The sequence below is a fragment of the Streptomyces sp. Root431 genome (assembly GCF_001426585.1).
GTDB lineage: Bacteria > Actinomycetota > Actinomycetes > Streptomycetales > Streptomycetaceae > Streptomyces > Streptomyces stackebrandtii.
This window is the reverse complement of sequence record NZ_LMEI01000008.1, coordinates 344768-401381: the sequence shown is the minus strand read 5'-3', so window position 1 is coordinate 401381 and position 56614 is coordinate 344768. Positions and strand designations below refer to the sequence as shown.

At 71.1% G+C, this 56614-nt stretch carries 52 protein-coding genes and 1 pseudogene (2 of these 53 cut by a window edge); 17 read left to right on the top strand and 36 right to left on the bottom strand.

The genetic code is table 11. The features are described from left to right. Positions 1-265, top strand: the 3' end of a protein-coding gene (locus ASC82_RS12900; RefSeq protein ID WP_056646035.1) for an alpha/beta fold hydrolase. It extends 1415 nt beyond the left edge of the window; only the last 265 of its 1680 coding nucleotides appear in the window; its start codon lies off the left edge, out of view; the stop codon is at positions 263-265. A gap of 13 nt (positions 266-278) precedes the next feature. On the opposite strand, the gene ASC82_RS12895 is transcribed toward ASC82_RS12900, so the two are convergent. Continuing rightward, positions 279-836 carry a TetR family transcriptional regulator gene (locus ASC82_RS12895; RefSeq protein ID WP_056646033.1) on the bottom strand — a complete coding sequence of 186 codons (558 nt, stop codon included), beginning with the start codon at positions 834-836 and terminating at the stop codon, positions 279-281. Beyond that, on the bottom strand, positions 836-1156 hold the full coding sequence (locus ASC82_RS12890) for a multidrug efflux SMR transporter (protein ID WP_024757179.1): 321 nt from the start codon (positions 1154-1156) through the stop codon (positions 836-838). The genes ASC82_RS12895 and ASC82_RS12890 overlap by 1 nt, the downstream gene beginning before the upstream one ends. An 84-nt stretch (positions 1157-1240) precedes the next feature. Between ASC82_RS12890 and ASC82_RS12885 the strand changes: the two genes are divergently transcribed. After that, positions 1241-2338 carry an oxidoreductase gene (locus tag ASC82_RS12885; protein WP_079039224.1) on the top strand — a complete coding sequence of 366 codons (1098 nt, stop codon included), beginning with the start codon at positions 1241-1243 and terminating at the stop codon, positions 2336-2338. Between the two features lie 66 nt (positions 2339-2404). On the opposite strand, the gene ASC82_RS12880 is transcribed toward ASC82_RS12885, so the two are convergent. The 9 genes from ASC82_RS12880 to ASC82_RS12840 all read right to left on the bottom strand — a co-directional run bounded on the left by ASC82_RS12880 (position 2405) and on the right by ASC82_RS12840 (position 9427). Then, positions 2405-2743, bottom strand: a complete 339-nt coding sequence (locus tag ASC82_RS12880; RefSeq protein ID WP_055644196.1) for a metal-sulfur cluster assembly factor — start codon at positions 2741-2743, stop codon at positions 2405-2407. Then, positions 2740-3201 (bottom strand): Fe-S cluster assembly sulfur transfer protein SufU, encoded by a 462-nt coding sequence (gene sufU, locus ASC82_RS12875; RefSeq protein ID WP_024757176.1) that lies wholly within the window; start codon positions 3199-3201, stop codon positions 2740-2742. The genes ASC82_RS12880 and sufU overlap by 4 nt, the downstream gene beginning before the upstream one ends. Before the next feature lie 10 nt (positions 3202-3211). Further along, positions 3212-4480 (bottom strand): cysteine desulfurase, encoded by a 1269-nt coding sequence (locus ASC82_RS12870; RefSeq protein WP_056646030.1) that lies wholly within the window; start codon positions 4478-4480, stop codon positions 3212-3214. Beyond that, on the bottom strand, positions 4477-5244 hold the full coding sequence (sufC, locus tag ASC82_RS12865) for a Fe-S cluster assembly ATPase SufC (RefSeq protein WP_024757174.1): 768 nt from the start codon (positions 5242-5244) through the stop codon (positions 4477-4479). Before sufC ends, ASC82_RS12870 begins: the two co-directional genes overlap by 4 nt. A gap of 7 nt (positions 5245-5251) precedes the next feature. After that, the gene (locus ASC82_RS12860; RefSeq protein ID WP_024757173.1) at positions 5252-5569 is read right to left on the bottom strand and encodes a bifunctional 3-phenylpropionate/cinnamic acid dioxygenase ferredoxin subunit; all 318 of its coding nucleotides are present in this window, start codon (positions 5567-5569) and stop codon (positions 5252-5254) included. Next, positions 5569-6750 (bottom strand): Fe-S cluster assembly protein SufD, encoded by a 1182-nt coding sequence (gene sufD / locus ASC82_RS12855; protein ID WP_056646027.1) that lies wholly within the window; start codon positions 6748-6750, stop codon positions 5569-5571. Before sufD ends, ASC82_RS12860 begins: the two co-directional genes overlap by 1 nt. Positions 6751-6820: 70 nt before the next feature. After that, the gene (gene sufB / locus ASC82_RS12850) at positions 6821-8236 is read right to left on the bottom strand and encodes a Fe-S cluster assembly protein SufB (protein WP_056646024.1); all 1416 of its coding nucleotides are present in this window, start codon (positions 8234-8236) and stop codon (positions 6821-6823) included. Further along, complete coding sequence (locus tag ASC82_RS12845; protein WP_056646021.1) at positions 8233-8958, bottom strand: metalloregulator ArsR/SmtB family transcription factor; 726 nt, start codon at positions 8956-8958, stop codon at positions 8233-8235. Before ASC82_RS12845 ends, sufB begins: the two co-directional genes overlap by 4 nt. A 103-nt stretch (positions 8959-9061) precedes the next feature. Beyond that, on the bottom strand, positions 9062-9427 hold the full coding sequence (locus ASC82_RS12840; RefSeq protein ID WP_157863463.1) for a hypothetical protein: 366 nt from the start codon (positions 9425-9427) through the stop codon (positions 9062-9064). Positions 9428-9499: 72 nt separating this feature from the next. On the opposite strand from ASC82_RS12840, the gene ASC82_RS12835 reads away from it, so the two are divergent. From ASC82_RS12835 to ASC82_RS12825, 3 genes are all read left to right on the top strand, one after another. Next, positions 9500-10435: an ABC transporter ATP-binding protein gene (locus ASC82_RS12835; RefSeq protein ID WP_056646015.1), complete on the top strand. Its 936-nt coding sequence runs from the start codon at positions 9500-9502 to the stop codon at positions 10433-10435. After that, complete coding sequence (locus tag ASC82_RS12830) at positions 10432-11199, top strand: ABC transporter permease (RefSeq protein ID WP_056646012.1); 768 nt, start codon at positions 10432-10434, stop codon at positions 11197-11199. Before ASC82_RS12835 ends, ASC82_RS12830 begins: the two co-directional genes overlap by 4 nt. A 75-nt stretch (positions 11200-11274) precedes the next feature. Next, positions 11275-12243, top strand: a complete 969-nt coding sequence (locus ASC82_RS12825; protein ID WP_056646009.1) for a COX15/CtaA family protein — start codon at positions 11275-11277, stop codon at positions 12241-12243. Between the two features lie 213 nt (positions 12244-12456). Here ASC82_RS12825 and ASC82_RS12820 read toward each other — a convergent pair whose 3' ends face one another. The 3 genes from ASC82_RS12820 to ASC82_RS12810 all read right to left on the bottom strand — a co-directional run bounded on the left by ASC82_RS12820 (position 12457) and on the right by ASC82_RS12810 (position 15033). Further along, positions 12457-13578, bottom strand: a complete 1122-nt coding sequence (locus tag ASC82_RS12820) for an amidohydrolase family protein (RefSeq protein ID WP_056646006.1) — start codon at positions 13576-13578, stop codon at positions 12457-12459. A gap of 70 nt (positions 13579-13648) precedes the next feature. Further along, positions 13649-13969 carry a hypothetical protein gene (locus tag ASC82_RS12815; RefSeq protein WP_024757164.1) on the bottom strand — a complete coding sequence of 107 codons (321 nt, stop codon included), beginning with the start codon at positions 13967-13969 and terminating at the stop codon, positions 13649-13651. 116 nt (positions 13970-14085) lie between these two features. Next, complete coding sequence (locus ASC82_RS12810) at positions 14086-15033, bottom strand: heme o synthase (RefSeq protein ID WP_024757163.1); 948 nt, start codon at positions 15031-15033, stop codon at positions 14086-14088. 314 nt (positions 15034-15347) lie between these two features. Between ASC82_RS12810 and tkt the strand changes: the two genes are divergently transcribed. The 5 genes from tkt to pgl are packed head-to-tail and all read left to right on the top strand — an operon-like array spanning position 15348 to position 21968. Next, positions 15348-17435: a transketolase gene (tkt, locus tag ASC82_RS12805; RefSeq protein ID WP_056646002.1), complete on the top strand. Its 2088-nt coding sequence runs from the start codon at positions 15348-15350 to the stop codon at positions 17433-17435. A 36-nt stretch (positions 17436-17471) separates the two neighbouring features. Continuing rightward, on the top strand, positions 17472-18590 hold the full coding sequence (tal, locus tag ASC82_RS12800) for a transaldolase (RefSeq protein WP_056645999.1): 1119 nt from the start codon (positions 17472-17474) through the stop codon (positions 18588-18590). A gap of 5 nt (positions 18591-18595) precedes the next feature. Then, positions 18596-20128 (top strand): glucose-6-phosphate dehydrogenase, encoded by a 1533-nt coding sequence (gene zwf / locus ASC82_RS12795; protein ID WP_056645996.1) that lies wholly within the window; start codon positions 18596-18598, stop codon positions 20126-20128. Further along, positions 20125-21168: a glucose-6-phosphate dehydrogenase assembly protein OpcA gene (opcA, locus tag ASC82_RS12790; RefSeq protein WP_056645992.1), complete on the top strand. Its 1044-nt coding sequence runs from the start codon at positions 20125-20127 to the stop codon at positions 21166-21168. The genes zwf and opcA overlap by 4 nt, the downstream gene beginning before the upstream one ends. Then, entirely contained in the window at positions 21165-21968 is an 804-nt protein-coding gene (gene pgl / locus ASC82_RS12785) for a 6-phosphogluconolactonase (RefSeq protein WP_056645987.1), read from the top strand. Before opcA ends, pgl begins: the two co-directional genes overlap by 4 nt. Positions 21969-21999: 31 nt before the next feature. Here the strand turns inward: pgl and ASC82_RS12780 are convergent, their stop codons facing one another. From ASC82_RS12780 to ASC82_RS12765, 4 genes are all read right to left on the bottom strand, one after another. Continuing rightward, on the bottom strand, positions 22000-23490 hold the full coding sequence (locus ASC82_RS12780) for a PH domain-containing protein (protein WP_056646399.1): 1491 nt from the start codon (positions 23488-23490) through the stop codon (positions 22000-22002). Positions 23491-23594: 104 nt separating this feature from the next. Next, a complete protein-coding gene (locus ASC82_RS12775; protein ID WP_056645983.1) occupies positions 23595-24095 on the bottom strand; it encodes a PH domain-containing protein in 501 nt (166 codons plus the stop codon). Between the two features lie 4 nt (positions 24096-24099). After that, positions 24100-25755, bottom strand: coding sequence for a glucose-6-phosphate isomerase (gene pgi / locus ASC82_RS12770; RefSeq protein WP_056646396.1), 1656 nt, complete (start codon positions 25753-25755; stop codon positions 24100-24102). A 51-nt stretch (positions 25756-25806) separates the two neighbouring features. Continuing rightward, positions 25807-27030: an MFS transporter gene (locus tag ASC82_RS12765; protein ID WP_056645980.1), complete on the bottom strand. Its 1224-nt coding sequence runs from the start codon at positions 27028-27030 to the stop codon at positions 25807-25809. Positions 27031-27128: 98 nt separating this feature from the next. Between ASC82_RS12765 and ASC82_RS31045 the strand changes: the two are divergent. Beyond that, positions 27129-27251 (top strand): annotated as a pseudogene (locus ASC82_RS31045) (MurR/RpiR family transcriptional regulator); the annotation flags it as partial. A gap of 160 nt (positions 27252-27411) precedes the next feature. Here the strand turns inward: ASC82_RS31045 and ASC82_RS12760 are convergent. From ASC82_RS12760 to uvrC, 10 genes are all read right to left on the bottom strand, one after another. Beyond that, positions 27412-27747: an RNA polymerase-binding protein RbpA gene (locus ASC82_RS12760; RefSeq protein ID WP_071891222.1), complete on the bottom strand. Its 336-nt coding sequence runs from the start codon at positions 27745-27747 to the stop codon at positions 27412-27414. 77 nt (positions 27748-27824) lie between these two features. Further along, positions 27825-28055 carry a preprotein translocase subunit SecG gene (gene secG / locus ASC82_RS12755; RefSeq protein WP_024758014.1) on the bottom strand — a complete coding sequence of 77 codons (231 nt, stop codon included), beginning with the start codon at positions 28053-28055 and terminating at the stop codon, positions 27825-27827. 97 nt (positions 28056-28152) lie between these two features. Next, positions 28153-28929, bottom strand: coding sequence for a triose-phosphate isomerase (tpiA, locus tag ASC82_RS12750; RefSeq protein ID WP_056645979.1), 777 nt, complete (start codon positions 28927-28929; stop codon positions 28153-28155). A gap of 7 nt (positions 28930-28936) precedes the next feature. Continuing rightward, positions 28937-30148: a phosphoglycerate kinase gene (locus tag ASC82_RS12745; protein WP_056645976.1), complete on the bottom strand. Its 1212-nt coding sequence runs from the start codon at positions 30146-30148 to the stop codon at positions 28937-28939. Positions 30149-30253: 105 nt separating this feature from the next. Then, on the bottom strand, positions 30254-31264 hold the full coding sequence (gene gap / locus ASC82_RS12740) for a type I glyceraldehyde-3-phosphate dehydrogenase (protein ID WP_056645973.1): 1011 nt from the start codon (positions 31262-31264) through the stop codon (positions 30254-30256). A 218-nt stretch (positions 31265-31482) separates the two neighbouring features. Then, a complete protein-coding gene (locus tag ASC82_RS12735; RefSeq protein WP_056645971.1) occupies positions 31483-34434 on the bottom strand; it encodes a M14 family metallopeptidase in 2952 nt (983 codons plus the stop codon). 163 nt (positions 34435-34597) lie between these two features. Further along, the gene (gene whiA, locus ASC82_RS12730) at positions 34598-35587 is read right to left on the bottom strand and encodes a DNA-binding protein WhiA (RefSeq protein ID WP_017238652.1); all 990 of its coding nucleotides are present in this window, start codon (positions 35585-35587) and stop codon (positions 34598-34600) included. After that, the gene (gene yvcK, locus ASC82_RS12725) at positions 35578-36603 is read right to left on the bottom strand and encodes a uridine diphosphate-N-acetylglucosamine-binding protein YvcK (RefSeq protein ID WP_056645968.1); all 1026 of its coding nucleotides are present in this window, start codon (positions 36601-36603) and stop codon (positions 35578-35580) included. Before yvcK ends, whiA begins: the two co-directional genes overlap by 10 nt. Beyond that, positions 36600-37562, bottom strand: coding sequence for an RNase adapter RapZ (gene rapZ / locus ASC82_RS12720; protein ID WP_024758021.1), 963 nt, complete (start codon positions 37560-37562; stop codon positions 36600-36602). The genes yvcK and rapZ overlap by 4 nt, the downstream gene beginning before the upstream one ends. Continuing rightward, entirely contained in the window at positions 37559-39556 is a 1998-nt protein-coding gene (gene uvrC, locus ASC82_RS12715; protein WP_056645967.1) for an excinuclease ABC subunit UvrC, read from the bottom strand. The genes rapZ and uvrC overlap by 4 nt, the downstream gene beginning before the upstream one ends. A 58-nt stretch (positions 39557-39614) precedes the next feature. Here uvrC and ASC82_RS12710 point away from each other — a divergent pair, with 58 nt between their 5' ends. After that, entirely contained in the window at positions 39615-40379 is a 765-nt protein-coding gene (locus ASC82_RS12710) for an SDR family NAD(P)-dependent oxidoreductase (protein WP_056645964.1), read from the top strand. A gap of 81 nt (positions 40380-40460) precedes the next feature. Further along, complete coding sequence (locus ASC82_RS12705; RefSeq protein WP_199862520.1) at positions 40461-41459, top strand: hypothetical protein; 999 nt, start codon at positions 40461-40463, stop codon at positions 41457-41459. Between the two features lie 99 nt (positions 41460-41558). On the opposite strand, the gene ASC82_RS12700 is transcribed toward ASC82_RS12705, so the two are convergent. After that, on the bottom strand, positions 41559-42335 hold the full coding sequence (locus ASC82_RS12700; RefSeq protein ID WP_056646390.1) for a hypothetical protein: 777 nt from the start codon (positions 42333-42335) through the stop codon (positions 41559-41561). 5 nt (positions 42336-42340) lie between these two features. Then, positions 42341-42928, bottom strand: a complete 588-nt coding sequence (locus tag ASC82_RS12695) for a papain-like cysteine protease family protein (RefSeq protein WP_056646387.1) — start codon at positions 42926-42928, stop codon at positions 42341-42343. Positions 42929-43163: 235 nt separating this feature from the next. Here ASC82_RS12695 and ASC82_RS12690 point away from each other — a divergent pair, with 235 nt between their 5' ends. Then, positions 43164-44093: a hypothetical protein gene (locus tag ASC82_RS12690; protein WP_056645962.1), complete on the top strand. Its 930-nt coding sequence runs from the start codon at positions 43164-43166 to the stop codon at positions 44091-44093. A 123-nt stretch (positions 44094-44216) separates the two neighbouring features. Here ASC82_RS12690 and ASC82_RS12685 read toward each other — a convergent pair whose 3' ends face one another. Then, the gene (locus ASC82_RS12685) at positions 44217-44642 is read right to left on the bottom strand and encodes a Rieske (2Fe-2S) protein (RefSeq protein WP_056645959.1); all 426 of its coding nucleotides are present in this window, start codon (positions 44640-44642) and stop codon (positions 44217-44219) included. 147 nt (positions 44643-44789) lie between these two features. Then, positions 44790-47834 carry an excinuclease ABC subunit UvrA gene (gene uvrA, locus ASC82_RS12680; protein WP_056645956.1) on the bottom strand — a complete coding sequence of 1015 codons (3045 nt, stop codon included), beginning with the start codon at positions 47832-47834 and terminating at the stop codon, positions 44790-44792. Between the two features lie 156 nt (positions 47835-47990). Here uvrA and ASC82_RS12675 point away from each other — a divergent pair, with 156 nt between their 5' ends. The 3 genes from ASC82_RS12675 to ASC82_RS12665 all read left to right on the top strand — a co-directional run bounded on the left by ASC82_RS12675 (position 47991) and on the right by ASC82_RS12665 (position 50805). Further along, a complete protein-coding gene (locus ASC82_RS12675) occupies positions 47991-48680 on the top strand; it encodes a maleylpyruvate isomerase family mycothiol-dependent enzyme (protein ID WP_056645953.1) in 690 nt (229 codons plus the stop codon). Positions 48681-48718: 38 nt separating this feature from the next. Further along, positions 48719-49375: an MBL fold metallo-hydrolase gene (locus ASC82_RS12670; RefSeq protein ID WP_056645950.1), complete on the top strand. Its 657-nt coding sequence runs from the start codon at positions 48719-48721 to the stop codon at positions 49373-49375. 149 nt (positions 49376-49524) lie between these two features. Beyond that, a complete protein-coding gene (locus ASC82_RS12665; RefSeq protein ID WP_056645945.1) occupies positions 49525-50805 on the top strand; it encodes an MFS transporter in 1281 nt (426 codons plus the stop codon). Between the two features lie 70 nt (positions 50806-50875). Here ASC82_RS12665 and ASC82_RS12660 read toward each other — a convergent pair whose 3' ends face one another. From ASC82_RS12660 to uvrB, 4 genes are all read right to left on the bottom strand, one after another. Continuing rightward, the gene (locus tag ASC82_RS12660) at positions 50876-51889 is read right to left on the bottom strand and encodes a TerC family protein (RefSeq protein WP_242427642.1); all 1014 of its coding nucleotides are present in this window, start codon (positions 51887-51889) and stop codon (positions 50876-50878) included. 244 nt (positions 51890-52133) lie between these two features. Continuing rightward, positions 52134-54041 carry a TerD family protein gene (locus ASC82_RS12655; RefSeq protein ID WP_056645939.1) on the bottom strand — a complete coding sequence of 636 codons (1908 nt, stop codon included), beginning with the start codon at positions 54039-54041 and terminating at the stop codon, positions 52134-52136. Positions 54042-54189: 148 nt separating this feature from the next. Further along, on the bottom strand, positions 54190-54768 hold the full coding sequence (locus tag ASC82_RS12650; protein ID WP_024759482.1) for a TerD family protein: 579 nt from the start codon (positions 54766-54768) through the stop codon (positions 54190-54192). 139 nt (positions 54769-54907) lie between these two features. Next, positions 54908-56614 carry the 3' portion of an excinuclease ABC subunit UvrB gene (gene uvrB, locus ASC82_RS12645; RefSeq protein ID WP_056645936.1) on the bottom strand. The gene runs 432 nt beyond the window's last position, so 1707 of the gene's 2139 nt are visible here — the last part of the coding sequence; the start codon falls outside the window, past its right edge — the gene reads right to left on this strand; it ends in the stop codon at positions 54908-54910.

Genomic DNA, 56614 nt, shown 5'->3' with positions numbered 1-56614 from the left:
GAGCGCGGCTGCGGACCTGTGTCGTCGCGGGGTGGCGCGCAGGGTGGCCGCGGCGCTGCGCACGGACGCCGCCGAGCGCGGGCGCTCGCGGGCGCTGCTGGACCGGGTGGGCGTGCCGGTCCGGATCGTCGTGGGCGCGGAGGACCCGCTGGTCGCGGCCGTCGATCACCCGGTGTCGGAGATCGCCGGGGCCGGCCACTACCCCCAACTGACGCACCCGTACCGGCTGGCGCACCACCTGGCCTCCGCCCCGGAGGCCGGCTGAGCCGAGGGCCCGCCTACCGGGGCGCCCCCTCCCCCAGCACCCGCGCCAGCATCTCGCGCGCGTACTCCTCGTCGTACGTGCCGTCGGCGAGCAGGACCTGGAGGCAGATGCCGTCCATGAGGGCGACCAGGGCGCGCGCGGTGGCGGGATCGGTCCGGGCGGCGAGCGCGGCGACGACCTCCTCGGTCCACTCGGCGGCGACCGGGCGCAGGGCGGGGCGTCGCAGGGCGGCGAGGTAGAGCTCGTACTCCAGCTCCACGCCGGTCCGTTCGCCGCCCAGCCACTCCCCGAGGAGCCGCGCGAGCGCGGTCGCGACGGGGGTGCCGGGTCCGGCGAGGGCGGGGCTGTCGCGGAGCCGCTGCCCGAAGCCCTCGTTGGCCTTGCGGAGCGCGGCGACGAGGAGCTCGTCGAGGGAGGCGAAGTGGTACGTGGTGGAGCCGAGCGGCACGTCCGCCTCGGCGGCCACCGTGCGGTGGCTCAGCCCGGCGAGGCCGGACCGCGCGACGACCCGGAGGGCCGCTTCGACGATCCGTTCGCGCCGCTCGGGGTCGTGGCGGCGGGCCCGGGCCATCAGTGCGCGCCGCCGAGGTTGAGGACGGCGACCCCGGCGACGATGAGGACGATCCCGGCGATCTTGGCGAGGCTGAGGGTCTCGCCGAGGAAGAGGATGCCGATCGTGGCGACGGCGGCGGTGCCGACCCCGGACCAGATGGCGTACGCGGTGCCGACCTGGAGCGTCTTGAGGGCCTGCGCGAGGAGCGCGAAGGCGATCAGGTAGCCCGCGCCGGTGATCAGCGAGGGCCAGAGCTTGGAGAAGCCGTCGCTGTACTTCATCGAGGTGGTGGCGAGGATCTCCGCCACGATGGCGCCCGCCAGCAGTCCGTATCCCATGTGTACGAGCGTACACAGCACTGCGTACGCTCGTACATATCGCCAGGTGCGAGCACGCGTTCGACTACCGATACGGTGTCCGGCATGACGATTCCCCCCGGCCTGCCGCCATACGGCTACGGGTACGGCTACCCGCCGCCGCCTCCGCCCCCGAGACCCGGAGTCATACCCTTGGCACCGCTCGGCCTCGGCGCGATCCTCTCGGGCGCCTTCGCCGCCTTCGGGCGCCACTGGAAGGCGCTGGTCGGCGTCACCGCCGCCGTCTACGGCACGGCGATCCTCTTCGTGGGTGCGGCGATCGGCATCGCGTACGCGGCCGTGAGCGATCTCTTCCCCGCCGTGTTCGACCTGCCCCGCGGCCAGGAGCCGCAGTGGGACGACGTCCGGCCGCTGATCGTGGCCTTCGCCTGCGTCTGGATCGCCGGCGTGATCGCGATCCTCTGCGCCGGCGCCGTGACGGCCGCGGCCTGTCCCGCCGTGATCCAGCAGGCCGTCCTCGGCCACCCGACGACCTTCGGCGCGATCTGGCGCCGGTCCTGGGCGCGGATGCCGGCCGTCCTCGGCACGCTGATCCTGACGAGCCTGCCGATGCTGCTCGTGGTCGCGGTGTTCCTGGCGACGTCCATCGCCCTGCTGGCCAACCTCGGGGGCGGCAGCCCGGTGAGCCTGGTGATCACGGTCTTCATCGGCTCTACGTTCGCCGCTCTGCTCGTCACCCCGCTCGCGCTCTGGCTCTGGGTGAAGTTCAGCCTGGCCCCGGCGGCGGCGGTGATGGAAGGTCAGGGCGTGATCGCCTCGATGCGCCGCTCCTCGACCCTGATCCGCCGCTTCTGGTGGCGCTCCTTCGGCATCCTGCTGCTCGTCGCCCTCGCGACCGCCTTCGTCAGCTGGATCATCCAGCAGGTCCTCTCGCTGGTCGCGACGGCACCCTTGGCGGCCGTCGACTTCTCCGGCGACGACCCGACCGCGATGATCGCCGCCTTCGCGGTGGTCTTCGCGTTCCTCCTCGTCGGTCAGCTGGTCAGCCAGCTGATCGTCTCCGTCTTCCCGCCGCTGGTGACGGCCCTGCTCTACGTCGACCTGCGCATCCGCAAGGAGAATCTGGCCCCGGACCTCGCCCGGGCCGCCGGCATCACCGTCCCGGAGCCGGGCCCGCGCGGCGACTGGGGCCGGCAGCACTGACGAAGCCGCCGCGTACGCGAAACGGCCGCGCCCCGAAGGGCACGGCCGTTCTCACGCATCCGTGAATCAGACGTTGAAGCCGAGCGCGCGCAGCTGCTCGCGGCCGTCGTCCGTGATCTTGTCCGGACCCCACGGCGGCATCCAGACCCAGTTGATCTTCAGCTCGCTGACGATGCCGTCCGTCGCGGACTTCGCCTGGTCCTCGATCACATCGGTCAGCGGGCAGGCCGCCGACGTCAGGGTCATGTCCAGCGTCGCGACGTTCGAGTCGTCGATGTGGATGCCGTAGATCAGACCGAGGTTGACCACGTCGATGCCCAGCTCGGGGTCGACGACGTCGTACAGCGCCTCGCGGACTTCTTCCTCGGAGGCCGGCTTCATCGTGGCCCCAGCGTTCTCGGTCATGCCGACTTCCTCTCCGCGTCACCCAGCGCCTGGGCGGTCGCGTCCTTCCACGCCATCCAGCTGAGCAGCGCGCACTTCACACGGGCCGGGTACTTGGAGACGCCCGCGAACGCGACCGCGTCCTCCAGGATCTCCTCCATCGCGTCGTCGGGCTCCAGCTGGCCCTTCGACTGCATCAGCTCCAGGAACGTGCCCTGGATCTTCTGCGCCTCCGCCAGCTCCTTGCCGACGAGCAGCTCGTTCAGGACCGAGGCCGAAGCCTGGCTGATCGAGCAGCCCTGACCCTCGTACGAGACGTCCGCGATGCGCGAGCCCTCGTACTTCACGCGAAGCGTGATCTCGTCGCCGCACGTCGGATTGACGTGGTGCACCTCGGCATCGCCGTCCCGAAGACCGCGCCCGTGCGGGTGCTTGTAGTGGTCCAGGATGACGTCCTGGTACATCGAATCCAGCTTCACGACCCAACCCCTACCCGAAGAAGTTCCGTACGTGCTCCAGACCCGCGACCAAGGCGTCGACCTCGGCCGGGGTGGAGTACAGATAGAACGACGCCCGCGTGGTCGCAGGAATTCCGTACCGCAGGCAGACCGGCCGCGCGCAGTGGTGGCCGACCCGGACCGCGATGCCCTCCTCGTCGAGCACCTGACCCACGTCGTGCGGGTGGATGTCGCCGAGCGTGAAGGAGATCGCCGCGCCGCGGTCCTCGGCCGTGGTGGGGCCGATGATCCGCAGGTCCGGGACCTCCTGGAGGCGTCGGACGGCGTACTCGGTGATCGCGTGCTCGTGGCGCGCGATGTTCTCCATGCCGATCGCCGACAGGTAGTCCACGGCCGCGCCGAGGCCGACGGCCTGGGCGATCGGGGGCGTACCCGCCTCGAACTTGTGCGGAGCCGGGGCGTAGGTCGAGGAGTGCATCGACACGGTCTCGATCATCTCGCCGCCGCCGAGGAAGGGCGGGAGGTCCTCCAGGAGCTCCTGCCGTCCCCACAGCACGCCGATGCCGGTCGGGCCGCACATCTTGTGGCCGGTGAAGGCCACGAAGTCGGCCTGGAGCGCCTGCACGTCCAGGACCATGTGCGGGGCCGCCTGCGAGGCGTCGATGCAGACGAGCGCACCGACCTCCTGCGCGCGCCGGATGATCGTCTCCACCGGGTTGATCGTGCCCAGCAGGTTCGAGACCAGCGTGAAGGAGACGATCTTGGTCTTCTCGGTGATGACCTCTTCGATGTTCGAGAGGTCGAGACGGCCGTCGTCGGTGAGGCCGAACCACTTCAGCTTCGCGCCCGTGCGCTGCGAGAGCAGCTGCCACGGCACGATGTTGGAGTGGTGCTCCATCTCCGTGATGGCGATCTCGGTCTCGTGGTCCACGCGGTAGGGCTCGTCGGCCCAGCCCAGCATGTTGGCCACGAGGTTGAGCGACTCCGAGGCGTTCTTGGTGAAGATCACCTCGTCGCGGCTCGGCGCGTTGATGAACGCCGCGACCTTGTCGCGGGCGCCCTCGTACAGCGCCGTCGCCTCCTCGGCGACCGTGTACACACCACGGTGCACGTTGGCGTTGTGCCGCTCGTAGTACTCGTTCAGCGCGTCGAGGACCTGGCGCGGCTTCTGCGAGGTCGCCGCGGAGTCCAGGTACACGATCTTCTTGCCGTCGTGGACCACGCGATCCAGGAGCGGGAAGTCCTTGCGGATCGCCTCGGTGTCGAGGAGGCCGGAGAGCCCCTGATGGGCAGATGTCACGCGGATGCGCCACCCTTCGTGCTGTAGGCCTCGTAGCCCTCGTTCTCCAGCTTGTCGGCGAGCTCGGCGCCGCCGGACTCGACGATGCGGCCCTCGGAGAAGACGTGAACGAAGTCGGGCTTGATGTAGCGCAGGATGCGCGTGTAGTGCGTGATCAGCAGGGTGCCGACCTCACCGGTCTCGCGGACGCGGTTGACGCCCTCGGAGACCTGACGCAGCGCGTCGACGTCCAGGCCGGAGTCGGTCTCGTCGAGGATCGCGATCTTCGGCTTGAGGAGCTCCAGCTGGAGGATCTCGTGGCGCTTCTTCTCACCGCCGGAGAAGCCCTCGTTGACGTTGCGCTCGGCGAAGGCCGGGTCCATCTGGAGCTGCTCCATCGCGGACTTGACCTCCTTCACCCAGGTGCGCAGCTTGGGGGCCTCGCCGCGGATGGCGGTGGCGGAGGTGCGCAGGAAGTTGGAGACCGAGACGCCGGGGACCTCGACCGGGTACTGCATGGCCAGGAAGACGCCGGCGCGGGCGCGCTCGTCGACCGACATCTCCAGGACGTCCTCGCCGTCGAGGGTGACGGTGCCGCCGGTGACCGTGTACTTCGGGTGGCCGGCGAGCGAGTACGCCAGGGTCGACTTGCCGGAGCCGTTGGGGCCCATGACGGCGTGGGTCTCGCCCTGCTTGATGGTCAGGTCGACACCCTTGAGGATCTCGCGGGGGCCGTTCTCGGCCTCGACGGAGACGTGCAGGTTGCGGATTTCAAGCGTTGCCATGGGTGACTCAGGACTCCTGGGTGACGGAGACGAGCACATCGTCCCCTTCGATCTTTACGGGGTAAACGGGCACGGGGCGCGTCGCGGGAAGGCCGGAGGGCTTGCCCGAGCGGAGGTCGAAGCTGGAGCCGTGCAGCCAGCACTCGATGGCACAGTCCTCGACCTCGCCCTCCGAGAGGGAGACGTTCGCGTGCGAGCAGATGTCGTTGATCGCGAACACCTCGCCCTCGGTGTGCACGACCGACACCGGCGTGCCGTCGACCTCGACCCGCTTCGGGGTGTCGGCCTCCAGCTCGCTCAGCGCGCAGACTCGGACGAAGGCCATCAGACGGAGGCCTCCAGCTCGGCCTCGATCTTGGCGAGGAGGCGCTCCTGGACGTCCGGCAGACCGATCTGCTGGACCAGCTCCGCGAAGAAGCCGCGGACGACGAGGCGGCGGGCCTCGCCCTGCGGAATACCGCGGGACATCAGGTAGAAAAGCTGCTCGTCGTCGAAGCGGCCGGTGGCCGAGGCGTGACCGGCGCCGGCGATCTCGCCGGTCTCGATCTCCAGGTTCGGCACGGAGTCGACGCGGGCACCGTCCGTGAGGACCAGGTTCCGGTTGAGCTCGTACGTGTCGGTGCCCTCGGCGGCGGCCTGGATGAGCACGTCACCGATCCAGACGGCGTGCGCGTCCTGGCCCTGCAGCGCGCCCTTGTAGGCCACGTTGGACTTGCAGTGCGGGGTGTTGTGGTCGACCAGGAGGCGGTGCTCCTGGTGCTGGCCGGCGTCGGTGAAGTACAGGCCGAAGAGCTCGGCCTCGCCGCCGGGGGCCGCGTACGACACACGGGGGTGGATGCGGACGACGTCGCCGCCGAAGGTGACGATCACCGACTTGAAGGAGGCGTCGCGGCCGACCAGCGCGTTGTGCTGGGCGACGTGGACGGCCTTCTCGTCCCAGTCCTGGACGGAGACGACGGTCAGCTTGGCGCCGTCGCCGAGGACGTAGTCGACGTTGGCGGCGAGCACCGCGTCCCCGGTGTGGTCGATGACCACGACGGCCTCGGCGAAGGCGCCGAGCTCGATCACCTGGTGGCCGAAGGCGACCCCGCCCTGGCCGTGCACCGCGATGCGGATCGGCTCGGTGAGGACGGCCTCCTTGGCGACGGTGACGACCGAGGCCTTCTCGAAGGACGAGTAGGCCTGGGCGGCGACGCGGTCGACGGGCTTGCCGGCCTTGCCGAGACGCTCGTCGTCACGGCCGACGGTCTCCACGGTGACGCCCTCGGGGGCCTCGATCTCGACCTTGACGCCCTCGCCGGACGCGACGGCGGTGCCGTCGTGGAGGCCGCGCAGTCGCGCCAGCGGAGTGAAGCGCCACTCCTCCTCGCGGCCGTGCGGGACGGGGAAGTCCGCGACGTCGAAGGACGGGGGCGCGCTCATGCGCGTGGCGACGGTGGACTCTGCGGCCACCGCGATCGAGCCGGCGGTGGTGGAGCCCGCCGGGATGTTCTGAGCCTCAGCCATGGCTGTCGTGTTGCTCTCTTCCTGCGTTAAAAGAAATCAGTCGCTGCGAGGGGGTGGGGCGGGGTGGGCCTTAGCCCACCGAGCCCTCCATCTGCAGCTCGATCAGCCGGTTGAGCTCCAGGGCGTACTCCATCGGGAGCTCCTTGGCGATGGGCTCCACGAAGCCGCGGACGATCATCGCCATGGCCTCGAACTCGGTGAGGCCGCGGCTCATCAGGTAGAAGAGCTGGTCCTCGGAGACCTTGGAGACGGTGGCCTCGTGGCCCATGGAGACGTCGTCCTCGCGGACGTCCACGTAGGGGTACGTGTCCGAGCGGGAGATCGTGTCGACGAGCAGCGCGTCGCAGAGCACGTTGGACTTGGAGCCCGGGGCGCCCTCGCCGATCTCGATGAGACCGCGGTAGGAGGTGCGGCCGCCGCCTCGTGCCACCGACTTGGAGACGATGTTCGAGGAGGTGTTCGGGGCCATGTGCACCATCTTGGCGCCGGCGTCCTGGTGCTGGCCCTCGCCCGCGAAGGCGATGGACAGGGTCTCGCCCTTGGCGTGCTCGCCCATGAGGTAGACGGCCGGGTACTTCATGGTGACCTTGGAGCCGATGTTGCCGTCGACCCACTCCATGGTGGCGCCCTCGTAGGCGACGGCGCGCTTGGTCACCAGGTTGTAGACGTTGTTCGACCAGTTCTGGATGGTCGTGTAGCGGCAGCGGCCGCCCTTCTTCACGATGATCTCGACCACGGCGCTGTGCAGCGAGTCCGAGGAGTAGATCGGGGCGGTGCAGCCCTCGACGTAGTGGACGTAGGCGTCCTCGTCGACGATGATCAGCGTCCGCTCGAACTGGCCCATGTTCTCCGTGTTGATACGGAAGTAGGCCTGGAGCGGGATCTCGACCTGCACGCCCTTGGGCACGTAGATGAACGAGCCGCCGGACCACACGGCCGTGTTCAGCGAGGCGAACTTGTTGTCGCCGACGGGGATGACGGTGCCGAAGTACTCCTTGAAGAGTTCCTCGTGCTCCTTCAGCGCGGTGTCGGTGTCGACGAAGATGACGCCCTGCTCCTCCAGGTCCTCGCGGATCTGGTGGTAGACGACCTCGGACTCGTACTGGGCGGCGACACCGGCGACGAGGCGCTGCTTCTCCGCCTCCGGGATGCCGAGCTTGTCGTACGTGTTCTTGATGTCCTCCGGCAGGTCCTCCCAGGACTCGGCCTGCTTCTCGGTGGACCGCACGAAGTACTTGATGTTGTCGAAGTCGATGCCGGAGAGGTCGGAGCCCCAGGTCGGCATGGGCTTCTTGCCGAAGAGCCGCAGACCCTTGAGACGCAGCTTCAGCATCCACTCGGGCTCGTTCTTCTTCGAGGAGATGTCGCGGACGACGTCCTCGTTCAGACCGCGCTTGGCGGTGGCACCGGCCGCGTCGGAGTCGGCCCAGCCGTACTCGTACCGACCCAGGCCCTCAAGCTCGGGGTGGCTGATCTCGGTGGTCATGCGGGGTTCCTCCCGGCCGTGCTGACGGATGCTGATGAACTGGTCTGTGGGGCGCTGTGCGGGATGAACGTCGTGCAGACGCCGTCACCATGCGCGATGGTGGCCAGACGCTGGACGTGCGTTCCCAGGAGGCGGGAGAAGAACTCCGTCTCCGCCTCGCACAGCTGCGGATACTGCTCGGCGACGTGGGCGACCGGGCAGTGGTGCTGGCAGAGCTGCTCGCCGACCGGCGCGTTCCGCGCAGTGGCAGCGTACCCGTCCGCTGTCAGGGCCTTGGCAAGCGCCTCGGTCCGGCGGGCGGGGTCGGCCGTCTCGACGGCTTCCCTGTACGTGTCGCCCTGGGCCTCGATGCGGTCGCGGGCGAAGGCGGCGACGGCCGCCTCTCCTCCCGCGTTGCGCTCGATCCAGCGGAGCGCCTCGACGGCCAGGGAGTCGTACGACTGGTCGAACGCGTCCCTGCCGCAGTCGGTGAGCGCGAAGACCTTCGCGGGGCGGCCGCGGGCACGGGCGCCGTAGACGCGCTTCTCGCGGGCCTCGACGACGTTGTCCGCGACCAGCGAGTCGAGGTGGCGGCGGACTGCGGCCTGGGTGAGGCGCAGCCGCTCGGCCAGATCCGCGACGGTCGAGGGGCCGTGATCCAGGATCGACCGCGCGACCCGGTTGCGCGTGGAACGCTCACGGGTCGCGAGTTCCTCCACGGGAGCCGCGCCAACGTTTTTCACAACGCCATTGTTGCGTAATTAATCTCGGACTGACAAGCGGCGTCGGGAGTGGCGGCGGTGCCGTGCGTCACTCAGGTAAGGCTTACCTGACCTGCGGAAATGATCATTCGTAGGACGAATCCGAGGCCCGGTCCGGCCGCCCCGTGAACCAGTACGTGCAGGCCACAAGGGCTCCGCCGCCCACGATGTTGCCCGGCACGGTGAAGAGGAGACTGCGCCCCAGATCACCGAAACCGGCCGCCCCGTCGAGGATCGCCAGCGAGAAAAGAGCCATGTTCGAGACCGCCACCAGCAGCAGCACCTCGCCGATCCCGATGTACGCCCCGGCCGGCATCGCCGAGACCGCGTAGCGGCCGGGCCTGGCCAGGTCGTGCGCCTTGTGCTCGGCCTGTCCGGCCGTCTCCCGCAGGTTCTCCGCCACGCTGATCACACCGCCGACGCCATGCCCGCCCACACGGGTGAACCGCACGTAAAAGTCCCGATTCAAGGGACCCGGGCCCCGCGCCGGGAGGACCTTCGACCCCTCTCTAGACTTCCGCCCATGGGAAATGAGTCCGTCGACAGCGCGGTCCGCGTACGCGGCCTGGTCAAGCGGTACGGAAGCAAGACCGCCGTCGACGGCCTCGACCTCGACGTGCGGGCGCACACCGTCACCGCCGTCCTCGGCCCCAACGGGGCCGGCAAGACCACCACCATCGAGACCTGCGAGGGCTACCGCAGACCCGACGGCGGCACCGTCCGCGTCCTCGGCCTCGACCCGCTCGCCGACGCGGCCGCCCTGCGCCCCCGGATCGGCGTGATGCTCCAGTCCGGCGGCGTCTACTCCGGAGCCCGCGCCGACGAGATGCTCCGCCACATGGCGAAGCTGCACGCCCACCCCCTCGACGTGGACGCCCTCATCGAGCGCCTCGGCCTCGGCTCCTGCGGCCGCACCACCTACCGCCGGCTCTCCGGCGGCCAGCAGCAGCGCCTCGCGCTCGCCATGGCCGTTGTCGGCCGCCCCGAGCTCGTCTTCCTCGACGAGCCGACCGCCGGACTCGACCCGCAGGCCCGCCGCGCCACCTGGGACCTCGTGCGCGAGCTGCGCGCCGACGGCGTGACCGTCGTCCTCACCACCCACTTCATGCAGGAGGCCGAGGAGCTCGCCGACGACGTCGCGATCGTCGACGCCGGCCGCGTCGCCGCCCAGGGCAGCCCCGAGCAGCTCTGCCGCGGCGGCGCCGAGAACACCCTGCGCTTCACCGGACGCGCCGGCCTCGACCTCGGCTCCCTGCTCAAGGCACTGCCGGACGGCACGGCCGCGGCGGAGCCCCTCCCGGGCACGTACCGGATCACCGGCACCGTCGACCCGCAGCTGCTCGCCACCGTCACCACCTGGTGCGCCCAGCACGGCGTCATGCCCGAGGGCATCTCCGTCGAACGCCACACCCTCGAAGACGTCTTCATGGAGCTGACCGGCAAGGAGCTGAGGTCATGAGCACGGGCACCTATTCCCCGAAGCCCGGCGCCGCGCCCGTGGGCCGGATGATCGCGGCCCAGACGGCCCTGGAGACCCGGATGCTGCTCCGCAACGGCGAGCAGCTCCTCCTCACGGTGATCATCCCCTCGCTGCTGCTCGTCCTCTTCTCCACGGTCGACATCGTCGACACGGGCGCCGACAAGGCCGTCGACTTCCTCGCCCCCGGCGTCCTGGCCCTCGCGGTCCTCTCGACCGCCTTCACGGGCCAGGCCATCGCGACCGGTTTCGAGCGCCGGTACGGGGTCCTCAAGCGCCTCGGAGCGTCCCCGCTCCCCCGCTGGGCCCTCATGACCGCCAAGACGCTCGCCGTCCTGGTCACCGAGGTCCTCCAGGTGGCGCTCCTGACAGCGATCGCCCTGGCCCTCGGCTGGTCCCCGGAGGGCAACCCCGCCTCGGTCCTCCTGCTCCTGATCCTCGGCACGGCCGCCTTCTCCGGCCTCGGCCTGCTCATGGCGGGCACGCTGAAGGCGGAGGCCACCCTGGCCGCCGCCAACCTGGTCTTCCTGCTCCTCCTGGTGGGCGGCGGGGTCATCGTCCCCCTCGACAAGTTCCCCGAGCCGGCCCGCTCGCTCCTGGAACTGCTCCCCATCTCCGCCCTCTCCGACGGCCTGCGGGACGTCCTCCAGAACGGCGCGTCGATGCCCTGGGGCAACGCCCTGATCCTGGCCGTCTGGGCGGTCCTCGGCCTCGGAGCGGCGGCGAAGTTCTTCCGCTGGGAGTGACCGAAGAGGTTCAGAGGGTGACGTTTCCCGACAAGCCACCCCCCTCGTGAAAGCGTGCACAAGCCCCGTCCTACGATGGGGCCCGTGCTGACCCCCCTCGCCTACATCGCCCAGCGCTGGACCCCGTCCCCCCGGACGCTCCGGCGCGCCGCGCTCTCCGCCGTCGTGATGAGCGTCCTCATCATCGTCACCGGTGGCGCGGTCCGGCTGACCGGTTCCGGTCTCGGCTGCGACACCTGGCCGAAGTGCACGGAAGACAGCCTCATCGTCACGCCCGAGCAGGGCTACCGCGGTCTGATCGAGTTCGGCAACCGGATGCTGACGTACGTCCTGTCGGCGGCCGTCGGCTGGGCGATCATCGCCACCCGGTCCACCAAGCCGTGGCGCCGCAACCTCACCCGCTGGGGCTGGGCGCAGTTCTGGATCGTGATGAGCAACGCCGTCATCGGCGGCATCACGGTGTGGATGGGCCTCAACCCGTGGACGGTCGCCGGCCACTTCCTCGCCGCGAACGCCCTGCTCACCGTCGCCGTCATCACCTGGCACCGGACCGGCGAGGGCGATACCCCGCCGAAGCCGCGCGTGCCGGGCCCGGTCCGCAAGCTGTCGTGGGCGATCACGATCGCCTCGGGTCTGCTGATCGCGCTCGGCACGACCGTGACCGGCGCCGGCAAGCACGCCGGTGACAGCAGCGACGTCCCGCGCATGCCGTGGGACTGGACGAACGCCGCGCACCTCCACGCCATCGCCGCCTGGGTCGTCTGCGCTCTCGCGCTCGCCATGTGGCTGGTGCTGCGCGTGGTGGATGCCCCGGACGACACCCGGGCCCGCGCCCGCGACCTGCTGATCGTGCTGCTCGCGCAGGGCGGGATCGGCTACGTGCAGTACTTCAGCGGGGTCCCCGAGATCCTGGTCGCGGTGCACATGCTCGGCTCGTCGCTGATGTGGATCGCGGTGCTGCGGCTCGCCCTGAGCCTGCGCGAGCGCCCGGTCCCGACGGCGGACATCCCGGCCCAGACCGACTCCGCGCTCGCGAGCGCCTGAGAACACCCCGGACCGCCCGGACCGCCCGCCCCACCGGCGGGGGTCCGGGCGGTCCGGCTATGCCGACGCCGGCGCGCGGAGCAGCGCCCCGGGCAGGTAGCCGGAGCGGACCGTCGGCCCGTGGGACCGTCGCCCTGGCCGCCCTCGCCCCACGGTCGTCTCTCCCATGGCCGCCTCCTCCCCCATGATCGTTTCCACCTGGCGCGCACGCTGTCAACGGGGACTGACAGCGGGTCCGAGGCGGTAGACGCGGCGGGCGTTCCCCGCCGCGATCATCGTGGCGACGCGCTGGGCGTCCGCGGGTGCCCAGGCGCCGTCCATCACCCACTCCCCCAGCACCCGCGTGAGCGCCGAGCGGAAGACGCTGGCGGCGACGACGTGGAGCTCGGGCAGTCCGTGGGCGCCGCTGGAGAACAGCAGCTTCCCGAAGGGCGCCGATTCCAGGACCTCGGCGAGGACGGCCGCCGCCCGGGCCCCGGTGTGGGCGAGGGCCGGGCCGAGGTCGGCGTACACGTGCGGATGGACGACGGTCAGGTGCGCCGCGGCGCGGTGGTGCGGGTAGGCGTGCAGCAGGACGAGGTCCGTGCCGAGTCCCGTCGTGGCGGCGGCGAAGCCGCCGAGGACGGCCGGGTCCCGGTCCCCCGTGTGCAGTTGGAGCGGCCGCCCCGCGGTGACGGCGATCCAGAGGAGATGCCGCAGCAGGACGGGGTCGGTGAGCCGCCCGCCCGCGGGGCGTCCGGCCAGCCAGCGTCCCGCCGCCCCGCGTACTTCCCCCGGTCCCGGCGGCTCGGGCGCGGTCGCGAGCCCTCGGCGTACGCCCTCCACGGAGGTGAAGGCGACGGCGTTCGCGGCGGCGCCGTGGACGGCCTCGGCGAGGTTGGCGAGGAACGCCTCAACGGTCCCCGAGGTGTCGGCGACCTGTTCGGCGAGGGGTTCGAGGCGGACGATCTCGTGGGCCTCCGCGCCGCCCGCGTCGGCGATCTCGGCGGGCCGGGTCAGGTCGCCGGGCAGCCCGGTGTCCACCAGGTAGGTGGAGATCCCGGAGGCCCTGAGGAGCCTGCGGCCCGCCTCCACGACGCCGAGCTCGCGACGGCGGGCGAGGTAGCGGGCCGGCGGGCAGTGCGGTTCGAGGCCGAGGAGCGGCGGGCACCAGCGCCGTACCGCGAAACCGGTCTGCGTGTCGAAGAAGGTCGTCCCGGCGGCGGGCAGCCCTGGTGGACCGCCGCGCCGGTCGCCGAGGTGCGCGCCGAGCCGGGCCTCGAAGGTGCCGAGGCCGAGTTCCGTACGGAGCACTCCGTGGCAGTACTGGTCCACCAGGCTCGGCGTGTCGATCATCTCGGGGGGCTCCCTGTGTGGACGTGTCTCCACACGTCCTAACGGGTGAGCCCCGCGCGAGGTTGTTGCCTCAGCTGTTGGAGGGGCCGCCGATCTGGATACCGGCCATCCGGGTCCACTCGTACGGGCCGGTGACGACCTTGGCGGCGAACTCGCCGTCGAACTCGTCGTGGAGCGTCAGACCGGCCTTCTCGGCGGCCTGCTGCGCGATCGGGTACGTGGGGGCCACCAGGTCGCCCCAGCCGCCGTCCGTGCCGACGAGGACGATCCGGGTGCCCGCCTGCCCGATGTGGGCGAGCTGCCCCTCGGCGCCGCCGTGCTCCGCGGAGAACGCCTTGATCTGCTTCGCGAGCCTGGCCGCCCTGCGCTCTTCCTGCTTCGTTTCTGCCATGCCAAGGATGCTACCGAGGGGTAGATCCACTGGCGACGGCCGGGCCACGTGGTCTATCCCACGTGACCCGGCCGTCGACCGAACACATCATCTGAGCGCGTGGCGCTGGAGAGCTCCTAGCGGAGGAAGGGGTCCACCGCGACCGCCACGAAGAGCAGCGAGACATAGGTGATGGACCAGTGGAAGAGGCGCATCTCCTTGAGCTTCGCGCCGGTCGCGCCCGCCTTCGCGCGGTTGAGCAGCCCGTGCGCCTCCCACAGCCACCAGCCGCCGGTGACCAGCGCGACGGCCGTGTAGAACCAGCCGGTGTAGCCGAGCGGGGTCAGCAGCAGCGAGACGGCGACCATCACCCAGCTGTAGGCGACGATCTGCTTGGCCACGACCTTGTTGGAGGCGAGGACCGGCAGCATCGGCACGCCGGCGCGCGCGTAGTCGTCCTTCACCTTCATCGACAGCGGCCAGTAGTGCGGCGGCGTCCAGAAGAAGATGACGAGGAAGAGGATGATCGCGGCCCACGACATCGAGTTGGTCACGGCCGACCAGCCGATGAGCACCGGCAGGCAGCCGGCGATGCCGCCCCAGACGATGTTCTGCGCGGTCCGGCGCTTCAGGATCATCGTGTAGACGACCACGTAGAAGAGCAGCGCGCCGAGCGAGAGCGCCGCGGAGAGCCAGTTGACCAGCAGGCCGAACCAGAGCGTGGAGATCACCGCGAGGCTGAGGCCGAAGACGAGGCCCTCACGCGGCGTGAGCACGCCGGTGACCAGCGGCCGCTGGGAGGTGCGGTCCATCAGGGCGTCGATGTCGCGGTCGATGTACATGTTCAGCGCGTTGGCGCCGCCCGCCGACAGGTAGCCGCCGAAGCAGGTGGCGAGCACCAGCCACAGGTTCGGCACGCCCTGTTCGGCGAGGAACATCACCGGAACGGTCGTGATGAGCAGCAGCTCGATGATCCGCGGCTTGGTCAGCGCCACGTATGCCTTGACGCGGGCCCCGAACGGCCGATGGCCCCCCGGGCTGGGAGTCAAGACGACCCCTGCGGGTCGGGACTCGACGGCCGTCACGCACACCCCTGACAGAGAAATTCCCAGCAAGCTCCACGGATGAAGAAGGGGTGAAGCTTGCGCGTACCACGCCACTGTAGACGTTGCCCAGACGCCGATCTTCGCGGGGGTGGGGTCGTGTTGGAGGGGTGTGTCCCAAGGCGTGGACACCGCTCGGGAGGCGAACTCACACGGCCACCGGCAGTCTTGCTCTGTCCGCTCATTTGAGGGGCCCGCACACGAAAAGAGGGGGCTCTGTCGGGGGTAGGCTCGACACCGCCGGTACACCCTCAGTCACCGGCTTCAGAACATGTGGAGAGGAGCCCTGACCCAGGGTGAGCACTAAGCCGACCACCACAGACCTCGAGTGGACCGAATTGGACCAGCGGGCTGTCGACACCGCCCGCATCCTGGCCGCGGACGCCGTACAGAAGGTCGGCAACGGCCATCCTGGTACGGCGATGAGCCTGGCGCCCGCCGCGTACACCCTCTTCCAGAAGGTGATGCGGCACGACCCGGCCGACCCCGAATGGGTCGGGCGCGACCGGTTCGTCCTCTCCGCGGGCCACTCGTCCCTGACCCTCTACACCCAGCTGTACCTGGGTGGCTTCGGTCTCGAGCTGGACGACCTGAAGGCCTTCCGCACCTGGGGCTCGAAGACCCCCGGTCACCCGGAGTACGGCCACACGGCCGCCGTCGAGACGACCACGGGCCCGCTGGGCCAGGGTGTCGCCAACGCCGTGGGCATGGCGATGGCCGCCCGCTTCGAGCGCGGTCTGTTCGACCCGGAGGCGGCCCCCGGCACCTCCCCGTTCGACCACCGCATCTACGCGATCGCCGGTGACGGCTGCCTGCAGGAGGGCATCTCCGCCGAGGCGTCCTCGCTCGCCGGTCACCAGAAGCTCGGCAACCTGATCCTGCTGTGGGACGACAACCACATCTCGATCGAGGGCGACACCGAGACCGCCGTGTCCGAGGACACGATGAAGCGGTACGAGGCGTACGGCTGGCACGTCCAGCGCGTCGAGCCGCAGTCGAACGGCGACCTGGACCCGGCCGCGCTGTACGCGGCGATCAGGGCCGCCGAGGCCGAGACCGAGCGTCCGTCGTTCATCGCGATGCGCTCGATCATCGCCTGGCCCGCGCCGAACGCGCAGAACACCGAGGCCTCGCACGGCTCGGCGCTCGGCGACGCGGAGATCGCGGCCACCAAGCGCGTCCTGGGCTTCGACCCGGAGCAGACCTTCGAGGTCACCGACGAGGTCATCACGCACACCCGCTCGCTCGGCGACCGGGGCCGTGAGGCCCGTGGCGCGTGGGAGAAGTCCCTGGCGGAGTGGCGTACGGCCAACCCGGAGCGGGCGGCGGAGTTCGACCGCATCCAGGCGAACGAGCTGCCGGCCGGCTGGGAGGAGAAGCTCCCGGTCTACGAGCCCGGCAAGGGCATCGCGACCCGTGCCGCCTCGGGCCAGGTCCTCCAGGCGCTCGGCGCGGTCATCCCCGAGCTGTGGGGCGGCTCTGCCGACCTGGCCGGCTCGAACAACACGACGATCGACAAGAACTCGTCGTTCCTGCCCGAGGGCAACCCGCTGCCGGAGGCCGACAAGTACGGCCGCACGATCCACTTCGGCATCCGCGAGCACTCGATGGCCGCCGAGATGAACGGCATCGCGCTGCACGGCAACACCCGCATCTACGGCGGCACCTTCCTGGTGTTCTCCGACTACATGCGCAACGCCGTGCGTCTGTCGGCCCTGATGCACCTGCCGGTGACGTACGTGTGGACGCACGACTCGATCGGTCTGGGCGAGGACGGCCCGACGCACCAGCCGGTGGAGCACCTGGCCTCGCTGCGTGCGATCCCGGGTCTGAACGTGGTCCGTCCGGCCGACGCCAACGAGACGTCGATCGCCTGGCGCGAGATCATGAAGCGGCACACCAAGGTCTTCGGCAAGGGTGCTCCGCATGGTCTGGCGCTCACCCGTCAGGGCGTGCCGACCTACGCGCCGAACGAGGACGCAGCCAAGGGCGGCTACGTGCTCTTCGACGCCGAGGGCGGCGACGCGGAGCTGGTGCTGATCGCGACCGGTTCCGAGGTGCACCTGGCCGTCGAGGCCCGCGAGCAGCTCCAGGCCGCCGGCGTCCCGACCCGCGTGGTCTCGATGCCGTCCGTCGAGTGGTTCGAGGAGCAGGACCAGGCGTACAAGGACTCGGTCCTGCCGCCGGCGGTCAAGGCCCGTGTCGCGGTCGAGGCCGGCATCGGTCTCACCTGGCACCGGTACGTCGGGGACGCCGGCCGGATCGTCTCGCTGGAGCACTTCGGTGCCTCGGCGGACGCGAAGGTCCTCTTCCGCGAGTTCGGGTTCACGCCGGAGGCGATCGTCGCCGCCGCCCGGGAATCTCTCACCGCCGCCGCGCGCTGACGCCAATACGTACGACTTAATGGAGATGCAATTCTCATGACAGACGCTCTCAAGCGCCTCTCCGACGAAGGCGTCGCGATCTGGCTGGACGACCTCTCGCGCAAGCGGATCACGTCCGGCAACCTGGCCGAGCTCATCGACCAGAGCCACGTGGTCGGTGTGACCACGAACCCGTCGATCTTCCAGAAGGCCATCTCCTCGGGTGACGGTTACGAGCAGCAGCTCGCCGACCTCGCCGCCCGCAAGGTGACCGTCGACGAGGCCATCCGCATGATCACGACGGCGGACGTCCGCGACGCCGCCGACATCCTGCGGCCGGTCTTCGAGGCGACCGACGGCCAGGACGGCCGGGTCTCCATCGAGGTCGACCCCCGTCTCGCCCACGAGACGGTCGCCACCATCGCCGAGGCCAAGCAGCTGGCCTGGCTGGTGGACCGCCCCAACACGCTCATCAAGATTCCGGCTACCAAGGCGGGTCTGCCGGCGATCACCGAGGTCATCGGCCTCGGCATCAGCGTCAACGTGACGCTGATCTTCTCGCTGGAGCGCTACCGCGCGGTCATGGACGCCTACCTTGCGGGCCTGGAGAAGGCCCGCGAGCGCGGCCTCGACCTCTCGAAGATCCACTCGGTGGCGTCCTTCTTCGTGTCCCGTGTGGACTCGGAGATCGACAAGCGCCTGGACGGCATCGGCACGGACGAGGCCAAGGCGCTCAAGGGCAAGGCCGCTCTGGCCAACGCCCGCCTGGCCTACGAGGCGTACGAGGAGGTCTTCTCCTCCGACCGCTGGGCCGCCCTCGACAAGGCGCAGGCCAACAAGCAGCGTCCGCTGTGGGCCTCGACCGGCGTCAAGGACCCGGCGTACAAGGACACGCTGTACGTCGTGGACCTGGTCGCCCCGGGCACGGTCAACACCATGCCGGAGGGCACCCTGGAGGCCACCGCCGACCACGGCGAGGTCACCGGTGACACCGTGCGCGGCACGTACGACCAGTCCCGCGCGGAGCTGGCGGCCATCGCGAAGCTGGGCATCAGCTACGACGAGGTCGTGCAGCTCCTGGAGGACGAGGGCGTCGACAAGTTCGAGGCGTCCTGGAACGACCTGCTCAAGTCCACCGAGGCGGAGCTCGCGCGCCGCGTACCTGCGGAGGCGTAAGCACTTTGAGCGCAGTCGACGGAGCCAACCCGCTCCGTGACGCCGCCGACCGACGGCTCCCGCGCATCGCGGGGCCGTCGGGCCTGGTGATCTTCGGCGTCACGGGCGATTTGTCCCGCAAGAAGCTGATGCCTGCCGTCTACGACCTGGCCAACCGCGGCCTGCTGCCGCCGGGCTTCTCGCTCGTCGGCTTCGCCCGCCGCGAATGGCAGGACGAGGACTTCGCGCAGGAGGTCTACGAGGCGGTCAAGCAGCACGCGCGCACCCCGTTCCGCGAGGAGGTGTGGCAGCAGCTGATCCAGGGCATGCGGTTCGTCCAGGGCGACTTCGACGACGACGAGGCCTTCGAGAAGCTGAAGTCCACCGTCGAGGAGCTGGACAAGGCACAGGGCACCGGCGGCAACTTCGCCTTCTACCTCTCCGTGCCGCCGAAGTTCTTCCCCCTGGTCGTCCGGCAGCTGAAGAAGCACGGCCTGGCCGACCAGAAGGACGGCTCCTGGCGCCGCGCGGTCATCGAGAAGCCCTTCGGCCACGACCTGGTCTCCGCCAAGGAGCTCAACGAGGTCGTCCACGAGGTCTTCCCGCCCGAGGCGGTCTTCCGCATCGACCACTACCTCGGCAAGGAGACCGTCCAGAACATCCTGGCGCTCCGCTTCGCCAACACCCTCTTCGAGCCGATCTGGAACAGGTCGTACGTCGACCACGTCCAGATCACCATGGCCGAGGACATCGGCATCGGCGGCCGGGCCGGGTACTACGACGGCATCGGCGCCGCCCGTGACGTCATCCAGAACCACCTGCTCCAGCTGCTCGCGCTGACCGCGATGGAGGAGCCCGCCTCCTTCGACGCCGACGCGCTCGCCGCCGAGAAGACCAAGGTCCTCGGCGCGGTGAAGCTGCCGAAGGACCTGGGGAAGACCACGGTCCGCGGTCAGTACGCGGCCGGGTGGCAGGGCGGCGAGAAGGCCGTCGGCTACCTCCAGGAAGACGGCATCGACCCCCAGTCGAAGACCGACACCTACGCGGCCGTGAAGCTGGAGATCGACAACCGCCGCTGGGCGGGCGTCCCCTTCTACCTCCGTACGGGCAAGCGCCTTGGCCGTCGCGTCACCGAGATCGCGGTCGTCTTCCAGCGTGCCCCGCACTCCCCCTTCGACCACACCGCGACCGAGGAGCTCGGCCGCAACGCCATCGTGATCCGGGTCCAGCCGGACGAGGGCGTGACGGTGCGGTTCGGCTCCAAGGTGCCCGGCACCCAGATGGAGATCCGGGACGTGTCGATGGACTTCGCCTACGGCGAGTCCTTCACGGAGTCCAGCCCCGAGGCGTACGAGCGGCTCATCCTCGACGTCCTGCTCGGCGACTCGAACCTCTTCCCGCGCGTGGAGGAGGTCGAGCTGTCCTGGAAGATCCTCGACCCGATCGAGCAGTTCTGGGACAAGCACGGCAAGCCCGCGCAGTACCAGTCCGGGACCTGGGGTCCGGTCGAGGCGGACGAGATGCTCGCACGAGACGGACGGAGCTGGCGCCGGCCATGAAGACCGACCTGACGGACACCACGTCCTCCAAGATCAACAAGGCGCTGGTGCTCGGGCGGCGGGCGATCGGCACCCCGGCCGTCGGCATGGTGCTCACCCTCGTCATCGTCACCGACGAGGAGAACGCCTACGACGCGCTGAAGGCGGCCAACGAGGCGTCCCGCGAGCACCCCTCGCGGACCCTCGTCGTCATCAAGCGGGTCTCGCGCTCCCCGCGGGACCGCGCCAAGGCGCGGCTCGACGCCGAGGTCCGCCTCGGCGCCGACGCCAGCACCGGCGAAACGGTTGTCCTCCGGCTGTACGGCGAGGTCGTCGACCACGCCCAGTCGGTGGTGCTTCCGCTGCTCCTCCCGGACGCCCCCGTCGTCGTCTGGTGGCCGGTGAACGCGCCGACCGACCCGGCGAACGACCCGCTGGGCGCGCTCGCCCAGCGCCGGGTGACCGACACGTACGCCGCCGAGCAGCCCATCCAGGAGCTGACGGCACGGGCGGACACGTACACCCCGGGCGACACGGACCTCTCGTGGACCCGGATCACCCCGTGGCGCTCGATGCTCGCCGCCGCGCTCGACCAGGTCGCGTGCGAGGTCACCTCGGCCGAGGTCGAGGGCGAGGAGTTCAACCCGAGCGTCGAGCTGCTCGCGATGTGGCTGGCCGAGCGGCTAAAGGTGCCGGTGCGGCGCGCGAAGTCGGCGGGGCCCGGTCTCACCTCCGTACGGATGGAGACCAGCTCCGGACCGATCGTGCTGGACCGGCCGGACGGCTCGCTCGCGACCCTCTCCATCCAGGGGCAGCCGGACCGTGGCGTGGCGCTCAAGCGCCGGGACACGGCCGAGCTGATCGCGGAGGAGCTGCGCCGGCTCGACCCGGACGACACCTACGCGACGGCGCTCAAGTTCGGCCTGGAGCGGCTGGACGAGGAGGCGGCGACCGTCGCTCCCGAGCCCGTCGCCGAGGCGGTCGTGGTCGTGGAGTCGGCCCCGGCCCCCGCGAAGCCCGTCGCGAAGAAGACTCCGGCCAAGAAGGCGGCGGCCAAGTGAGCACCCCGCAGCTGGTCGTGCACCGCGACAAGGAGCTGATGGCACAGGCCGCCGCGGCCCGGCTGATCACCAAGATCGTGGACGCCCAGGCCACCCGCGGCTCCGCCTCGGTCGTGCTGACCGGCGGACGCAACGGCAACGGTCTGCTCGCGGCGCTCGGTTCGGCGCCCGCGCGGGACGCGGTCGACTGGTCGCGGCTCGACCTGTGGTGGGGAGACGAGCGTTTCCTGCCGGAGGGCGATCCCGAACGGAACGTCACCCAGGCCCGTGAGGCGCTGCTCGACCGGGTGCCGCTCGACCCGGCGCGGGTGCACCCGATGCCGGCCTCGGACGGGGCGTACGGCGATGTCGACGCCGCCGCTGCCGCGTACGCGGAGGAGCTGGCCGCCGCGGCGGGTCCCGGCCCGTTTCGATCGGCGGCTGCCGCCGCGGGCGGCGGGGTGCCGGCCTTCGACGTGCTGATGCTGGGCGTCGGCCCGGACACGCACGTGGCCTCGCTCTTCCCCGAGCTTCCGGCGGTCCGCGAGACCGAGCGGACGGTGGTCGGGGTGCACGGCGCTCCCAAGCCCCCGCCGCTCCGGGTCTCCCTGACGCTTCCGGCGATCAGGGCGGCCAAGGAGGTCTGGCTGCTCGCGGCCGGCGAGGACAAGGCGAAGGCCGCGGCGATCGCGCTGTCCGGCGCGGGCGAGGTGCAGGCCCCGGCGGCGGGCGCCTACGGCCGCTCGCGCACGCTGTGGCTGCTCGACGCGGCGGCGGCCTCGGAGCTGCCGCGGAGCCTGTATCCGCCGGCTTCCGCCTGATCCGTTCGACTGCGCGCCCCGGAGGCCCGGTTCACCCCTTGGTGGACCGGGCCTCCGGCGTCGGTACGGGCTCCAGGAAGGGTGCGAGGAGGTCCGGTACGGCCTCGGCGGCGAAGGTCAGGCCCTCGGTCTCGCCCGCGTCGTAGACGGCGTACGCGCCGTCGCCGGCCGCCGTCGTGGCGGTCAGCGTGAGCACGCCCGCGCGGCGCTGGAAGTACGACTGCTTGACGGTCCAGCCGATGACGCCGGAGCGCTGGAGGGCGACCGTGGCGCGCCGGACCGTGCCCGAACGGGTCACCAGATAGGCGCCGCTGACGCCGTGTCCGAGACCGCGGTACGCGTCGAGGGCGAGGAGCACGGCGATCGGGGTGAGGACGACGGCGCAGCCCGCCGCCACGTACAGCAGGACCGGGGTGAGCAGGAGCCCGAGTCCGGCGAGAAGGGCGACCGGGGCGGCGACGGACCACAGGGCCCAGCGCAGCCGACGGGTGCGGGCGGCACGGGGGTGGGCGGCGAGGGGCGCCCCGGTGGGCGGTTCGGGCTCCCGCAGGACCTGGGCGGCGACGCGGTCGGCGATCTCCCGGGGTGCGGCCGGCAGCAGGGTCTTGAGGTCGGCGTGCTTGTCCCCGTCGTCCTTGGCGAGGCCGGTGGCGACGGCGTCGACGCGGGCGGCCCCGGCCAGGCGCACCCCCAGCGGCTCGACGACCTCGATCCCGCGCAGCCGGCGCTCCTCGATGGAGACCGAGCGGGCGGTGAGGAGGCCGCGGCGGACGCGGAGGGTGCCGCCGGGCTCGCGCTCCAGGCGGTGGTTCCACCACATCTCGACCCAGAGGCCGAGGGCGCCGACGGCTCCGACGACGGTGGCGACGAGGATCAGGTCGACGATCATCCAGGTGACGGAGACGTCCCGGAAGCGGTCCCCTATCCAGTCGATGACCGCTGCCTGGGCGCCGAACCACTCGCTGACCTGCATGACGGCTCCGGCCGCCGCTCCGCCGAGGGCCGGGGCGACGAAGGAGACCGGGGCGTAGCGGATCCATCGGGGGTCGACGGTGGCGAGGGCGCCCTCGTGCGGCAGGTCCTCGGGGCCGGTGGTCGTGCGGGCGAGGAGCTCGTGGCGCAGGCGCTCGCCCTCGGCGCGGGTGACCAGGTCGAGTTCGAGCGTGGACTCGCTGCCGCCGGTGCTCTCGCCGGTGCCGATGCGGACCTTGACGAGGCCGAGTACCCGCTGGAGGGGGTTGGCGGTGAGGTCGACGCTGCGGATGCGCTCGCGGGTCAGGGAGCGGCGCTTGATCAGCAGGAGCCCGGTGTGGAGCTCGACCCGCTCGGCGCCGATGCGGTAGCGGGTGCGGCGCAAGCGGACGTAGTCGACGAGCGTGCCGCCGAGGACGAGGAGGAACGCTCCGGCGAGGACCCAGGAGAGGGCCTGCCACAGCGGCCGGGATCCGGCGAGGCCGAGAGTGGTGGGCAGACCGGCGCCGCCGGCCACGCCGCACAGGACGGCGGCGGTGGCCAGGAGCATGCGCCGGTCGAGGCGCCGCCACTCCTCGGCGGGGCCTTCCCCGCGCGGCCCGTCGGCGCCGCCTATGCCGCCGTCGCGCGGGTCCGCGCCGTGTCCGGCCTCGTTCATGTGGCGTCCCCGGGGGTCGCCTGGGTGAGGGCCGTGAGCCGTTCGCCGAGCTCGGCGGCGAGCTCGTGGTCGAGGCCCTCGATCCGCAGCGCGCCCTTCGAGGAGGCGGTGGTGACCGTGACGGTGCCGAGCCGGAAGAGCTGCTCCAGCGGGCCGCGTACGGTGTCGACCGTCTGGATCCGGGACATCGGGGCGATCCGCCACTCCTGCCAGAGGGCCCCGGTGCGGACGTAGACGGCCTCGTCGGTGACTTCCCAGCGGTGCACCCGGAACCACCAGGCGGGGAAGAACGCGGTACATGCGAGGCCCAGGGCCGCGACGGTGCCGGCCGCGAGGAGCAGCCAGAACCGGGCGGGCCCGATGAGCGCGCCGAGGACGCCGAGGACCACCACCGGGACGGCGGTGGTGACCAGGAGCTGGCTCCGCCACCAGGCGACGGCCCGCTCGTCCACGGCGTTCCTGGGCGGCCGCAGCCGCACCGCGTTCTCCCCCGTCATGCGATCAGCCCCGGTCGCGCAGCGCGCGGTAGGCCGAGACGAGCCCGGCGGTCGAGCTGTCGAGCTGCTCGCCGCCCTCGCCGTCCGTCAGGACCGGTTCGATCTTCTTGGCGAGGACCTTGCCGAGCTCGACGCCCCACTGGTCGAAGGAGTCGATGTTCCAGATCGCGCCCTGGACGAAGACCTTGTGCTCGTAGAGCGCGATCAGCTGGCCGAGGACGGACGGGGTGAGCGCGTCGGCCAGGATCGTGGTGGTCGGGTGGTTGCCCTGGAAGGTCTTGTGCGGGACGAGCTCCTCGGCGACTCCCTCGGCCCGTACCTCCTCGGGCGTCTTGCCGAAGGCGAGCGCCTGGGTCTGGGCGAAGAAGTTGGCCATCAGCAGGTCGTGCTGGGCGACGAGGCCGGGGAGCAGGTCGGCGACGGGCCGGGCGAAGGCGATGAAGTCGGCCGGGATGACCTTGGTGCCCTGGTGGATCAACTGGTAGTAGGCGTGCTGCCCGTTGGTGCCGGGGGTGCCCCAGACGACGGGGCCGGTCTGCCAGTCGACCGGGTTGCCCTCGCGGTCCACCGACTTGCCGTTGGACTCCATGTCGAGCTGCTGGAGGTAGGCGGTGAACTTGGACAGGTAGTGGGAGTACGGCAGGACGGCGTGCGACTGGGCGTCGAAGAACGCGCCGTACCAGACGCCGAGGAGGCCGAGGAGCAGCGGCGCGTTCTCCTCGGGCGGGGCCGTGCGGAAGTGCTCGTCGACGAGGTGGAAGCCGTCGAGCATCTCGCGGAAGCGCTCCGGGCCGATGGCGATCATCAGGGAGAGGCCGATGGCGGAGTCGTAGGAGTAGCGGCCGCCGACCCAGTCCCAGAACTCGAACATGTTCGCCGTGTCGATGCCGAACTCCTCGACCTTCTCGGCGTTGGTCGAGAGGGCCACGAAGTGCTTGGCGACGGCTTCCTGGCCGGCCCGCAGGCCGGTGAGGAGCCAGTTGCGGGCGGAGGTGGCGTTGGTGATCGTCTCGATGGTGGTGAAGGTCTTCGAGGCGACGATGAAGAGGGTCTCGGCCGGGTCGAGGTCGCGGACGGCCTCGTGGAGGTCGGCGCCGTCCACGTTGGAGACGAAACGGAGCGTCAGGTCCCGCTGGGTGAAGGAGCGCAGGACCTCGTAGGCCATGGCGGGACCGAGGTCGGAGCCGCCGATGCCGATGTTGACGATGTTCTTGACCGGCTTGCCGGTGTGGCCGGTCCACTCGCCCGCGCGGACCCTGTCGGCGAACGCGCCCATCTTGTCGAGGACGGCGTGGACACCGGGGACGACGTTCTCGCCGTCGACCTCGATCACGGCCCCGCGCGGAGCGCGCAGCGCGGTGTGGAGGACCGCGCGGTCCTCGGTGGTGTTGATCTTCTCGCCGCGGAACATGGCGTCGCGCAGCTCGGCCACGCCGGTGGCGGCGGCGAGTTCGCGCAGCAGGGTCAGCGTCTCGTCGGTGACGAGGTGCTTGGAGTAGTCCAGGTAGAGGTCGCCGACCCGCAGGGTGTGGCCGGTGCCGCGGGCCGGGTCCGCGGCGAAGAGCTCGCGCAGGTGGGTGTCGCCCAGCTGCTCACGGTGCTTGCCGAGGGCCGCCCACTCGGGCAGCCGGTTCAGCCTGGTGCGGCCTTCGTTGTTCATCTCGGACATCGCCCACTTCTTCTCGTATGTCTGCCCCGCTGCCCCTCCAACCTAATTGATCAGGGGGGCCAACGACGCTACGGCGAGCGCGAACAGCGCCGCCGCGAGGAGGGCGGGCGTGTGCGGTCCCCAGCCGGCGGCCGCGGCGCCGCCGAGGAGGGCCCCCAAGGGAGCGCCCGCGACGGCGAGGGTGCGGAAGGCCGCGGCGATGCGGCCGAGCATCCCCTCGGGGGCGCGCTCCTGCATGAGGGTCGTCTGGTTCACGTTCCACACCGTCCCCATGAAGCCGAACACCGCCATGGCCGCGATCGATACCGCGAGGACGGGGACGGCTCCCATCAGGACCAGGCAGCCCGTCTGGAACGTCCCGGCGAGGGCCACGGCGCGTATCCGTCCGGTCCGCTCGGCGACGCGGCGGGCGAGGAAGCCGCCGGCGACGCCGCCCACCGCGTAGGCGGTGATGGTGGCCGCGTATGCGGTGTTTCCGGCGCTTCCCGCCTGGCGTCCGTCCGTCACGTGGACGACGAGGGTGGCGATGAGGGCGCCCATGCCGATGTTGCAGAGGGTGGTGGCGGTGCAGAGCCACCGCAGGGGGCGGTCCCGGCGGAGGGTGGCAAGTCCCTCGGCCATCTCCTTGCGGAGGGTGGACCCGGCGGGGCGGGGCGGCCGCTCGGGGCCTCCGGTCCGCAGGGAGGCGATGAGGAGTGCGGCGAGGGCGTAGGTGGCGGCGTCGGCCGCGTACGGCACGGCGTCCCCGGCGAGGAGCAGGGCGGGCACCAGGGGTGCGGCGAGGAGGCCGCCCGCGAACTGCTGACCGGTCATCAGCCGTGCGTTGGCCGCGGCCAGGGCCTCGGTGGGGACGAGGGCGGGGAGGAGCGCCGTGGCGGCGTTGTCGAAGAGGGTCTGCAGGGTCGTGAGGGCGAAGGCGAGGACGAGCAGTAGGGCGATGCCGGCGTGTCCGAGCGCGACAGCCACGGCGAACGCAGCCATGAGCGCCGCGCGGACGAGGTCGGCCGCCCACATGGCCCGGCGCTGGTCGACCCGGTCGGCGACGGCTCCGCCGAGGAGTCCGAAGAGCAGCCAGGGCAGGAAGCCGCAGGCGGTGACGGAGGCGATGAGGAGGGGGTCGTCGGTGAGCGAGGCGGCGAGCAGGGGCAGGGCGGCGGTACGCAGCGAGTCGCCGAACCGGGAGACGACCGCGGCCGTCCACAACCGTCCGAAGCCGCCCCGCCAGTCGGGTACGGCCTTGGCCGGCACTGCTTCCGTCGCCGTCACGGCGCCCCCCTGCGTCGGTGATCCCCTGCCCGACCGACCGTAGAGGACGCCACTGACAACGCCCTGCGGGCGTCGGCGGGCACTTCGTCCCGAAGTCGTCCGCCTCCGAGGCGGGGCGGTTCACCGGCACCTCCCAGGCCACCGTCACCCGTTTCTGCCAGGCCCTCGGCCTCGCGTCCTACCGCGACCTGCAGTACGAACTCGCCAAGGAGCAGGGCCGGGTGGGTTCGGAGGAGCCGGCGTGGCCGCACTGGAGGCCGAGGCCCGGCTCTTCGGCATCGGCTGCGACGCCCGCGCCAGACCGACGGGAAACGGCGAACGGGCCTTGTCCGCGAACTCGGTTCGCGGACAAGGCCCGTTCGTCACACCGTCACACCACGCTCAGATCTCGCCGCGCAGTTTGGCCAGCGCCTCGGCGAGGATCGCCTCGCCGTCGGCGTCGCTGCGCCGCTCCCGCACATAGGCGAGGTGGGTCTTGTACGGCTCCGTGCGCGGCGGGTCCGGCGGGTTGTCCCGGTCCTGACCGGCCGGGAAGCCGCACCGGGGGCAGTCCCAGGTCTCCGGGATCGCCGCGTCGCTCGCGAAGCTCGGCTGCGTCTCGTGCCCGTTCGAGCACCAGAAGGAGATGCGGGCTCGCGGCGCCGATTCGCCCCGCTCGGCCTCGCCCATCGGCCCCGCGCCGACCCGGCTTCCCCGGATCGCGTTGCCACTTGCCACGGTCGTAACTCCCTGCGTGATGGTGCTCGAAGATGCCCCAGTCTACGTAAGGCCCAACGCGCGTCCAGTGATTGGAGTTACCCGTCCAACTTCATCAGCAGACCAAGTACCACAATGCAGGCGAACCAGAGCAGACCGACCACAACCGTGATCCGGTCCAGGTTGCGCTCGGCGACCGAGGAGCCGCCGACGGACGACTGCATGCCGCCACCGAACATGTCGGAGAGACCGCCGCCCTTTCCCTTGTGCATCAGTACGAGCAGCATCAGCAGCCCGCTGAAGACGAGCAGGGCGATCGAGAACCCCATAACCACGGCTGGACCAACTTCCTCGGACTTATACGGACGGGGGCCGGGCACCTGCCCGACCCCCGCAAGGGTACGACGTAACTCCGCTACCGCATACTCACTGGTCGCGGAAGCGCACGATCTTGACGAACTCGTCGGCGTCCAGCGCCGCACCGCCCACGAGGGCGCCGTCGACGTCCGGCTGCGCCATGATCGCGGCCACGTTGCCGGACTTGACCGAGCCGCCGTACTGGATGCGGACCTTGTCGGCCAGCTCCTGCGAGTACAGCTCCGCGAGACGGCCGCGGATCGCCCCGCAGACCTCCTGCGCGTCCTCGGGGGTGGCGACCTCGCCCGTGCCGATGGCCCACACCGGCTCGTACGCGATCACGATGGTCTCGGCCTGCTCGGCCGGGACGTCCTTCAGGCCGCCGTCGAGCTGGGCGAGCGTGTACTCGACCTGCTGACCGGCCTTGCGGATGTCGAGGCCCTCGCCGACGCAGAGGATCGGGGTCACGCCGTGCTTGAAGGCGGCCTTCACCTTCGCGTTGCAGACCTCGTCGTTCTCGGCGTGGTACTGGCGGCGCTCGGAGTGGCCGACGGCCACGTAGGCGCACTTGAACTTGGCCAGCATCGAGCCCGAGATCTCACCGGTGTAGGCACCGGAGTCGTGCGCCGAGAGGTCCTGGGCGCCGTACTTGATCTTCAGCTTGTCGCCGTCGACCAGGGTCTGGACGGACCGCAGGTCGGTGAAGGGGACCAGGACCGCGACCTCACAGGCGTCGTAGTCCTTGTCGGTCAGGGCGAAGGCCAGCTTCTGGACGTGGGCGATGGCCTCAAGGTGGTTGAGGTTCATCTTCCAGTTGCCCGCCATCAGCGGGGTGCGGGTGCTCATAAAGGGGTCAGTCCTCCAGTGCGGCGAGGCCGGGAAGCGTCTTGCCCTCGAGGTACTCGAGGGAGGCGCCGCCGCCGGTCGAAATGTGGCCGAATGCCTTCTCGTCGAAGCCCAGGATGCGGACGGCGGCGGCGGAGTCGCCACCACCCACCACCGTGAAGGCCGGGGAGTCGACGAGCGCCTGGGCGACGGCCTTGGTGCCCTCGGCGTAGTCGGGGTGCTCGAAGACGCCCATCGGACCGTTCCAGAAGACGGTGGCCGCGTCGGCGAGCTTCGAGGCGTAGAGCTTACGGGTCTCCGGACCGATGTCCAGGCCCTCCTCGTTCGCCGGGATGGCGTTCGCGGCGACCGTGGTCGGGTGGGCCGGAGCCTTGGTCTTCAGGTCGGGGAACTCGGCCGAGACCAGGACGTCGACGGGGAGGACGAACTCCACGCCGCGCTCCTCGGCGCGCTTCAGGTAGTCCTGAACCGCCGGGACCTGGTCCTCCTGGAGCAGCGAGATGCCGACCTCGTGGCCCTGGGCCTTGAGGAAGGTGTACGCCATGCCGCCGCCGATGAGGATGCGGTCGGCCTTCTCCAGCAGGTGGTCGATGACCCCGAGCTTGTCGGAGACCTTGGCACCGCCGAGCGCGACCACGTACGGCCGCCGAACGTCGTCCGTGAGCTTCCTCAGGACGCCGACCTCGGTGGCGATGAGGTAGCCCGCGGCGTGCGGGAGGCGCGCCGGCAGGTCGTAGACCGAGGCGTGCTTGCGGTGCACGGCGCCGAAGCCGTCGCCGACGTACACGTCGGCGAGCGCGGCCAGCCGGTCCGCGAAGGCGCCGCGCTCGGCGTCGTCCTTCGAGGTCTCGCCGGCGTTGAACCGGAGGTTCTCGATCACGGCGACCCGGCCGTCGGCGAGGCCGGCGACGGTGGCCGTGGCGGACTCGCCGACCGTGTCGGTCGCGAAGGCCACCTCGGCGCCGAGCAGCTCGCCGAGGCGAGCGGCGGCCGGGGCGAGGGAGAACGCCGGGTCCGGGGCGCCCTTCGGGCGGCCCAGGTGCGAGGCGACCACGACGCGGGCGCCGGCATCGGCCAGCGCCTTCACCGTGGGGACGACGGCGCGGATGCGGCCGTCGTCGGTGATGGTCGTGCCGTCGAGGGGCACGTTGAGGTCGGCGCGGACGAACACCCGCTTGCCGGAGACGCCTTCGGCGAGAAGCTCGTCGATCGTCTTCATCTGTCACAGACTCCTTGGTACGCGGTGGAGCACACGAGACAGGGCTCGCACAGCGCGGCGTTGCGCTGCCCGAGCCCTGCTCACATCGAAAGCCTGCCCTGAAGTTTAGAGCTGGCCGCCGACGAAGACGGTGAGGTCGACGAGACGGTTGGAGTAGCCCCACTCGTTGTCGTACCAACCCAGGATCTTCACCGTGTTGCCTTCCTGGACCATGGTCAGGGAGGCGTCGAAGGTGCAGGAGGCCGGGTCGCTCACGATGTCCGAGGACACGATCGGGTCCTCGGTGTAGTACAGGATGCCCTTGAGGTCGCCGTCGTCGGCGGCCTTCTTGAACGCGGCGTTGACCTCGTCCTTGGTGACCTCGCGGTCCAGGGTGACGACCAGGTCGGTGGCGGAACCGGTCGGGACCGGGACGCGCATGGCGATGCCGTCGAGCTTGCCCTTGAGCTGCGGGAGGACCAGGGCGGTGGCCTTGGCGGCACCCGTCGTGGTCGGGATGATGTTCTCCGCGGCGGCGCGGGCGCGGCGCAGGTCCTTGTGCGGGAAGTCCAGGATGCGCTGGTCGTTGGTGTACGCGTGGACCGTGGTCATCAGGCCCTTGACGATGCCGAAGTTCTCGTCGAGAACCTTCGCCATCGGCGCGACACAGTTGGTGGTGCAGGACGCGTTCGAGATGACGTTGTGCTGCGCCGGGTCGTACTTGTCCTGGTTGACGCCCATGACGATGGTGATGTCCTCGTCGGTGGCCGGAGCCGAGATGAGGACCTTCTTGGCGCCGCCGGCGATGTGCTTCTCGGCGTCGGCCTTCTTGGTGAAGATGCCGGTCGACTCGATGACGATGTCGACGCCGAGGTCGCCCCAGGGGATGTCGGCCGGGTTGCGCTCGGAGAGCACCTTGATGGTGCGGCCGTCGACGGTGATGGTGTCGGCGGTGTGGGTGACCTCGGCCTTGAGGCGTCCCAGGATGGTGTCGTACTTCAGGAGGTGCGCGGTGGTCGCGGTGTCACCCAGGTCGTTGACGGCCACGATCTCGATGTCAGCACCCTGATCAAGGAGCGCGCGGAAGTAGTTCCGGCCGATGCGGCCAAAGCCGTTGATGCCTACGCGGATCGTCACGAACCGATCTCCTCGTTAGGTACGCCGGTGTGCTCGACGCCGGCGAGATTTTTGTTTTTAGGGATGTCCCCGACCGCTTACGACCCTACCTCTCCAGGGCCCTGGGAGTGACATCGCGCGCAACCGCACGAGCCCGGAAAGTGAGGAAAAACGGCCGACGGCCCGTACCTACCAACGGGTACGGGCCGTCGTGGGACCTTTGTCCCCACTACTCTCCGTCAGCGACGGAGCACCGCCAGGGCGCGGCCGACGAGCCGTCCCCGCTCGGCCGCACCGGTCACGTGCTCCAGGCCGTAGCCGAGGAGGACGGTGTCACGGGTGGTGACCGCGGCCTGGGAGTGGAAGAGCGCCGCGGAGCGCGTCCAGTCCGAGCCGTTGCCGGGGCTGCCGTCCGGTGCGCCGGGTACGGACCAGGCGCCGAGGCCGGCCTCGAAGCCCTCCGCCTCCGTGGTGGTGCCGGTGACGAGCCGGGTGTCGTCGACGAAGGCGCCCGTCTCTCCCGTACCGGGGTCGGAGACGTACGAGATCGAGAGCTCGACCTGCTTGCCCGCCCAGGCGCTCAGGTCGACGGAGGCCTGCCGCCAGCCGTTGGAGGGGCCGGTGAAGGCGTTCCAGGAGCCGGTGGTGCCGGTCGACGCGCAGCCGTCCTCGCCGACGGTGAGGTAGCGGGCGAGGAAGGGGTGGTCGCGGACGTAGTAGCCCTCGCCGCAGTCGGCCGGGGGCTCGGTGGAGGTGCCGCCGTTGGTGTCGGGCAGGGTCGTCCAGTCGTCCTGGCCGACGGTGTGGGCCTCGACGACGACGTTGTCGTAGCCGGGCTCGGTGTCGTAGCTGATCTGGAAGTCCAGGCGGGGCTTCGACGCGGCGACGACGCCGGTGAGGTCGACGGTCCTGGCGAGCCGGGCCCAGGTGCCGTCGGCGTGCTTGACGGCCGCGAAGGTCGCGCCCTCGGCGGGCTCGAAGGGGGTGCGGACGCCCGGGTAGTCACCGGCGGAGGCGCTGTCGGCGAACTGCGGGAACTCCTTCGGCTTCAGGGTGTCCGAGGTGACGGTGTACGCGCCGGCGTTGTCCAGCGGGTTGTCGGCGGCGGCGCCGAGGCTCGCGCCGACTCCGGCGAAGGCTCCGGTGCCGGCGAAGGCGGGCGGCTGCCCGAGGCCGGCCCGGTGGTAGGCGCCGAGGTAGTACTGGGCGAAGTCGTTGGTCTCGGCCCGGCCGACCACGGTGAGCCCGCCGGACTTCTCGCCGGCGTTGATCAGCTTGCCGCCCTCGTTGAGGTAGGCGCGGACGGCGAGCTGGGTGGGCCCGGAGGGCCGCTCGGCGCCGGTGTACCAGACGACGGTGCGGAAGTGGGAGAGGACGCCGAGGGCGTCCGGGGTGCCCTGGGTGGCGACGTCCCAGACGGCGGCCTTGCGGCCGTTGTCGGCGAGCGCCTTCACGTAGGCGGCGGTGTGCTTCGCCGCGGTGGTGCCGCCCTCGTCGGCGAGGACGAGCACGTCGCCGCGGGGCCGCTCGGCCACCTTGTAGGTGAAGGGGGCGGAGGCGGTGGCCTTGCCCTCGCGGGTGCGGGCGGTGAACCGGACCTCGACGGAGTCGCCGGGCCCGGCGCCCTCGACCTCGGCGCGGTACTCGTCGAAGTAGAGGTTGTCCTCGCCGCCGTAGGTCTCGCCGCCCTTCCAGGCGTCGAGCTCCTCGCGGTGGGTGCGGCCGCCGTTGATCCGGTAGGTCAGCGTCTTGTCGCGCAGGGACTTGCGCGCGGTGACGGCGACCTCCTGGTCCCCGCCGCGGGCGTAGGACGTGGTGAAGGCGGCCGGGGTGAAGTCGGGGGCCTCCGTGCCGACCGGGGAGACGGGCTTGTCCGGGCGGGCGGCGCTCTCGGCGACGGCGAGCGCGAAGGGGATGTTCTTGGCGAACTCGGCCTGGATCAGCTTCTCGTCGTCCGGGAAGGTGAAGACGGAGGCGCAGTCGGCCGGGTTCCAGGCGTCGTTCGGGTCGACCCGGGAGGCGGTGGCGCAGGTCGACATCTCCGGGGTGAACATCTGCATCCCGTTGACGTTGGCGGCGTGTCCGTCCGCCTCGCCGTTGGTGATGTACAGCTCCGAGGAGACCTGCGGCCGGTAGCCGGGCACGGCCGACTTCTGCGGGGTGCCGGCGAGGGACTTGAGGGCCACGTCGTCGGGGGTGTCGGTGGCGACCTGCCAGCCGACGCCGTACAGCAGGAGCTGGGCGGCCGAGTGGTAGTTGATGCCGTACGAGAAGCCGATCCGCTTCTGGAAGGCGTCGAGGGCCTTGGTCTCGGGCTCCGACATGGGGCCGGTGCCGCGGAAGGTCTCGTCGGCCGGGTCGGGGGACGAACCCTCGTTGTCGTAGCCCCACTTGTAGGCGAAGTTCCGGTTGAGGTCGACGCCGTCGCCCGAGGCGATCCGCCCGTCCCCGTCGTTGTCGCGGAGGTTCTTGCGCCACTGCCGGTTCTCGGGGTCGGCGTGGGTGAAGTCGTAGCCGTCCGGGTTGGCGGAGAGCACGAACCACAGCTCGGTGGAGTCGACGATCCGGGTGATCCGCTCGTCCTTGCCGTACCCGTCGAGGTAGTGGTGGAGCAGCCGCCGGGTCATCTCCGGGGTGATCCACTCGCGTGCGTGCTGGTTGGAGAGGTAGAGCGTGGCGGGCTTCGAGCCGTCCTTGACGCGCGCCGCGCCCTTGCTGACCTTGAGGGCGAGGATGTCCTGGCCCTTGAGGGTCTTGCCGATCGAGACGACCTTGGTGATGCCGGGGTTGGCCCTGGCCGTGTCGAGGATCTCCTGCTTGAGGCCGTTCGGACCGCTGTACGGGCGGAAGACGCCGTCTCCGGCGGCGGCGTTCCGCTGCTCGGCCCGCTCGGTCAGGGTGTGCTCGGCGAGCTCGACGCCCTGGCCGCGCAGCTGCCCCGCCTGCCGGTCGGTGAGGAAGAGCTCGACCGTCGCGGAGCCCTTGGCGGGCACCTGCTCGGTCATCTCGTGGGCGTCGGCGCCGGCTTCGAGGAGCAGCGGAACCTGCTCCTGGGTGACCTTGGCGCGCCATACGGAGAGGGCGTCGCCGCCGTCCCGGTCGTTCGGCTGTGCTCCGGCGACGGGTGCCGCCGCCACTCCCGCGATCAGCAGTGAAGCCGCGGCGAGGATCGATCTCGCTCTGCGTCTCATGAGCCCCCCTTGCTGTTGCCTGCCACGTAGATGAACAGACGCCAGGCTCATGGGCGTCCATGGGCCTGTCAAGGGTGCCTCGCGGGGGAACGACAAAGCTGCCGGTGCCTCAGAAAGGCACCGGCAGCGTGGAGTTCGGGATTCCGTACAGGAACGGAACCGGTCAGCCGACGAGGCTGTCGTCGAGCTCCTCGGTCAGGTTGGACTCGGTCCCGGGAATGCCCAGGTCCTGCGCCCGCTTGTCGGCCATCGCGAGCAGCCGGCGGATCCGCCCGGCCACCGCGTCCTTGGTGAGCGGCGGGTCGGCCAGCGCGCCCAGCTCCTCCAGGGAGGCCTGCTTGTGCTCCATGCGGAGCCGGCCCGCGGCGGCGAGGTGCTCGGGCACCTCCTCGGCGAGGATCTCCAGGGCGCGCTGCACCCGGGCTCCCGCGGCGACCGCGGCACGCGCCGAGCGGCGCAGGTTGGCGTCGTCGAAGTTGGCCAGGCGGTTGGCCGTGGCGCGGACCTCGCGCCGCATCCGCCGCTCCTCCCAGGCCAGCACCGACTCGTGCGCGCCGAGCCGGGTCAGCAGGGCGCCGATCGCGTCGCCGTCGCGGACGACGACCCGGTCCACGCCCCGCACCTCGCGGGCCTTCGCCGCGATGGAGAGCCGGCGGGCCGCGCCGACCAGGGCGAGCGCCGCCTCCGGTCCCGGGCAGGTGACCTCCAGGGAGGAGGACCGGCCGGGCTCGGTCAGCGAGCCGTGGGCGAGGAACGCGCCGCGCCAGGCCGCCTCCGCGTCACAGGTCGCGCCGGAGACCACCTGCGGGGGCAGACCCCGGATGGGGCGGCCCCTGCCGTCCACGAGGCCCGTCTGGCGGGCGAGCTGGTCGCCGCCCGCGACCACCCGCACCACGAAGCGCGAGCCGCGCCGCAGCCCGCCGGGGGCCATCACGATCAGTTCGGAACTGTGTCCGAAGATCTCCAGAATGTCCCGCTTCAGGCGGCGCGCCGCCATCGCCGTGTCCAGCTCCGCCTCGATCACGATGCGGCCGCTCACCAGGTGCAGCCCGCCCGCGAACCGCAGGATCGACGAGACCTCTGCCTTCCTGCAGCAGGTCCGGGTGACGGGAAGCCGGGAGATCTCGTCCTTCACCGCTGCCGTCATCGCCATGGGCCGATCCTTCCATGCATCCGAAAAATACGGTCGTACGCGGCGGCCAACAGCTCCGGGTCATGCTTCGCGGAGCCGTCGGGCCCGGCCACCGGCGCCAGCTCGACCGCGGCGCCGAGCCGCTTGGCGGCATCGGCGAGGGACTCGCGATCGGGCACGGCTGCCTCGTCGGCGAGCACCACGTCCAGGGCGAGTTTAGGGGCGTGTCGTCCCAAAACCTCCAAATGACGCTGCGGAGAGAAGCCCTCGGTTTCTCCGGGCTGCGGAGCGAGGTTCAGCGAGAGCACCTTCCGGGCCTTCGTCTCGACGAGCGCGTCGAGGATCTCGGGGACCAGAAGGTGCGGGATCACCGAGGAGAACCAGGAGCCCGGACCCACGACCACCCAGTCCGCGTCGAGCACGGCCGCGACCGCCTCGGGCACGGCCGGCGGGTCGTGCGGCACGAGGTGCACGGACTGCACCTCACCGGGGGTGAGGGCCACCGTCGCCTGGCCGCGCACGGTGTCCACGTCGTCCGGCCGCTCCGGGTCGTGGCCCTTGACCAGGGCCTGGAGCTCCAGGGGTACGGCGGACATGGGCAGCACGCGGCCCTGGGCGCCGAGCAGCCTGCCCACCAGGTCCAGGGCCTGGACGGGGTCGCCGAGCTGCTCCCAGAGGGCGACGATCAGCAGATTGCCGACGGCGTGGCCGTGCATCTCGCCCTTGGACTGGAAGCGGTGCTGGATCACCCGGGCCCAGGTCTGGCCCCAGTCGTCGTCCCCGCAGAGCGCGGCGAGCGCCTTGCGCAGGTCGCCCGGGGGCAGCACGCCGAGCTCCTCCCGGAGCCGGCCGCTGGAGCCCCCGTCGTCGGCGACGGTGACGACGGCGGTCAGGTCGCCGGTGATCCGGCGGAGGGCGGCCAGGGAGGCCGACAGGCCCATGCCGCCGCCCAGCGCGACGACCTTGGGCTGGGCGCCGCGTCTGCGGAGCGAGCGTCGCGCCGTCAGCGTGGAGACGCGTCGACGGTACGGCTTCACTCGCGCCCCATGTCCCGGTGCACGACGACGGTCTCGACCCCTTCGGCGGCGATGCGGGCGGCGAGCCTCTCGGCGGTGGCGACGGAGCGGTGCTTGCCGCCCGTGCAGCCCACGGCGATGGTCACGTACCGCTTGCCCTCGCGGCGGTAGCCCGCGGCGATCAGCTGGAGGAGCTCCGTGTAGCGGTCCAGGAACTCCTTGGCGCCGGGCTGGTTGTAGACGTAGTTCGACACCTCCTCGTTGAGGCCGGTGAAGGGGCGCAGCTCGGGGACCCAGTGCGGGTTCGGCAGGAAGCGCATGTCGACGACGAGGTCGGCGTCGACGGGCAGGCCGTACTTGAAGCCGAAGGACATGACGGTGGCGCGGAGCTCGGGCTCCTCGTCCCCGGCGAACTGGGCGTCCATCTTGGCGCGCAGCTCGTGGACGTTGAGGCTGGAGGTGTCGATCACCAGGTCGGCGTCGCCGCGCAGCTCGCGCAGCAGGTCGCGCTCGGCGGCGATGCCGTCGGTGATCCGGCCGTCGCCCTGGAGGGGGTGCGGCCTGCGGACCGACTCGAAGCGCCGGACCAGGGCGTCGTCGGAGGACTCGAGGAAGACGATCCGGCGGGTGACCTGCTTGGAGTCGAGGTCGGCGAGGGAGTCCCGGAGGTTGTCGAAGAACTGCCGGCCGCGGACGTCCACGACGACGGCGATCCGGGCGACGTTGCCCTGGGAGCGGGCGCCGAGCTCCACCATGGTGGGGATCAGCGCGGGCGGCAGGTTGTCCACGACGAACCAGCCCAGGTCCTCGAGACACTTCGCCGCGGTGGAACGGCCTGCTCCGGACATGCCGGAGATGATCACCAGTTCGGGAATGGCCGCCTCGGCGCCGTTGTCGCCGGGGGTCTCCTTCGTGCCCGTACTCACGTGTCCTGCTCCGTCTTCTCGGTCGTGCTCGTCGTGCTGCTCGTGCGTGGTCATGCCGTGCCGCCCCCGTCGTCTTCCATGATCTCTCCTGTCGCCGTGTTCACGGCGGGTGCGGCCGGGGCCGCCTGGGCGAGGGCCACGACCACCGACTCCGCGGTCTTCCGGCCCATGCCGGGGACCTCGCAGATCTGCTCGATTGTCGCCTGCCGGAGCCGCTTCACCGAGCCGAAATGCTTGATCAACGCCTGTTTCCGCGTCTCGCCGAGCCCCGGGACGGCGTCGAGGGGGCTGGTCCGGATGCGTTTCGTCCGCTTGGAGCGCTGGTAGCGGATGGCGAAGTCGTGAGCCGTGTCACGCACCCGCTGGAGCAGGTAGAGGCCCTCGCTGGAGCGGGGCAGCACCACCGGGTCGTCGTCGCCGGGGAGCCAGACCTCCTCCAGGCGCTTGGCGAGCCCGCACACCGCGATGTCGTCGATGCCGAGCTCGTCGAGCGCGCGCCGGGCGGCGGCGACCTGCGGCTGCCCGCCGTCGACCACGACGAGCTGCGGCGGGTACGCGAAGCGCTTGGGCCGCCCGTCGTCCTCACCGGGGGTCTGCGCGGGAACCTCGCCCTCCAGCAGGTCCCCGTCGACCCACTCGCCGGTCTTCTCCTTCTCGGCGAGGTAGCGCTTGAAGCGCCGGCTGATCACCTCGTGCATCGAGCGGACGTCGTCCTGGCCCTCGAAGCCCTTGATCTGGAAGCGGCGGTACTCGCTCTTGCGGGGCAGCCCGTCCTCGAAGACGACCATCGAGGCCACGACGTCCTCGCCCTGGAGGTGCGAGATGTCGAAGCACTCGATCCGCAGCGGCGCCGAGTCCAGGTCCAGGGCCTCGGCGATCTCCTCCAGGGCCCGGGAGCGGGTGGTCAGGTCGCTGGCGCGCTTGGTCTTGTGCAGGACGAGCGCCTGCTGCGCGTTCCGCGCGACCGTCTCCATCAGGTCCTTCTTGTCGCCGCGCTGCGGGATCCGCAGCGAGACGTTGGAGCCGCGTCGGCCGGCGAGCCAGGCGGTGACGGCCTCGGTGTCCTCCGGCAGCGCCGGTACCAGGACCTCCTTGGGGACGGTGTCGCCGCTCTCCTCCCCGTACAGCTGCTGGATCGCGTGCTCGACGAGCCCGGCCGTGTCGACGGCCTCGACCTTGTCGGTGACCCAGCCGCGCTGGCCGCGCACGCGCCCGCCGCGCACGTGGAAGATCTGGACGGCGGCCTCCAGCTCGTCCTCGGCGAGGGCGATCAGGTCGGCGTCGGTGGCGTCGGCGAGGACGACCGCGCTCTTCTCCATGGCCCGGCGCAGGGCCTCTATGTCGTCACGGAGCCGGCCGGCCTTCTCGTACTCCATGTCCTCGGCCGCGATCATCATCTGCTTCTCGAGGCGGCGGATGTACGTGCCGGTGCGGCCGGCCATGAAGTCGCAGAACTCATCGGCCAGTTCGCGGTGCTCCTTGGGCGTGACCCGGCCCACGCAGGGGGCCGAGCACTTGCCGATGTAGCCGAGGAGGCAGGGTCGGCCCGCCGAGGCCGCGTTCCGGAAGACGCCCGCCGAGCACGTCCGCACGGGGAAGACCCGCAGCATCAGGTCGACGGTCTCGCGGATCGCCCACGCGTGCGCGTACGGCCCGAAGTAGCGCACGCCCTTCTTCTTGTGGCCGCGCAGGACCTGGACGCGCGGGAACTCCTCGTTGAGCGTGACCGCGAGGTACGGATAGCTCTTGTCGTCCCGGTACTTGACGTTGAACCGGGGGTCGAACTCCTTGATCCAGGAGTACTCCAGCTGGAGCGCCTCGACCTCGGTCGAGACGACGGTCCACTCCACGGAGGCGGCGGTGGTCACCATGGTGGCCGTGCGCGGGTGCAGGCTCACGAGCGGCTGGAAGTAGTTCGCCAGCCGCTGACGCAGGGACTTCGCCTTCCCCACGTAGATCACCCTGCGGTGCTCGTCACGGAATTTGTAGACCCCCGGCGAGTCGGGGATCTGCCCCGGCTTGGGGCGGTAGCTGGAGGGGTCTGCCATGCTCCCCACCCTACTGGCGGGGACCGACACTCCGGCCTCGCGCACTCGTTGGCGAAGCATGGCGAATCAGGTGACGGGACGGGCCGCGGGGCGGCTGGCGGACCGGGTGTGCGTGATCACGGGAGCGGCGAGCGGGATCGGCCGCGCGACGGCGGAGCGGTTCCTCTCCGAGGGGGCGCGCGTGGTGGCCGCGGACCTCGACGGGGAGCGGCTGGCGACGCTGGAGGGAGCGGTCCCCGTGACCGGCGACGTGTCCGTCGCGGAGGACGCCCGGCGGATGATCGACACGGCGGTGGAGCGCTACGGGCGCCTCGACGTGCTGGTGGCCAACGCCGGCGTCATCCCGCTGCTCGACATCACCGAGGCCGAGGCGGCGGACTTCGACACGGTGATGGCCGTCGACGGCCGGGGCATGTTCCTGACCTGCAAGTACGCGATCGAGGCGATGCTCGTCTCGGGCGGCGGGGCGATCGTGTGCACGTCGTCGATCTCGGGGGTCGCCGGGCAGGCGCGGCAGGCCGTCTACGGCCCCGCGAAGTTCGTGGCGAGCGGGCTGACGAAGCACCTGGCGGTGGAGTGGGCGGAGCGCGGGATCCGGGTGAACGCGGTGGCCCCGGGCACGATCGAGACGGAGCGGGTCGCCGCCGCCCGCGACGAGCCCGGCGGCCCGGAGTACCTCTCCGAGGTACTCGGCGCCCACCCGATGGCCCGCTTCGGCACCCCTGAGGAGGTGGCCGCCGCGATCCTCTTCCTCGCCTCGGACGAGGCGTCCTTCATCACGGGCGCGATCCTCCCGGTGGACGGCGGCTACCTGGCCCGTTGAACCGGCCACCGGCCTCGGTGCCGCTCACGGCGCGTGTGCGACGATCACTCGTCGCACACAACACCCTGGGGGTAGGACACCGTGAATCTCGGCGGAATCAAGAGGCTGGGCCGGGCGGCGGGCGCCCTCCTCGCGCTCGCTCTGGGCGGCTCGCTGCTCGGCGCCGCACCCGCCACCGCCGCGTCGACGGCCTTCGAGTACCAGGTGACGCGCAACGCCGACACGTACCTCGACGTGCCGGGTACGGAGATAGCCTTCGACGCGCTCGCCGGCGAGCGGTCGGTCCTGCGGTCCCGGTCCTTCTCGACGGGCCCGGTCCCGGAGCTCGCGGCCGGTGACAACATCGGCAACACCTTCGCCATCCGCTGCCGCAACGCGGACGGCACGGCCCTGCCGGCCGGGACGGAGGCCGGGGCCTTCTGGGCGGCGAACCTGGTGCCGCCGAACGAGACCTCGCTGACCGCGGGGCTCCGCTGGATGTTCATCGCGCCCGCGGACGGCAGCTACACCTGCCGCCTGTCGATCCTCTCGTACTCCTCGATCATCACCGGCGGCCGGACCGTCACCATGCGTGTGCCGGCCGGGGCCGAACTGGCCAGGGAGATCCACTCCTCGATGTCCCGCTGGACGCTGCTCGCCGGCAGCGGCACCACGGTCGCCCGCGGCTCCACCGTCTCCACCCTCGGTTCCACGAACACCCCGACGGGCGAGGACATCGTCGTCTACCAGGACGCGGAGCTGACGACCTGCATGGCCGGCTCCTCGATCTGCTCGGGCGGCACCCCCGACCACACCGCCACCCGCGCCGAGACCTGGGTCGAGGCGCAGCCCAGGAACGCCGACGGAGCGCTGTGCGGCGGCCCGATCAAGGGCCCGGTCGCGGTGTGGAACATCACCAACGCCAAGCACCACCAGACGGCGGCCAACACCCTGCGCCTGACGAAGGCACAGCTCGGCGGCTGCACCCAGATCCGGATGACGCTGAAGGTACGGAACGTCGACGGCAACCCGCTGAAGATCCACGACGGCCACAGCTCGGGCCAGATCGCCGCCACTCACGGCGCGGCCTACAGCTACTGACCCACACCCCTCCGGGGCCTGCTCCGAGAAGGGGCAGGCCCCGGCGGGGTCACCCGTTCCGCCCCGCGGAACGCTCGCCGTCGGCCGTGGGGTGGCGGCTCAGGACTCCCGGGCGGCGCGCCGGCGGCGTATCGCCGCCGTGCCGATCAGGCCGAGCGCCAGGACCGCGCCCGCGCCCGCCGCGGTGGAGGCCACCGTGACGGCGGGCCCCTCATGAGCCGCCGGTGCGTCCGCCTGCGGTGCGTACCCGCCCGCCGCGCCCTTCTTCGCGTACGCCGAGCCCGGGAGCTTGTCCCCGTACGCCTCGGCGACCCGCGACCGGTACGCGGCCAGACTCGTCCCGTTCTTCCCGACGGCCCGCACCGCGTCCTCGTCCAGCGGCAGCACCTTCGCGCCCTTCTGGACGTACCAGGCGTCGATCTGCGGCTCCCGGAAGACGAGCCCGCCGGGCAGCACGCGCCCGCCCTGCTCGGCGTACCGGATCTCGTCGTCGCCGGTGGCGATGTTCACGACCTGCCAGCCGCCCGGCTGCTTCACCGTCCACAGCGAGGCCTTCTGGCCGTCGGAGGCGACGGCCCGGCTGGCCCGGAACTCGACGCGGGCGACCGGCGCCCCCGCCTTCCCGGCGACGAAGTCCGGGGAGAGGATCCGTACCGGCACGGACCCGCCCTCGACGCGCGGGGCGGCCGCCGAGCGGGCGAGCGCCCCGTCCCGGGCGAAGAACCGGGACAGGGTGTCCAGGGTCTGCGGCGCGGAGGCGGCCTGTTCGGGGGTCGGCGCGGACGGCAGGGTCTCGGCCGCGGCGGCCGGGAGCGCCCCGAGGGCGACGAGGGCGGCGGTGGTCAGGAGACCGGCGCCGATGGCACGTCCGTTCATCGTCGTCACGCCCCGATCCGGTAGAGCGAGTGGGTCCAGGAGAAGGAGTTGTTGTTGACGTACCAGGAGTGCGAGGCCCAGTTGTAGCGGTCGCTGGAGGGCCAGGGATCGCCCCAGTAGACCCAGCTGTTGGCGTCGTCGTAGCCGTAGATCACGTGCATGTGGCCGCCGCCGCTCGACCACTGGATGCGGGTCTCGATCGGCCTGTTCGCGTTGATCTCGGTCTGCACGGTCGGGTAGCGCAGCCATCCGGTGACGTACGAACCGGGGTTGATGCCGGCCCAGCTCAGTCCGGTCTGGACGTTGCCGAGGGTGGCCTGGTTGTTGGGGCAGTCGTAGCCCTGCTGGCGGTTGAAGGCGGCGTTGCAGAACTGGTTCTGGCTGTAGTTGCGGCCGAACCAGGTGGCGATGGTGTTGCCGCCCGCCGCCCAGCACCAGTTGGTCTTCTGCTGAGCCTGCATGGTGATGTCGAGCTGCTTGTAGCCGAGGGTGGCGACGTCCTCACCGGCGGGCGCGGCGGACGCCGAGGTGGTGGGGACGAGGAAGAGGGCGGCTGCGGCGAGTGCCGCGAGGGACAGTCTTCTGCTGCGCATCGCGTTCCTCCCGTGGAGGGGGGTGGGGATGTGGGGAGTGGAGGAGCGCGTCCGGACGCTGGTCAGGAGCATCGGCCGTTGTCGGGAGCGGGTCAACACGCTTCAATGCGGGGTGACATCGGACTGTGAACGGTGTGACCCGGGTGTGAACAGACGCCCTTGGCCCACCTGCCCGCCCACCGCCCGCGGCGCGACGGTCCGCTCCCCCACCGTGAACGTTCACTGAGGAGCCCTCGTGAGCCACACCGAGGCCGATCTTGCGCAGCTGCTGCACACCGGTCCCTTCCATCTGGCGCTGCGCACCGCGTTCGCCGTGCGCGGGCTGCCGCTCCAGCGGGTCCAGCACCATCTGGCACACCGGGGCATCAGGGTCGGTGTGACGAGCCTGAGCTACTGGCAGCAAGGCGCCCGGCGGCCGCAGCGGCCGGAGTCCCTGAAGGCCGTGCGCGCCCTGGAGGAGGTGCTCCAGCTTCCGGGGAACTCGCTCCTCCGGCTCCTGTCGGGGGACGCTGCGGGCCGGGCCGACGTGGAACGCCCGGCGGGCCGCTCGTACCGCTCACTGGTGGAGGCGTCCGGCTCGGTCGAGGAGCTGCTCGCGGAGCTGGAGTCCCCGGCGGACGGCGGGCTGCACACGGTGGGGCATCACGAGCGGGTGCGGATAGGGGCGGCGCGGGAGCTGGTGGGGCGCGAGTCGCAGCACGTCGTGCGGGCGCACCGGGACGGGGTCGACCGCTATCTGGCCATCCACCACGGGGATCCGGGGTGTGATCCGTCCCGGGTGGAGGTGCGGGCCGTGGAGAACTGCCGGACCGGGCGGGTGCGGTGGCACGCCGGGACGGGAGTGGTGGTCGCGGAGCTGCTCTTCGACGCGCGGCTGCGGGCCGGGGACACGCATCTGTTCTCGTACGGCTTCGAGGACGGTACGGCGGGACCGAGCGGGGAGTACGTGCGCGGCTTCAGCTTCGCCGGCGGGCAGTACGTGCTCCAGGTGCGCTTCGACGAGGCGGCGCTGCCGGTGCGGTGCCGGAGGTTCGCCCAGTCGTCGGCGGGCGCGCCGCGCGGGGGCCGCGCGGAGCTGACGCTGAGCGGCCGGCACCGCACCGTGCACGTCGTGGAGCAGGGGGTGCGCCCGGGGATCCTGGGGATCGACTGGGACTGGTCGTGAGGCCCGGGCGCCTACGCTTCGGGCCGGTGCCCCGGGGCGCGTGCCTCGGGCCTACGTCTCGGGGTCGGAGCCTTGAGGCGCGTGCCTCGGGGCCGGAGCCTTGGGGCGCGTGCCTCGTGCGGCTTACGCCTCGGGGCCGGCGACCAGCTTGCCGTTCTCGACGCGGACGGGGACCTCGGGGAGCGGGACCGTCGCCGGGCCCTTGAGCGCCTTGCCGGTCGTCACGTCGAAGCGGCTGCCGTGGCAGGGGCAGTTGCCCGCGTTGTCCTCGATCTTGTCGAGGACGCAGCCGGCGTGGGTGCACTGGGCGCTGAACGCCTTGTACTGGCCCTTGGCCGGGCAGCTCACCAGGACCCGCTGCTCGCGGTAGAGCTTGGCACCGCCGACGGGGACCTCGTCCGGGGCACCGAGGGTGACGGGCACGGTCGGGGTCGGGACCCCGGCGTGGCCGAGCTTCGACTCGGTGGAGCAGGCGGCGACTCCCAGCCCGGCGGCGCCGGCGAGGGCGGCACCCTTCAGTACGGTGCGGCGGCTGGACTGGCCGGACATGAGCGCTCCAGGGCGGGATCGGGGCAAGGCATGACCGAACCGACGATACCGGCGGGCTTCGACGGCCCTTCCCCCGGGCCCGGGCTGAGGCGGGGACGTGAGGCGGCGACGTGAGGGCGGGGCCCCGGATGGGGCCCCGCCTCCGCGTCAGGCCTTGCGGGCCCGGGTCGTCGCCTTCTTGGCGGCGGCCTTGGTGGCCGTGGCCTTCGTGGCCGCCGTCTTGGCGGCGGTCTTCTTCGCCGGGGCGACGGCCTTCTTGGCGGCCGTCTTCTTGGCGGGGGCCTTCTTCGCCGCCGCCTTCTTCGCCCCGCGCGCCGCCGGGACGGTCCCGCCCGCGTCGCTGATCCGGTCCGCGCCGAGGATCTCGCGGAGGAACTTGCCGGTGTGGCTGGCCGGGACCGAGGCGACCTCCTCGGGCGTGCCCTCGGCGACGACCAGGCCGCCGCCGTTGCCGCCCTCGGGGCCCATGTCGATGAGCCAGTCCGCGGTCTTGATGACATCGAGGTTGTGCTCGATGACGATCACCGAGTTGCCCTTGTCGACCAGGCCGGACAGCACCTTGATCAGCTTCGAGATGTCCTCGAAGTGCAGACCCGTGGTCGGCTCGTCCAGGACGTAGACCGTGCGGCCCGTGGAGCGCTTCTGGAGCTCGGAGGCGAGCTTCACGCGCTGGGCCTCGCCGCCGGAGAGCGTCGGCGCGGACTGCCCGAGGCGGACGTACCCGAGGCCGACCTCGTTGAGCGTGCGCAGGTGGCGCGAGATCGTCGGGACGGCCTCGAAGAAGCCGAGGGCCTCCTCGATCGGCATGTTCAGGACCTCGGCGATGGACTTGCCCTTGTAGTGGACCTCCAGGGTCTCCCGGTTGTACCGGTCGCCGTGGCAGACCTCGCACGGGACGTAGACGTCCGGGAGGAAGTTCATCTCGATCTTGATCGTGCCGTCGCCGGAGCAGTTCTCGCAGCGGCCGCCCTTGACGTTGAAGGAGAACCGGCCGGGCAGGTAGCCCCGGACCTTGGCCTCCATCGTCTCGGCGAAGAGCTTGCGGACGTGGTCGAAGACGCCGGTGTAGGTCGCCGGGTTCGACCGCGGGGTGCGGCCGATCGGGGACTGGTCGACGTGCACGACCTTGTCGACGAGATCGTCGCCGTCCACCCGCGTGTGGCGCCCGGGCACCGACTTGGCGCCGTTCAGCTCGCGCGCCAGGTGGGTGTAGAGGATGTCGTTGACCAGGGTCGACTTGCCGGAGCCGGAGACGCCCGTGACGGCCGTGAGGACGCCCAGCGGGAAGGAGACGTCGATGTCCTGCAGGTTGTTCTCGCGGGCCCCGTGCACGGTGAGCCGGCGCCCGGGGTCGATCGGGCGGCGGATGTCCGGGGTGGGGATCGCCCTGCGGCCGGACAGGTACTGCCCGGTGATCGACTCCTCGTTGGCGAGGAGCTCCTTCATGGTGCCGGAGTGGACGACCTTGCCGCCGTGCTCGCCGGCGCCGGGGCCGATGTCGACGACCCAGTCCGCGACCTTGATGGTGTCCTCGTCGTGCTCGACGACGATGAGCGTGTTGCCCATGTCCCGGAGCCGGACCAGCGTCTCGATGAGCCGGTGGTTGTCGCGCTGGTGCAGGCCGATGGACGGCTCGTCGAGCACGTACAGCACGCCGACGAGGCCGGAGCCGATCTGGGTGGCGAGCCGGATGCGCTGGGCCTCGCCGCCGGAGAGCGTGCCGGCGGCCCGGTTGAGGGAGAGGTAGTCGAGGCCGACGTCGACGAGGAAGCGCAGCCGCTCGTTGACCTCCTTGAGGACCCGCTCGGCGATCTTCTTGTCGCGGTCGTTGAGGGTGAGCCGGGAGAGGAACTCGGCGCAGTCGCTGATGGACATCCCGGAGACCTCGGCGATGGACCGGTCCATGACCGTGACCGCGAGGACGATCGGCTTGAGGCGGGTGCCCTCGCAGGTGGGGCAGGGCACCTCGCGCATGTAGCCCTCGAAGCGCTCGCGGCTGGAGTCGCTCTCGGCCTCGCCGTGCCGCCGCTTGACGAAGGAGACCGCACCCTCGAAGGCGGGGCTGGTCCAGGCGCGCTCCCGCCCGTAGCGGTTGCGGTAGCGGACCTCGATCTGGGTCTTGTGGCCGTACATGAGGGCCTTCTTGGCCCGCTGCGGAAGACCGGCGAAGGGGATGTCGGTGCGGAAGCCGAGGGCCTGGGAGAGGCCGTCGATCATCCGGCCGAAGTACTCCTTGGTGTGCCCGTGCGACCAGGGGTGGATGGCGCCCTCGTCGAGCGACTTGTCCTCGTCCGGGACGATCAGCTCGGGGTCGACCTCCATGCGCGTGCCGATGCCGGTGCAGTCCGGGCAGGCGCCGAAGGGCGAGTTGAAGGAGAAGGAGCGCGGCTCCAGCTCCTCGAAGGAGAGGTCGTCGTACGGGCAGTAGAGGTGCTCCGAGTACATCCGCTCGCGCTCGGGGTCGTCCTCGGGGAGGTCGACGAAGTCGAGCACGACCATGCCGCCGGAGAGTCCGAGCGCGGTCTCGACCGAGTCGGTGAGACGGCGCTTGGCGCTGTCCTTCACGGTGAGGCGGTCGACGACTACCTCGATCGTGTGCTTTTCCTGCTTCTTCAGCGTCGGCGGTTCGCTCAGCTGTACGGTCTCGCCGTCGACCCGGGCGCGGCTGTAGCCCTTGGTCTGGAGGTCGGCGAAGAGGTCGACGAACTCGCCCTTCCGCTCGCGCACGAGCGGCGAGAGGACCTGGAAGCGGCTGCCCTCGGGGAGCTCCAGGACCTTGTCGACGATGGCCTGCGGCGACTGGCGGGAGATCGGCCGGCGGCACTCGGGACAGTGCGGCTTGCCGATGCGGGCGAAGAGCAGGCGGAGGTAGTCGTAGACCTCGGTGATGGTGCCGACCGTCGAGCGCGGGTTGCGCGAGGTCGACTTCTGGTCGATGGAGACGGCGGGCGACAGACCTTCGATGAAGTCGACGTCCGGCTTGTCCATCTGGCCGAGGAACTGCCGGGCATAGGAGGAGAGCGACTCGACGTACCGGCGCTGCCCCTCGGCGAAGATCGTGTCGAACGCGAGGGAGGACTTGCCCGATCCCGAGAGCCCGGTGAAGACGATGAGGGAGTCACGCGGGAGGTCGAGCGAGACGTTCTTGAGATTGTGCTCGCGAGCGCCACGAACGATGAGACGGTCGGCCACGCCGGTCCGCACCTTTCTTGAGAGAGCGGATGTGCCTGACACACCCAACAACCAAGGATGCCGGATGCTTCCGTCGAGCGTATAGCACGCACATTCGATTTCCGGCCCCGTGGAGACCGCTTCACCCGAACGAGTGGCGGCGCTAGGGTCGGCGCCATGATCGACCACGAACGTGATCTCGCCTCTGTCAAGGCAGCGACCGACCGGCTGCTGGACGCGGCCGCCTCCTGGGACAACGCGGCGACGGCCGAGCCGTCACGGCTTCCGGGCTGGACGCGCGGCCATGTCCTGGCCCACATCGCCCGGAACGCCGACGCTCTGGTGAACGTCCTCCAGGGCCGTCCCATGTACACCGACGGCGCGACCCGCGACGCCGACATCGAGCGCGACGCCGGCCGCCCGCTCGCCGTCCAGCTCGCCGACGTGCGCGAGAGCGGCGACGGCTTCCAGGCCGTGGGCGCCGAGCCCGCCGACTGGAGCCGCATCGTCGAGCTCCGCAACGGCGTCACGGACAGCGCCTCCCGGATCCCCTTCCGCCGCTGGGTCGAGGTGGCCCTGCACCACGTCGACCTGGGCGTCGGCTACGAGCTGGAGGACCTCCCCGAGGAGTTCGTCCAGCGGGAGATCGACTTCCTCGCGGAGCGCTTCACCGGCAACGCGACCGTGCCGCCGACCCGGATCGTGGCCGCCGAGGGCACGGGCACCTGGACCACCGGCTCGGCCGGGGGCGGCGGGGTGACCGTGACCGGCCCGGCCGCCGAGCTCCTCGGCTGGCTCGCCGGCCGCCGCGACGGCTCCGCCCTCAAGACCGAGGGCGGCCCGCTCCCGGCGCTTCCGCCGCTCTAGCGAGGCCTGTTGTCGGTGGGCGGAGCTAGGCTGAGCCCATGACGTACAGCGGAAGTGTGAAGGTCGGCGGACCGGCGGACGTGCACGAGCTGACGGACCTGATGATCTCGAAGGTCGCGGTCGGCCCGATGGACAACAACGCGTACCTGCTGCGCTGCCGGGCGACCGGCGAGCAGCTGCTGATCGACGCGGCGAACGACGCCGACACGCTGCTCACGCTGATCGGTGACGACGGCATCTCGGCCGTCGTCACCACCCACCGGCACGGCGACCACTGGCAGGCCCTGGCGAAGGTCGTGGCGGCGACCGGCGCCCGGACCTACGCGGGGGCGTACGACGTGGAGGGCATCCCGGTCGCCACCGACGTGCCCGTCGAGGACGGCGACACGGTCCGCGTGGGCCGGGTCGAGCTGACCGCCCGCAGACTGGTCGGGCACACCCCGGGCTCGATCGCCCTCGTCTACGACGACCCGCACGGCCACCCGCACGTCTTCACCGGCGACTGCCTCTTCCCCGGCGGGGTGGGCAACACCTGGAAGGACCCGGAGGCCTTCGGGAGCCTCATCCACGACGTGGAGACCAAGCTCTTCGCCGTCCTGCCGGACGAGTCCTGGGTCTACCCCGGCCACGGCAAGGACACCACGCTCGGTGACGAGCGCCCGCACCTCGCGGAGTGGCGCGAGCGCGGCTGGTGACCCGCCGTCGTACTCCGGCGCGCGGCTCACCAGCCGCGCGCTTCCGTACGCCCCCGTAACCCGGACGGCCGCAGGGTAGTTGGCGCCACATGCGCACCAGTCACCCTCCGTCGCCACCCGCTCCGCCGGCTCCGCCCGCTCCTCCCTCGATGGTCCGGCTCGCCACCGCCTCGCTCGTCGGCACCGCCATCGAGTTCTTCGACTTCTTCGTCTACGGGACCGCCGCCGCGCTCGTCCTCGGACCGCTCTTCTTCCCGACCTTCTCCCCGCTCGCCGGGACCCTCGCCGCCTTCGGCACCTTCGCCATCGGCTTCGTCGCCCGCCCGCTCGGCTCGGTCCTCTTCGGGCACGTCGGCGACCGGTACGGCCGCCGGCCGGTCCTCTTCGCCTCGCTGCTCCTGACCGGCTGCGCCACGGTCGCGGTCGGCTGTGTCCCCACGTACGAGACGATCGGCATCGCCGCACCCCTGCTCCTGCTCACCCTCCGCTTCCTCCAGGGCCTCGGCCTCGGCGGCGAGTGGGGCGGCGCGGTCCTGCTGACGGCCGAGCACGCGCCGGCGAACCGGCGCGCCCTGTGGGCGAGCTTCCCGCAGATCGGCCCGGCCGTCGGCTTCCTCCTCGCGAACGGGGTGATGCTGGCGCTCACGGCGGGCCTGAGCGACGCGGATTTCCGCTCCTGGGGCTGGCGGGTGCCCTTCTGGGCGGCGGGGGTGCTCGCGGCGGCCGGGCTGCTGCTGCGCTCCTCGCTCGCGGAGACCCCGCAGTTCGAGGAGCTGTCCGCGTCGGGACGCCGGGCGAGCGCCCCGCTGACCGAGATCGTGCGCGACCACTGGCGGCTCGTACTGCTGACGGCCGGGGCGCTCGCCGTCGGGTACGCGGTGTTCTACACGGTCTCCACCTGGGCCCTGGCCTACGGCACGGAGCGGCTCGGCGTGAGCAGCACGGTCATGCTGACCTGCGTCATGGCCGCGGTGGCGGTCAAGGGTGCCGCCACTCCCTTCGTGGCCCTGCTGGCCGACCGCTGGGGCCGCCGCCCGCTGTGCCTCGCGGGGTGCGCGGCCTCCGCGCTCTGGATGTTCCCGATGGTGGCCCTGCTGCACACGGCGGAGCCGCTCCTGATGTTCCTCGGCTTCCTGGGCTCGCTGCTGGCCTTCATCACGATGTTCGCGGTGATCGCCGCGTACCTCCCGGAGCTCTACGAGCCCCGCGTCCGCTGCACCGGCGCGGCCGTCGGCTACAACCTCGCGGGCGTCCTCGGCGGCGCCCTGACGCCCATCGTCGCCACGACCCTCTCGGACGGCGGCTCGGGCCCGCCCTGGGGCGTCGCGGCCTATCTGACCGTGGTGGCCCTCATCAGCCTGGGCTGCTTCGCCCTCCTCCCGGAGACCCTGCCGGCCCGCTCCGAGGCGGTGGAGGCGGCTCCCGCCTAGGAGGAGGCGGAGACGGCGACGGCCGGCCGGGGGCGGGTGCCCCTGGCCGGCCGTCGCCGTCTGTGACGCGTCAGGCGTCGACGCTGTCCTTCTCGACGCCGTCCGCGTCCTCGACGCCCTTGGGGCCGGTCGCGCCCTCGGCGGCCTCTCGCTGCGCCTGCTTCTTCGAGGCGATGAGGCTGGTGATCGTGGTGACGACCAGGACGCCGCCGATGACCGCCAGCGAGAACCCGATGGAGATCTCCGGGACGTGCACCCCGGACTCGTGCAGGGCGTGCAGGACGAGCTTCACGCCGATGAAGCCGAGGATCACCGACAGGCCGTAGCTGAGGTGGACCAGCTTCTTGAGCAGGCCGCCGATCAGGAAGTACAGCTGCCGCAGGCCCATGAGGGCGAAGGCGTTGGCGGTGAAGACGATGTACGGGTCCTGGGTCAGGCCGAAGATCGCCGGGATGGAGTCGAGGGCGAAGAGGATGTCCGTGGTGCCGATGGCGATCATGACGACCATCAGCGGGGTCAGGACGCGCTTGCCGTTGACACGGATGAAGAGCTTCGTGCCGTGGTACCTGTCGGCGACGCCGAACTTCTTCTCGACGGACTTGAGGAGACGGTTCTCCTCCCAGTCCTCTTCCTCCTCGTCGGCGCGCGCCTCCTGGATGAGCTTCCAGGCGGTGTAGATCAGGAACGCGCCGAAGATGTAGAAGACCCACGAGAAGTTCGCGATGACCGCGGCGCCCGCGACGATGAAGATCGTGCGGAGGACCAGGGCGATCACCACACCCACGAGCAGCACGCGCTGCTGGAGGTGGGAGGGGACCGAGAACTTCGCCATGATCAGGATGAAGACGAAGAGGTTGTCGACACTGAGCGACTTCTCGGTGACGTAGCCGGCGAAGAATTCCCCGGCCGCCTGGCTGTTGCCGAACACGAGCAGGCCGATGCCGAAGAGCACGGCGAGCACGACCCAGACGATCGTCCAGATTCCGGCTTCCTTGACCGAGACGTCATGGGGCTTCCGCCCGATGAAGAAGTCGGCTCCGATGAGGGCGACCAGACCGAGAATGGTCAGCACCCACAGGGTCATTGAAACGTCCACTGCGCCTCCGGCGTCGTACGGCTACTTGATCAGCGTCGTCGCTGCCGGAGGTCTCTTCCACCCGGGCGGCTCATGCCGCGGCCGGGCCGACGCCCCGGGATCGGATCGATGAAGATCCGTCCGTATTGACGGGTACGCCGCACACGGGGAGTACTCCCCTCCGCGTCATGAACACTACCCGAAAGACCAAGAGAAGGTAAAGGGCAGGGTAAAGAGCCGCCAAGAGGCCAGGTCAGGACCGCTTTGCCGGACGGGCGTCCGCGACCTGCGCGAGGACCTGCCGGAGGATCCGGCTGCCCGGCGGAAGGAGCGGGGGCTCGTACGACCACGCGTGACCGACCCACGGATCGGCGAGGTGGTCGTCGGGCACGGGAGTGAGCCGCAGCAGCGACCGCCAGAGGGGATCGAGCACGGGTCCGTACGCGGCGGCGTCCGCCCGGTCGGCCACCATCAGCAGATGGACGCCGACCCCGGGGCCCTCGTCGGCGAGGTACCGGAGCCGGGTGACCGCCCGGTCGTCGAAGCCGTGCGGGAAGTCGTGGACGATCAGGAGCTGCCGGGCCGCGTCCAGGCCGGGCGGCAGCGCGTCGACCGCGCCGTTCCGCAGGGCCATCTGGAGAAGGTCGACCCGCTCGGTGAGCTGCTCGAGGACCGCCGAGACCCCGGCCGCGCCCCGGGCGGGCGGGGCGGCGAGCACACCGGTGTCCACGAGCGGCGCGAGCGCGGCGGCGCCGGCGCCGGCCGCGTCGACGACGTGGACCACGAACCCGCCCGGCGGGTGGACGGCGAGCAGCCGGGCCGTGTGGGCGACCGCGCTGTCGAGGGCGAGCCGCTTGAGCTCGGTCTCGTCGAGGAGACCGGCCGCCTCGGAGCGGCCGCGCCCGCTGTCCACCCAGAGCCCTCGCTCCATGGGGAGCCGGACGAGCATGGGGATCCGCAGTTCGGTGCGCTCGGGCAGGTGGAGGTCGCCCAGGCGCACGGCCATCGGCTCCTCCGCCGGGGGGCGGTAGGCGTGCCACACCGGGTTGTCCCAGCGGGCATAGGCGGGCGGCAGGGCCGGTTCGACGACCTCGGACTCGACGGCGAGCTGGGCGAGGTCCCGGTCCAGGACCTCCTGGGCCCGCTCGACGAGCTCGTCGTGGCGGGCGCGGGCGGCCGACCGGGCGGCGTCGTTCGCGCCCCCGACCCGGGAGCGGTAGTCGGAGAGCGTCTCGTCGAGCTCCCGGTCGAGCCGGGACTCGGCGAAGTCGCAGGCGCTGCGGTAGGCCGCGGCGGTACGGGCCAGGTCCTCGAACATCCCCCACACCTGGTTGTAAAGGCGCTCGTCCATCGACCAGCCGGCCGCGTCCCCGGCGACGGGGACGGAGGGGCCCTGCGGCGCCTGCGCGGTCGATGCAGCCGGGGCCGGGGCCGGTGCGGGCTCCGGCGCGGCGGCCCGGCGGCGGGGGTGCGTGTAGCTGATCGGACCGCCCGTGCCCGGCGTGGCCGGGGCGGAGTGGGGAACGGCGGGAGCGGGCTCCGGAGCAGGGGGCTGGACCGGGACCGGGGGCTGGACGGGGGCCGGGGGCTGGACCGGGGCGGCGGGCGTGTGGCGTGCCCGCTCCGTCTCCAGGATCGACGCGGCCAGATCGGCGGGGCGCTCCAGGCCCTGGTCGCCGAGGAGGGCGGCGAGACCGCCCTCGTATCCCTGGCCCATGGCGCGGACCTTCCAGGCGCCCTGCCGGCGGTACAGCTCCAGGGCGACGACGGCGGACTCGCTGTCGAGCCCGGTGATCGTGTAGCTGGCGATCTCGGTGCCGTCGGAGCCGGTGACGGCGACGTACGGCGCGGCGGCCCTCCCGAAGGAGGCCGGTCCGCCGGTGCCCACGGGCAGCGCCAGGAGGACGGAGACGCGGTGGACGGCGTCCGGGACCGCCGCCAGGTCGACGGCGAGGCGCTGGTCGGCCGCGGCCTGCCGGGGGACGTCCACGCCCGGGAGCGAGGGAGCGACGGGGTGGGCGACCCACTCCACGCCCGGGACCTTGCCCCGCTCGTCGCCGAGGGCGGCTCCGGCGACGACCGGGTGACCGGCCGACACCGTGATCTCCAGTCGGGTGTCGGGCAGGGGGTGGTTCTGCCCCCGGACCAGCTCGGCCGTCATCGGCTCTGTCCCCTCAGCGGTTCCCGGTACGAATCGTGCGGTGGTGCGGATGCGCGGTGGTGCGGTGTGTCGGTGGTGCGGTGGTGCGGGACAGCTCCCGGCGGCCTGGTGCCTCCGGGAGCTGTGGGTGCGTCCTGCGCGGGCCTGCCTACAGGTGCGGCAGGATCGCGGGCATCAGGTCCTGGAACGTACGGCCGTTGGCCGGGTTGCCCAGGGCGGTCATCTGCCAGCCGGAGCCGACCCGGTGCACCTTCGCCATGATCTGCGCGGTGTAGTTGCCGCCGCCGTCGAGGGTGTAGCGCGCGAGCTCCTGCCCGTTCGTCTCGTCGACGATCCGGCAGAAGGCGTTCTGCACCTCCTGGAACGTCTGACCGGTGAACGAGTTCACGGTGAAGACGATCGTGTCGATGTGGACCGGGACCCGCTGGAGGTCGACGAGGATCGCCTCGTCGTCCCCGCCCTGGCCCGCGCCGCCGACGAGGTTGTCACCGGTGTGCTTGACCGAGCCGTCGTCGCTGACCAGGTGACGGAAGAAGACCACGTCGACCGGCTGCTTGTCGGCGAAGAGGACGGCCGAGGCGTCCAGGTCGATCTCCTGGGTGCGCTTGCCGAAGAGACCGCGGCGCGGTGCCGCCTGCCAGCCGAGCCCCATCCGCACCTGGCTGAGGCTGCCCCCGCCCTGCTTCTCCAGGCTGATGGCCTGACCCTTGGTCATGTTGACCGTCACGCGCTTGCCCCTCTCGTTGCGTTCCCCGCGCCCGCTGTCCGGTGCGTGCGGTTGTCCAGCACCCTACGCAGAGGGACTGACACCGCAGAGCCGCGGTCCGGATTTGTGTCGGTCTTGCAACACACCGGACCGCCACCCGTCAGGCGATGCCCGCCTCCTTCATCTGGCGCAACTCCTTCTTCAGCTCTCCCACTTCGTCACGGAGCCGGGCCGCGACCTCGAACTGCAGCTCTGCGGCGGCGGCACGCATCCGGTCGGTCATCTCCTCGATGATCGCGGCCAGTTCGGTGGCCGGCCGGTCGCCGAGCTCCATCGTGGAACCGGACGCGCCGCCCTTGCCCCGGGCCTTGGTGCCGTGCGCGGCGAGCGAGGGGACGGGCGCCTTCGCGGCCTTCCCCTCCTTCCCCTGGCGGTAGCCGCTGCCGAGGAGCTCCTCGGTGTCGACCTCCTCGCGGGCGATGGTCGCGACGATGTCGTTGATCTTCTTGCGGAGCGGCTGCGGGTCGATGCCGTGCGCCGTGTTGTACGCGACCTGCTTCTCGCGGCGCCGGTTGGTCTCGTCGATGGCCTGCTCCATCGCCGGGGTGATCCTGTCCGCGTACATGTGGACCTGGCCCGAGACGTTTCGCGCGGCGCGGCCGATGGTCTGGATGAGGGAGGTCCCGGAGCGCAGGAAGCCCTGCTTGTCGGCGTCGAGGATGGCGACGAGGGAGACCTCGGGAAGGTCGAGGCCCTCGCGGAGGAGGTTGATGCCGACGAGGACGTCGTACTCGCCGGCGCGCAGCTCGCGCAGCAGCTCGATGCGGCGCAGGGTGTCGACGTCGCTGTGGAGGTACCGCACCTGGATACCGAGCTCCAGGAAGTAGTCGGTGAGGTCCTCGGCCATCTTCTTGGTGAGGGTGGTGACGAGGACCCGCTCGTCCTTCTCGGTGCGCAGCCGGATCTCGTGGACGAGGTCGTCGATCTGGCCCTCGGTCGGCTTCACGACGACCTCGGGGTCGACGAGGCCGGTGGGGCGGATGATCTGCTCGACGAAGCCGTCGCCCCGGGAGAGTTCGTACGTGCCGGGGGTCGCCGAGAGGTAGACGGTCTGGCCGATCCGCTTCTGGAACTCCTCCCACTTCAGCGGGCGGTTGTCGAGGGCGGACGGGAGCCGGAAGCCGTGGTCGACGAGGGTCCGCTTGCGGGAGGCGTCGCCCTCGTACATGGCACCGATCTGCGGCACGGTCACGTGCGACTCGTCGATGACGAGCAGGAAGTCCTCGGGGAAGTAGTCGAGGAGGGTGTTCGGCGCGGAGCCCGGTTCGCGGCCGTCGAAGTGCATCGAGTAGTTCTCGATGCCGGAGCAGGAGCCGATCTGCCGCATCATCTCGATGTCGTACGTGGTGCGCATGCGCAGGCGCTGGGACTCCAGGTGCTTGCCCTGCTTGTCGAGCTCGGCGAGGCGGGTCTCCAGCTCGCGCTCGATGTCGTTCACCGCGCGCTCCATGCGCTCGGGGCCCGCGACGTAGTGGCTCGCGGGGAAGACGTACAGCTCGCGGTCCTCGCTGATGACCTCGCCGGTGAGCGGGTGGAGGGTGGAGAGGGCCTCGATCTCGTCGCCGAACATCTCGATGCGGACGGCCAGCTCCTCGTACACCGGGAAGATCTCGATGGTGTCGCCGCGGACGCGGAAGGTGCCGCGGGTGAACGCCAGGTCGTTGCGGGTGTACTGGATGTCGACGAAGCGGCGGAGCAGCTGGTCGCGGTCCATTTCCTCGCCGACCTTGAGCGGGACCATCCGGTCCACGTACTCCTGGGGCGTGCCGAGGCCGTAGATGCAGGAGACGGAGGCGACCACGATGAC

Coding starts and splice junctions, on each gene's coding strand:
- ASC82_RS12895 (WP_056646033.1), bottom strand. CDS start 836: ATGGCCCGGGCCCGCCGCCACGACCCCGAGCGGCGCGAACGGATCGTC.
- ASC82_RS12890 (WP_024757179.1), bottom strand. CDS start 1,156: ATGGGATACGGACTGCTGGCGGGCGCCATCGTGGCGGAGATCCTCGCC.
- ASC82_RS12885 (WP_079039224.1), top strand. CDS start 1,241: ATGACGATTCCCCCCGGCCTGCCGCCATACGGCTACGGGTACGGCTAC.
- ASC82_RS12880 (WP_055644196.1), bottom strand. CDS start 2,743: ATGACCGAGAACGCTGGGGCCACGATGAAGCCGGCCTCCGAGGAAGAA.
- sufC (WP_024757174.1), bottom strand. CDS start 5,244: ATGGCAACGCTTGAAATCCGCAACCTGCACGTCTCCGTCGAGGCCGAG.
- ASC82_RS12860 (WP_024757173.1), bottom strand. CDS start 5,569: ATGGCCTTCGTCCGAGTCTGCGCGCTGAGCGAGCTGGAGGCCGACACC.
- sufD (WP_056646027.1), bottom strand. CDS start 6,750: ATGGCTGAGGCTCAGAACATCCCGGCGGGCTCCACCACCGCCGGCTCG.
- sufB (WP_056646024.1), bottom strand. CDS start 8,236: ATGACCACCGAGATCAGCCACCCCGAGCTTGAGGGCCTGGGTCGGTAC.
- ASC82_RS12835 (WP_056646015.1), top strand. CDS start 9,500: ATGGGAAATGAGTCCGTCGACAGCGCGGTCCGCGTACGCGGCCTGGTC.
- ASC82_RS12830 (WP_056646012.1), top strand. CDS start 10,432: ATGAGCACGGGCACCTATTCCCCGAAGCCCGGCGCCGCGCCCGTGGGC.
- ASC82_RS12825 (WP_056646009.1), top strand. CDS start 11,275: ATGGGGCCCGTGCTGACCCCCCTCGCCTACATCGCCCAGCGCTGGACC.
- ASC82_RS12820 (WP_056646006.1), bottom strand. CDS start 13,578: ATGATCGACACGCCGAGCCTGGTGGACCAGTACTGCCACGGAGTGCTC.
- ASC82_RS12815 (WP_024757164.1), bottom strand. CDS start 13,969: ATGGCAGAAACGAAGCAGGAAGAGCGCAGGGCGGCCAGGCTCGCGAAG.
- tal (WP_056645999.1), top strand. CDS start 17,472: ATGACAGACGCTCTCAAGCGCCTCTCCGACGAAGGCGTCGCGATCTGG.
- opcA (WP_056645992.1), top strand. CDS start 20,125: ATGAAGACCGACCTGACGGACACCACGTCCTCCAAGATCAACAAGGCG.
- ASC82_RS12780 (WP_056646399.1), bottom strand. CDS start 23,490: ATGCTCCTGGCCACCGCCGCCGTCCTGTGCGGCGTGGCCGGCGGCGCC.
- ASC82_RS12775 (WP_056645983.1), bottom strand. CDS start 24,095: ATGACGGGGGAGAACGCGGTGCGGCTGCGGCCGCCCAGGAACGCCGTG.
- pgi (WP_056646396.1), bottom strand. CDS start 25,755: ATGAACAACGAAGGCCGCACCAGGCTGAACCGGCTGCCCGAGTGGGCG.
- secG (WP_024758014.1), bottom strand. CDS start 28,055: ATGGGGTTCTCGATCGCCCTGCTCGTCTTCAGCGGGCTGCTGATGCTG.
- tpiA (WP_056645979.1), bottom strand. CDS start 28,929: ATGAGCACCCGCACCCCGCTGATGGCGGGCAACTGGAAGATGAACCTC.
- ASC82_RS12745 (WP_056645976.1), bottom strand. CDS start 30,148: ATGAAGACGATCGACGAGCTTCTCGCCGAAGGCGTCTCCGGCAAGCGG.
- ASC82_RS12735 (WP_056645971.1), bottom strand. CDS start 34,434: ATGAGACGCAGAGCGAGATCGATCCTCGCCGCGGCTTCACTGCTGATC.
- whiA (WP_017238652.1), bottom strand. CDS start 35,587: ATGGCGATGACGGCAGCGGTGAAGGACGAGATCTCCCGGCTTCCCGTC.
- rapZ (WP_024758021.1), bottom strand. CDS start 37,562: ATGACCACGCACGAGCAGCACGACGAGCACGACCGAGAAGACGGAGCA.
- uvrC (WP_056645967.1), bottom strand. CDS start 39,556: ATGGCAGACCCCTCCAGCTACCGCCCCAAGCCGGGGCAGATCCCCGAC.
- ASC82_RS12710 (WP_056645964.1), top strand. CDS start 39,615: ATGGCGAATCAGGTGACGGGACGGGCCGCGGGGCGGCTGGCGGACCGG.
- ASC82_RS12700 (WP_056646390.1), bottom strand. CDS start 42,335: ATGAACGGACGTGCCATCGGCGCCGGTCTCCTGACCACCGCCGCCCTC.
- ASC82_RS12695 (WP_056646387.1), bottom strand. CDS start 42,928: ATGCGCAGCAGAAGACTGTCCCTCGCGGCACTCGCCGCAGCCGCCCTC.
- ASC82_RS12685 (WP_056645959.1), bottom strand. CDS start 44,642: ATGTCCGGCCAGTCCAGCCGCCGCACCGTACTGAAGGGTGCCGCCCTC.
- ASC82_RS12675 (WP_056645953.1), top strand. CDS start 47,991: ATGATCGACCACGAACGTGATCTCGCCTCTGTCAAGGCAGCGACCGAC.
- ASC82_RS12670 (WP_056645950.1), top strand. CDS start 48,719: ATGACGTACAGCGGAAGTGTGAAGGTCGGCGGACCGGCGGACGTGCAC.
- ASC82_RS12665 (WP_056645945.1), top strand. CDS start 49,525: ATGGTCCGGCTCGCCACCGCCTCGCTCGTCGGCACCGCCATCGAGTTC.
- ASC82_RS12660 (WP_242427642.1), bottom strand. CDS start 51,889: ATGACCCTGTGGGTGCTGACCATTCTCGGTCTGGTCGCCCTCATCGGA.
- ASC82_RS12655 (WP_056645939.1), bottom strand. CDS start 54,041: ATGACGGCCGAGCTGGTCCGGGGGCAGAACCACCCCCTGCCCGACACC.